Origin of the sequence: Mesorhizobium sp. M0491 (genome assembly GCF_040321265.1) — a bacterium.
Taxonomy (GTDB): domain Bacteria; phylum Pseudomonadota; class Alphaproteobacteria; order Rhizobiales; family Rhizobiaceae; genus Mesorhizobium.
In genome coordinates this window covers 1-41,730 of record NZ_JAMYRE010000038.1, presented here as the reverse complement: position 1 = coordinate 41,730, position 41,730 = coordinate 1, and the positions used below count along the sequence as shown (strand labels likewise).

Here is a 41,730-nt window from a genome sequence, read left to right as displayed (position 1 = left end):
TCGCGGGAATCGGTGACGTTGAACATCACCAGCCTGCCATGACCGCCCTCTCTCAGCGAATTTGCAGAACTCTCAGCACACTACCCCCTGCCTGTCAGATCATGGTTGTCGGCGACAGCTCCCTTCGACCTTGCAAGGAGAATGCAAGGTGCCGTGCAAGCGGCTGACAACACTTGGGCCGGTGGCAGAAGTCCGCAAGCACCCCGGCAGCGCGGTCAACGTTGAACCACCCGTTCAGCCGAATATGCCGGTGCAGTTCCGGTGGAAAGGGCCTGGCCTAGACGGCTCTCTTGTTACCCCAGAGCATAACGTGCAGCTGCGGTAGCACGCGGGCTTCGAACCATTTGTCGCGGGTCACGCTGTCAACCAGCCACTCCATGCGCTTCAATATTCCGTCAAGGTCGACGGGCGCGTCATCATTTGCCGGGTGTGGCGGCGTGTGATTGCCGGGTTGCAGATAGATCGGAAGTTGCGGAAATTGCGCAGCGGCGTCTTTCGCGTAGGCGTAGTCCCTTTCGTCGAAAACAATGAGCTTGAGCACGATTTGGGGCTTGCCTTGTGCCGCCTGGAGGCACGCCTCGACAGCGGCCCAATCTGTCGTCATTTGGCTTGACGGCGGCTTTGGGCTGAGGATCAGCACGTCAAGGTGCGCAAACCAGTCCCTGGCAAGCGAACCTTGGGTTTCCAGCGCAAAACGGTAACCGTCACCATGGCCTCGGTCGATGAGCGCGCCGAGCGGCTGGATGGCCGGATTGCCGCCTGACAGTGACACCATAAGCGGGCGGCCACCGGAAAGCGCAAGCACATTTTTCCACACCGCGCCGACGGACATCATCTCCCATTCATGGCGGAATTGATTGTCCACAGCATGCAGGCTGTCGCACCAGGAACAGCGAAAGTCACACCCGCCGGTTCTGACGAAGATCGTCGGCAAACCTATGAGCACGCCCTCGCCCTGGATCGTCGGCCCGAAAATCTCGCTAACGCGGATTGCGGGATGCGTATTGGTCATGGCCGGTATTCCGCCCAGGTTTTCGGCGTTTCGCTCACCCGCACGGCCGCGGTTTCGCTCAGGCGTGCCTTGCACCAGTCGTAGAAATGTCTGGCCAGATATTCCGCCGTGACTTGCTCGTGTCCCAGCACGTCGTTGAGATGTCGGTGGTCGAAGCTCTCGTCGATGTAGCGTTTGAATGGCGCCAAATCGTGGTAGTCGCGCACGAAGCCGTGATCGTCCAGTCCATTCGCTGAAAGCTCCACTTCGACGATGTAGTTATGTCCGTGCAGGCGCGCGCATTGGTGATCGGGTGGCAATGAGGTGAGCTGATGCGAGGCTGAGAAGTGGAATTCCTTGGTGATGCGGAACATTACGCGGTGGTCCTTCGCAGCGCTCCGAGCCAGAAGTCGGAGTCCTCGTACTCGGTTGGGTCCGGGTGCCCAGCGATGTGGAACGCCTCACGCCGCTCGACGCAGGTCCCGCACCTCCCGCAATGACGCTCGGCGCCCTTGTAACAGGACCAGGTCTGCGCAAAGGGCGTGCCGTATGTGGCTCCATCCCTAACAATGTCCGCCTTCGTCAGGTTCACATAGGGTGCATAAAGGCGAATCTGCGCGTAGCCGTCGAGCGCGTGGTCCTGCATCATCTGGAAAGCATCGATGAAGGCCGGACGGCAATCGGGATAGACAATATGATCCCCACCATGCACGGCCGTCGCCACCGCGTCAGCGTCTTGCGCTGCGGCGAGGCCGAAGGCAATGGCCAACATGATGGCGTTCCGGTTGGGCACCACCGTTACCTTCATCGTATCTTCGGCATAGTGCCCATCGGGCACGTCCACATTGTCGGTCAGCGCGGAGCCGGAAAGGCCGCCGCCGATCTCGTGGATGTCGATGATTCGCTGCGGGACGCCCAGGCGCTCCGCGCAAAGGGTGGCGAAGCCCAATTCCTTCCTATGCCGTTGGCCGTAATCGAACGATAGCAGGCCGGTAAGCTGGTGCTCCGCTGCCACCTTGTGAGCAAGAGTAACGGAATCCAATCCGCCGGAGCAGACGACGAGAGTCTTCATCGTTGGGTCCTTGTTTTAACCGGGTAGGCTGCGACCGGAGATTTCTCTGCGCTCCAGTACTTCAGGAAAACCATTTTGTGAAGTGAACGGAGACCAGTTTCGTGCGCTTGCGTGCGGTGCGCAAAACGCCCTCGCGGTGAGCTGCAAGGACACGGACTGATGAGACGTCACGCTTCAGCGGAATGCTCAAGCGGCCGCTGCTCGCGGACAAAGTTCTCGACGAGCAGAGCCTGGCGGTTCCGAGCGCCGAGGGACGACACTGCAACGGTTGCAGGGTACAAGGAGCCCGGATGGCTTGCCGCAAAGATGACCGGCAAACCCTGAATAACCGGTGATGAGCCGACATCTGTGAACAAGCGGTGTGGTCGATTGCAATCACCCATGTCTTGCGCACAGGTACCTTATGTCAGTGGATGAACTGAACTTGATGGTTTTACAGATGGCAGTCGAAAGCGTCCGCTCGCTCTCGTTGAGCTTCGCTGAAAAAGCCGCCGAGATAGCCACCAGGAGCCGCGGAATCCTGCTTTTCGACGTGCGGATCGACGGTGACGCGCAGCTCCAGCGGGTCGCAGCCATCCGATATCACGGCGGCCAATTCGGCGTGCTGGCGTTGGATGTACACGGCCTAGTTACCCACTATTGCATCGTTAACGGTATGTTCTCACATTACATTGCGTCCTTGGAGAGCTGGCACAGGATGCCCCTGTCGATGCAGGCCAAGATGGATGCCAACGGCAATGCCCGTCTCTTCGTAGCCGCGTTGCGGGATGCCGGACATATGCTGGGCACCTAGCATTGGGCGAGAATGCATCTGTGAATTTTGCATGTGCGTCACTGCGATGGCGCCGGCATGATCGTCATGCTCCAAAACGGCTGCGGCCCCCGCGAAGCGGTCGCCGCGATGATGGTGATCAACGGCGTTGCATCGATGCGAGCGTAGACAGAGGTCTCCTCCTGGCATCGAGCGCATGCAAGGAGCTACGCAAGCGCAGCTGCATCAAGTATTTTGAAGGGACGACCTCATGCATGGAGCTTGCGCTGCATACGGGCGGCGCGAGCCGCGTTGCCATCCAGCAGAGAGGGTCTTGCGGTACTCTCAATGACCCGAGATCGCAAATGGACGTGGGTAAGCACCAGAACTGCAACACCCATGGTGGTCCGCTGGACTCGCTGGAGGAAGCACAAGGTGTCGGCGGGCAGAGCGCAGCGAGTGCCTACCTCGATCTTTCTAGAAGCGCGCCGGCAGCCTGGGCGGGGGGGCTTGGGGTTAGACTGCCGGCGCACGCCACTCACGAAGAGCGGCCCCTTTTCGTGGTTCGAACACCCATAGTCAACCCGGAAACGTCAGGATGCCCGCCATGTTATTTTCAGAGCGGCGCGATGCCGGCCATGTTGGCCGATTCAGCCTAGGAGTAGCCACTCTCGTAGGCCGAGTTGATGCTCAAGCGCCAGCATCGCCTCGCCGAACTACCAAGAGTTCGCCGTTACAATCCTTCGTCGCGAGCCGATGCCCTCGTGCACGTTTCGTAGCACTCCGGGCGGCTATATCGCGTTGTTGTTCGCGAGCCCATGTGAAGGGTTCCTGCATCGGAAAGTTGACGAGATTCTCTTGGCGGTACTGCGCCAGAGGCATCCCAACGGAATCAGCGTCTACAATCAGCCGCAAGCTTCACATCACAAGAGCGGTAGTCCACCCATTGCGGATCATCCGACTGATCAGGCGGCGTCCGAAATGTGCGACTCTGCCTCAAGGATTCCCACAGGTATGGAAAGCGATCTCGCTATCCGATCCCGATATCCCTTGTTGTACCTCAGACCTCGCTCGATGTTTTGAATTTCCTCAGCGGCAAGCCCGCTCGCGACCGTCAGGTCCTCGATCGAATACCCAAGGTGCTCACGATAAGCGCGGACGATGTGGGTCCCCTGCGACATAGCCGTCAAGACTGGTTCGGGAATGCGCGAATCGTTCATAAACATCTCCAAGAACATGGGAGCTCCCTCGGGAGATACCCCCCGGCGGCGCAGACCAAGCAAATCAAAAAATGGACGTCCATTCAGCCGGACCGGCCTCATCCATGGAATGGGCCGCCTGAATTAGGAGCTGGGTCGGAATATGGCGGCTCACCTCCTTCTAATCAAGAAAGCCAACGGCGAGAGTTATTCGCGAAGGATCGCAGGTCGGATGCGCTACAGCCGATCAGGCCATCTCAGGAGGGGGCCCTGGAACTCTGAACACCAACTCGAACTCCCGGTACGGACACTGCTTCCTTCGGCCAATCTCCACCGGCGGGGGAGCGAAAGACCCACTCTTGAAAGCCCCCGGCTGCGTGCTGACGTCGGCTCTAGGAAGCTCGATCGCCCTGTGCCCCGATCGACCGGCCGAAAAAAGGGATTCCAAATTCCAGCAAACACTGGTCATCTGGTTTTCATCCGGATCCAGACAAAGGGTAGCTTTCCATCGAGAGCTTCGCCATCTGTACAGGTTCACAATCATTCGACCGTGACCGATTTTGCGAGATTGCGCGGCTGGTCTACATCTGTCCCCATGAAGAGCGCCGTGTGGTAGGCAAGAAGCTGTATCGGCAGCGAGAAGATCATTGGCGCGATAATCTCGTCGACTACCGGCAGCACGAGCGTGTGCATGGTGTCGAGTTTCGATGCGGCTGCCCCATTTTTATCGGTGATGAGGATAATCCGCCCTCCACGGGCAGCCACTTCCTGCATGTTGGAGACGGTCTTGTCGAAAAAGCGGTCATGGGGCGCGATGACGATCACCGGCATGTTCTCATCTATCAATGCAATTGGCCCGTGCTTCAATTCACCCGCTGCATAGCCTTCGGCATGGATGTAGGAAATCTCCTTGAGCTTCAGCGCTCCTTCCATCGCTAGCGGGAAACTGGTGCCACGGCCGAGATACAGGACGTCACGACACTTTGACAGTTCGCGCGACAAGAACTCGATCTCCGGCTGGATGCTGTTGAGTACCTGGCCCATGACGCGCGGCAATTCGGCGAGGCTCCTGACGAGTGCCTGCAGCTCGCCTTCGGGGACGGTCCCGCGGGCTCTGGCGGCGCTGATGGCGAGTGCGGCTAGAACGGCAAGCTGGCAGGTAAAAGCCTTGGTAGAGGCGACGCCGATCTCCGGTCCGGCAAGGATCGGGAAGACCGTATCGGCCTCCCGAGCGATGGTCGATTCGCAGGCATTGACGATAGCGCCAATTTTCAGCCCACGCTCCTTGCAGTACCTCAACGATGCAAGCGTATCGGCGGTTTCGCCGGATTGCGAAATGAAAAGAGCCGCGGACTGCGGCGGCAAAGGGATCTCGCGGTAACGGAATTCAGACGCAACGTCGATTTCAACCGTCAGGCGCGCATAGCGCTCGAACCAGTATTTTCCGATCAGTCCGGCCAGATAGGCGGTCCCGCAGGCAGAGATCGCCAAGCTCGGAACCTTGGCGAAATCGATGCCAGGAACCATGTCGCGACCCTCTATGATGTTGATGTAACGACGAAGAGCATGGGCGACGACCTTGGGCTGCTCGTATATTTCCTTCTCCATGAAATGGCGATGGCTGCCCTTGTTGGCCAGATCGGCCGCGGCCGTGGAGATATGGCGCGGACGCTCGACGGGATGGCCGTCGATATCGAAGATATGGGCGCCCGAATTGCCGACAATGGCCCAGTCGCCGTCCATGAGATAGGTAATTTCATTGGTGAAGGGCGCAAGAGCGATCGCGTCGGAGCCCAGGAACATCTCGCCGTCGCCGTGACCGATCGCCAGCGGTGGTCCGTTGCGCGCCGCCGTGATGGTCGAGGGTTCATCTTCGAAGAGGATGGCAAGCGCATAGGCGCCCCTGACGCGTTTCAGCATGGCACGCGTGGCCTCTTGCGGCCTCATGCCCTCGCGGCGGTATCTTGCCAAGAGATGCCCAACGACCTCGGTGTCGGTGTCGGTCTGGAACTCGGCGCCATCCGCCGCCAATTCGTCCTTCAGCTCGGTGAAATTCTCGATGATGCCGTTATGGACGACGGCGACACCGTCGGTAAAGTGCGGGTGCGCATTGCGTTCCGTCGAGGCCCCGTGGGTTGCCCAACGCGTGTGGCCGATGCCGACTTTGCCGCTCAGCGGCTCTTCCTTCAGTCGCCTCTCGAGATTGACGAGCTTGCCCTCGGCGCGCCGGCGGTGCAAGGCACCGTCGATGATCGTCGCAACGCCGGCGGAATCATAGCCGCGATATTCCAAACCCTTCAACGCGCCGATCAACCGATCCGACACCGGCTGTTGCCCAACGATGCCAACAATCCCGCACATGTTCGTCTCCGCATTTTTGCAGGCAGCATCAGCCCACGCGAGACGGATACCCATCCGGCCGCTTTAAGTGGCGGCCTTGTAGTAGTATTCCATGATATTGGTACAATTGATTGTAGTGATCACTACCATCCACCCCATGGATAGGTCGGCTGCTGTGGGGGCCTAAAGTTCTATTCGCGCCTGACGCTTATGAGAATCGCAGACTCACCCGCGGCAGGATCACGGCCTCAGAAAGGCCAGCAGGCCTTGGACAGTGGACGGACGACCGGCCTGCGAGCCCTAGTCAGGCAGTCCGGCATGTAGAAGCATTGTGCCGCCGACTTCGGGATCGGCGATGGTCTGTCTCGGCGACAGCCTGAGTTCGCTTCGCGGGCCGCGCGGCTCGCCCAGGACCGTCGTCGTCTCGCGCGGCGCCGGTGTCAGTTGACGATGGCATAATGCCCGCCGGGGGCGAGCGCCTCGCGCACGGCACGTGCCAGCCGCGGTCGGTCCGGGACGCCATGGAAAGCGTTGGCCATGAAGACGAGGTCGGCGGGGCGTGACACCAGAGTAGCGAGTTCATAGGCGTCGCCGGCGACGAATTCGCAATTGGTCACGCCGGCGGTCGACCACCTCCATGCCCGGCTTCAGCCCGGTTGCCGCCAGCGCCATCTTCGCTGCGGTCCGGTTTGTCAGTGCTCGTTCCTGGCCTTGGCAAGAACACGAACTTCGGCTTCGGTCCGGAATGGCAATGTACCCCGATGGCGAAGGGCGGCCCGATCTGCGTCAAGCGCATCGCCGGGGAAGAGACGAAGTGATGGGCAACCCTCTCACAGTCAATTCGCGGTTGACTTATTTGTTCTCCGGCGAAGTGCGACAGCTGCTCGTATCCAGCAGCGTGAGCGATAGTTGATCAAATGCTGCCAATGAGTTTTGATACTGCAATCTTTAGACAGCCGCCTACCATGAATGTGCCATCGCGTTTCGGCGATCGAAGGAGCGAAGCCGGGTGTCCAGTCGTCACTACATATTCCCGGAGAACAGCGAACCTCTGCGGCTATCGCGGCGGCTTGTGGAGGGAATGATCTTCGGAAAGGACGCTCTCGCAATACGCCGGCACACGCCAGCGGGTCGTCTCGGTGATAGTTGAGAACGAAGGCACCGCGCCGAATCGGATTCTAGATGCCCAAGGAGCCTATTGGGTTTTCGATGCTGCGGGCGATATCCGAAAAGGCCTCACACGGTCGACTAGCGACATTATGAGCGCCACCTTCAATGATTCCGACAACAAGGGAACGGTGGTGGCACTTCAGCCAAAGCTCTCCAAGAAGAGGGCTGAGGAGGAGCACCGCTGGGTAGTGGGCAAGGCCGAACTCGACAGGATTGCCGCAGACATCTGGCCGAAGGTGAAGTCGGACAAGATGAGATCCGCGCAGGGGGTTTCGGTGAAGCGACCGCCGCTTACCTATGATGCTCGGCTCGCACTCGACGAGGCTACCGCAAATCTGTGGAAGATTTCGCACGCAGTAGCTGAACTTAAGGAGCGTAGCCTGAAGGGCTTTGCCCATGAGGCTGGTTCGAGAGGTGCCGACCGCCCGGAGCACGAACTTCTCTACCAAGCCATCGCCCAGGTGGCAGATCAGCGACTCGAAATTCTGCGACGTCGCAGGACCGGGAAAGGCGTCTGGTATGCCATAGTGGGCGTAATAAAATGGAACGGCGACCACGTAGGCCAGAGCGTAGCCAGGTTCCACGAGAAGTGCGAAGGAAAGCGTTCAGCTGTCGTCGCGGCGAGAAAGCTTCTCGCCGAACATGCCAGTGAATTCGCGGAAAATATGACTGTGGAGGCCGAAGTGCTGACTGACCTTGAATGGCAGGGCAGGCTCCGTGAAGTGGAAGATTGAGGGTCGCGCCATGGCGGGCTACTTGATTTCGGTGTCGCAGATGCGTGGCCAAAGACCGACACATGCTGCCAGGCATATGCATCTGCGGACGGGTTTGACTTTTGATATTGGGATAGGCAGGAAGGAAGGTCGCTTGCTGTACAGACGAGCTTATCGGCGAGGTCGAGAATCCTAGTACCGGTCAATGGTAGTGCATCCACAGCAGTCTGATTTCGACAGCCGTCGTCGAGCCGGAGTGCGCACCGGGGCAAAATCAAATGCTTCGGGCAAAAGCAGATGGACATCATTGGAGTGCAACACGAACGCGGCAAAGCTGCGCAGGTGATCATGGGCGGGCGATGGTAGCCTTCAAGGCCGACAAGCGGCAAACGCCCTGGGATCGTGTGCAGGGCAAGGTCGGCGGACCGGTTCCGAAGTGACGTAAGGAAGACAAGGCCGAGTGGCTGAAGCTCGACTGGTCGGCCGGGTCAAAACCTTGGGCTAAGCGAAGCTGCGACGCGCAAGGCTGCTGGATTTCTGGGAGGATAACAAAGAGCGCGGCCAGTCTCGAGCATATTGTAGGATTGTTACCGAAGCGGCGGCCGGGATGGACTCTCATCATTGTGGAACTACGTTTGGGATGATGGCACAGCCCTTTGAATCCGCCCCGGTAGGCGCTTCATATCAGCTGGTCGTGGACCACTATGAGGCAGCGGTTTCACTCCAGGAGCGCATTGTGACTCGCGCTCGACCAGTCGGCTTGTCAACGAAAAGCAATGACGAATTCCTGGAGTATCTGAATGCCGTGTTAGCGCGGGCGCGCCAAACCTTGGCTCGCGCCGATCAACGCAGTTAATCAAAAAAATGGGACATCCGGGGTTCGCAGGCATACAGTGTGCGATCGACGGCAACTCTAAGGGCGTCCGTCGGCTGTGAGCGATCAACATGCTTCCGCCCCAATAGGGAGAGGGAGCTATGACAGACTCCAGTTCACAAACTCACACTGCCGCGCAACGCGACACCCGCCAAAATTCCATCTATCGCAATTCGCTGCTGCTTCGAATGTGCTCGGCAGATTTGGCATTGCTGCAACCTCACTTGGAAAGCGTCTCCCTTGGACTGAAGACGCATCTCGAAGTGGCGGGGTCACCAATCAGAACCGTGTACTTCTTCGAGAGCGGTCTCGGGTCAGTGGTGGGCGAACTGCGGCCTGGTATTGAAGCTGAGATCGGAATCATTGGTTGTGAGGGCATGACCGGCTCAGCGCTTATCATGGGCGATGACCGATCAACGCACGATTGTTACGTGCAATTAGAAGCCCGCGCCTTTGTTATCGACGCGGGCCTCTTCACCAAGGCGCTTTTGACAAGCCCAACCCTGCGAACTTTTCTGCTCCGCTACGTTCACTACTTTCACCTCCAGGCAAGCTTCACCGCGCTCAGCAATGCCCGGATGAACATCGTCGATAGGCTCTCAAGATGGCTGGTGATGTGTGATGATCGCGTGGACGGAAACCGCTTGGCGATTACGCACGAGTTCTTATCAGTCATGCTCGGTGTCAGGCGGCCCGGCGTCACCATAGCGCTGCAAATATTAGAGGGGCAAGGTCTGATACGATCGATGCGAGGAGAGGTCGTTATCCTTGATCGCACGCGTCTGATTGCGCTGGCTGACGGGTCGTATGGCAGGGCTGAAGCCGAATACGCTCGGCTAATCAGCCAACTGCCTTGGCCGCAGGCGCCTGATCGCCAATGATGTGCTCGAACAGGGAGATGGCCGATCTCCTGCATTGAGGCCATGTCCGGGTAAGCCGCCTAAACAGAGCCTTCACCGCCGACGTTGCCGAGCATCAGATCCAAGACGAAGCTGTCATGCCGGCACCGCTGCATGCGCCGCCCCAGGGAAACCGCCCCTCGCATCCATTCAGGATTCCGAAGCACGATACGGCTGTGCACCACCTTCCGGCCACTGCAAAGGGGACCCGAGATGACTCGGTCCGTAAAGGAGGTTTTCGAAGAGCATCTGAGGCGATATCGAGGAGGATCTTGGGGCGCACTGCCGTCTAACCTCGATTAAGCAGGCATTCATGCGCTGGTTGGAGCAATGGCGAGACTCATTGCACCAGCCCAGTTCAAGGCATGTGCGGACAACCGCTTTGGGCGCCGAACAGATCGATTGGCGGCACAGCCTTATCTTGCCTCACAAGACTTGTGGTCCGGGAAGGCTGTTTCGGGACTTTTCGAAATCAGCGGATCACAGGCTCGCCATGGAAGCGGCGGCGTGATGGAGGAGAAACCCCGAAGCCAACTTCCATCATCAGCCGTGGCCTGTGCGCCGGCACGGTGCCCATATGGAACCCGAACGGATCCTCGACGAAACCGAAACCGGCCTCGCCGGTCAGCGTGACCGGGCTCTGCTTGCCGTACACGTCCAGAATCTCTTGCGCGGGATGGCCGACGACAAGCGTAAGTTGGTGCTTGAGGGCGCGGCGATCATGGCTGCCGCGGACATAGACATGCGGGCCGGTCCCCTCGTCGACGGGCACCAGATAGAAAAAGAACTTCAGCATCCGCCAGTCGTCCAGATCGAAGTGGTATTTGCCGAGCGAAGCCAGGTTCTTGTCGGCGTCCGACGCCTGGCCGGTCGGGAAGCTCCACCAGACGCGCGTTGTGATCAGCGTCGCCTGGCCGCCGAGATAGTGCGCGGCAATATCCATGAGCAGCGGATCGTTTTGGATGGCAACGGCCGAGTTACAGCCCAGAATGCGCTCGAAATAATGAATGACCGCTGAGCAACGGACGGCCAAACCGCGCCTCAGCCTCCGCATGCTCCGCCGGCATGAATTCGTGCCGAAACAAGGTGTGCACCTGGCGAATGCGGCTACATCTTCAGCCACCATTGTTGGCAGGACGAGGCCGGGAAAAAGCCCATCCATCCGCAGCGCGTCGACAACGTCCTGGCAATTGATACCGGCAAACATCGTGTCCTGGGCTCTTTGCGACCTTCGGACCGGCTTTGCACCACGCCAGTGCATTCTCCGTGCCGGCATGGTGCGCGCCAACATGAACATGGGCAGCCACGCCGGGTTCTCGCGAATATCCGACAGGTAGGTCGGAATGCGTACGGCTATGCGACGCAGCATGCTGCCGTTTCGCGCGATCGTCTCAAGGCTTGCCGCGCCGGCTTTGTCGGGGTTCATAACGGTCATCGGGATCCTCAAGGCATGAATGGCACTCATCGACGAAGGTTGGGTCCCAGTGCTTCGCCGCGGAAGAACTAGGCGCTTGCCACGTTTTGTGCAACGCACAATTGCACTCAGAAATGGAGGTTGCGCGTTCGAATAAGACAATCGCAACCGCCCCAATTACCTCAGGAACTGTCTGTAGCCGCCGCCCATCAGGTAGCGGCCACGTTGGATGGCGCGACGTACCTGATCGCGAAGATGGCCACCTGGATGACGCCAATCTTCTTCGACGCGGCGTGTCCCGAACAACGCAATGGCGACCTCCTGATGAGATGCTCCGGCAAGCGAGCCATCCAAAGCCTGGAGTACGATACGCAGACGCGCTCCGCGGTGTTCCGGCGGAAAGCAAGCAGCTGACAGGCGGGCGCAACCATTGACGTGGTTCAAGAACTGAAGGGCAGCGACATGGAACTTGAGGTGCTGCGGCTGAACGATCGCGTCGACATATAGCCGCAACGGGCGGAGGACGGACGCACCGGAAACGGCGATCTGCAGACTCCGGCAGTTCTCCCTCAGCAGCACGTGCTGCACGCCCGCAGCTGTCAGCAGGATGTCCTTGCAGCATGAGAGCGAAGAAAGGTGAAGCGGTTCAAAATCGTGGTCGAGCCCAAGCGGCTCCGCGGCCGCTCGTAGAATACAGGCGCAATCGCGCGGATCCCAAAAGACCCTCGCCGATGTAGCGTCCGAAAGTGGCGCGTCGGCGAAAAAGAAGGCTCCATTGTCTTAGGAGAGCTGATCCTGTCGTCAACTCGATTATCTGCATGTCGCCTTGGGGTCCGACAATGCAGGCGGACGGTGCCATTTTGGCGTGGTCGCGCTGGAATTGTGGATTGCGCCGAAGAAACTCCCAGGCCCAGCCAGTGCGTGGCAATCGTCTGGCATAGTGGTAAGCGTCGTGGCGACGCCAGTCCGGCCAGCATACAAGGCCGACCGTCGCTTCCTTGGACAGACCAGCATCCTTCATGGCTCAGGTGTCCACTATAGCGCTATGCCGACGGGCCTAGAACCGGTTGCCACAGTACCGGTCCAATCAGACGTCCCCTGCTGCGGATGCGCAAAAGGCTCGCGTGGGAAATCTCGAGAAACCCAGCCACCGCCTCCGTTTTGCCGACGCATTTGGGTTCTCCGATGCGCGACAATGGCCACGTAGCCAGGCGGAGGATCCGCTCCATGCGCGTATCCGTCACCGTTACTATCCGGGTCAGATCCTTGGCCAAGCCGAACTCGATCATGCCCGCGAAGAGCTCGTAGGTCGCCTGGGCCAGCCCGCCCGCAGCCTTGGGCGCCGACGGAGGAAGATCGAGCGCGAAACGACTGCTCTCCCATATGTCGGTGGTCGAGGGCACGACGTCAGCACCCAGCAGCACCGGGAAGGTGTCGCGCAACATTGTGGGTCCGGTGCTGGGCAGAAGACGCACGCAACCGCGAATTCGCCAGTCGGATCCTTTGAGGAGCAGATAGACGGGCTTCAGAGCATCAAACGAATCGGATTCCATCTGGTCTTCGGTATCAACTTCCCAATCGAGCCTTTCCTTGAACACCCGAAACCTGAGCCCGTGCATCTCTTTGAGTTCGCCTGCAAACTCGTTGTAAAAGTCTGGTGTTATCAGTTGCATCATGGTCGCCTCCATGTGGGATGTGTTCCCGCCATCGAAGGGCAAAGCTGACAGCGATGCAGCCTGTAGAGGTTTACAGGTATCGTGGCTGAAGAATCAGGATCTCGTCTGGCCGGAGGCAGCCATGCGTGCAACGGCCTGGTTGATCGTTCGAACGCCAAACTTTGCCTTGGCGTTTTCCAAGTGAAAAGTCACGGTGCGCTTTGAGACGCCGAGAAGCTGGCTGATATCCCAAGCCGACTTGCCGCGCGCCGCCCATTTCAGGCACTCGAACTCCCGCGGGGTGAGCGTTACACCATCCACCACGCGATCATCGGCGAGCCTGCGCCGGACGTGGATATGAAAGTTGATGGCCACCAGCTGCAATGCTTTTTCGTAACGTGCCAGTGACCGCAACAGAAGCGGACGGGACTCGTCGGAAGCAAAGGTCAAGGCAGCAAACCGGCCGAGATGATCATGCATGGACATCGTCAGGCCGCCGCAGATGCCAAACTCAGCCGCACTCTCCAGAATTTGTTGCTGCGAATTCGGCAGACAGTGCCGAGCGCGATCCACACCCCAATCGAATGTATCCCAGCCTTGCAGCCCGCGCAGGATGACAGGATCGAGACTATGGTACCGCTGTTGCAGATAACGTGATGTCCAGGATGAAGGATAGTTTGAAATCAATTGGGGGGCGTCGCCGGAGGCCGACGGGTAAGTGAAATAGGCGAATAGCGGGAAGTCGAAGCCGGCTGCAGCGGAGGCCATTGCCTCACAGAGATCGGCAGCATCAACACTTGCAGACAGTTGCTCGACGAAGTTCTCAAACACGCGATGCATTTGCCCTGTGCGTAACCTCCGTTCGCTCAATGCCAGGCAGAGACCTTGTTTTAAACGATCCCGGACGGATACAGCGCGTGCCGAGAACGTGGCTAATCTGTTGAACCAATCCGAAATAGTCTGACGTTGTCTATGAGGCGTGTGCCGCCGAGCCAGGCCGCGACAAGCAACCGTGCTGTCGATCAAGGCTTGTTATCGGGTGCAGATCTGCCTCCTCGCGAAGTTCCAGGTATTCGACCTCGCGATAGCCTGCAGCCAGAATTGCTGCGCGAGATTCTGCAAGCGTTGGCAGGACGGGTGAGCCGCGCCCAAGCCACTCAGCCGTCTTGAGCAGGACCGATGATAGCTTGGGAGCAACAGCGCGTTGCGCTGGCGAGAGCCGCACATTGCGCGATGATAGCGCAAGACCGTCGGCTTCACGGACTGTCGGACAGGCAACAATGGTGATTGGAATATCCAGATCCCGGGCCATGCGCCTGACCAGGTGAATTTGCTGAAAGTCCTTTTCGCCAAAGAAGCCGAAGTCAGCGCTGGTCTGCAGGAAGAGCTTGGTGACGACGGTCGCCACGCCATCGAAATGTCCCGGCCGGAAGGCACCGCACAGGCCCTCGCTGACACCGGACACCGAAACGGTGGTGGCGAAGCCCGCCGGATACATCTCCTCTGCATCTGGCGCATAAAGCAGGTGCGCGCCAAGCGGTGCCAGTTTGGCGGCATCCTCGTCCTCGGTGCGCGGATACGCGGCAAGATCGGCCTGGCTGTTGAATTGCTTCGGGTTTACGAAGAGCGTCACGATCACACGGTCTGCCTTCTCGAGTGCAGCGCGCACCAGGCTGAGATGGCCCTCATGCAGGACGCCCATCGTTGGCACCACGGCAATCCTCACGCCCTCGCGGCGCCATGCGGCGACGATTTCGCGAAGCTGGTCAGCGCTCCTGACGATCGGCACGCTCACGCTGCTTCTCCGCTTTTGGTGGCTTGCGTGTCGGCGGGCGTGGGCGCATCGGCAAACACGTGCTCGGCGGCCGGAAACTGGCGCTCCTTCACCTCGTGCGCATAGGAAGCGATCGCAGCCGCAGCCGCCTCCCCCAGTTCAGCATAGCGCTTGACGAATTTGGGTCGGAAGTCGCCGAAGAGGCCCAGCATGTCGTCGACGACGAGAATCTGGCCGTCACAGGCTGCCGAGGCACCGATGCCAATGGTCGGGGCCGCCACCTCCCCCGTGATCCGGCGGGCGAGCGCCTCAGGAACCTTCTCCAGGACGATCGCAAAGGCGCCCGCTTCGCTCACGGCAAGTGCGTCGCGCCTGATGCGCTCGGCATCCCCGCCCCTGCCCTGCACGCGGTAGCCACCGATGGTGTTGATGGCCTGCGGCGTCAAGCCGACATGAGCCATGACCGGCACGCCGCGTGCGGCGAGGAAGCCGATCGTCTCTGCCATCGTTTCGCCGCCTTCGAGCTTGACGGCCGTGCAGCCGGTCTCCGCCATGACGCGCGCAGCATTTCGGAAAGCCTGCTCTGGGCTTTCTTCGAAGGAACCGAACGGCAGGTCGACGACCATCAGCGCCTGCTTGATGCCACGGCGAACCGCCTGGCCATGCGTGATCATCATCTCCAGCGTGACACCGAGCGTCGAGGGCAGACCGTGGAGAACCATGCCGACGCTGTCGCCGACGAGCACCACATCACAATGGGGATCGACAAGCCGCGCGACTGGGGTGGTATAGGCGGTAAGGCAGACGAGCGGCGTCCCACCTTTGCGCGAACGAATATCCGGCGGTGTGATCGCCTTGGTATCACCAAACGCGCTCAATGGATCCTCCTTCCCCTACGTTACCAACCGCGGGTGTCGCCTTTCGCACATTTTTGTGCAGGTGCGAAGAGCAAAAAAATGGCCGTGCAGCTGTGGGGTGTTGACGTGCCGACAGGCGCGCTTACACTAAATCGATTAAGTGCCCCCCGAGCTGGCAAACCAATTCGCGAACATGGACGATCAGGCAATACGACTCAGGAAAGACAGAGCCGCCGTGAATGCCGACGACGTCAAAGTGGACCTGATCGCCTTTGTGGTCGCCGTAAACGACAGTGAACCCTGTGTCCTCACCATCGGCCAGGCGGACACCTTGCCCTCCGGTCCCTTTGCGCTTGAGCACCGATCGCTGCAATCCGGCTTGAGGGGGTGGGTCGAGCAGCAGACCGGCCATCGGCTGGGGTACATTGAGCAACTCTACACGTTCGCTGATCGGGATCGCATCGGCGCCGAGCGCCAGCAGCGCGTCATCTCCATCAGCTATCTTGCATTGACCCGCAAGGAACAGGCAGCGGGCCCGCCCAAGTGCGGATGGCAGAGTTGGTATGAATATTTTCCATGGGAGGACCATCGCTCCGGCACGCCTCCGGTCGTGCTGGATGTTCTGCGACCACGCCTGATTGAATGGGCAAACGGCGTCCGCGATGCGGCCACGCGACGTGAACGCTGGCAGCGGGCGACGATAGCCTTTGGCTTCGACGACCGCCTTTGGAACGAGGAACTCACGCTGCAACGCTATGAGTTAGTTTACGAAGCAGGCTTGGTCCAAGAGGCCGTAAGAGGGCGGGACGGGGCGCCCCCTCCGCTGGTGCCCAGCAAGTCCATGGTCGCCGATCATCGCCGCATCGTGGCGACCGGCATTGCGCGGCTGCGCTCCAAGATCAAATACCGGCCGGTCGTCTTTGAGCTGATGCCGACGGTCTTCACGCTTTTGCAGCTGCAGCGAACCGTGGAGGCGCTCGCCGGCAGGCTCATCCACAAGCCGAACTTTCGCCGACTGATCGAACAGCAGGAACTGGTCGAGGAGACCGGAGAGGCCACTACTGAGACCGGCGGCCGGCCAGCGAAGCTTTTCCGTTTCCGCCACGCCGTTCTCGACGATAGGCTCATCGCCGGGACAAAATTGCCGCTGGCGCGGGGTTGACATCCCTTATACTCACAGCAAGTATATGCTGGTTATTTTCAATTAGAGTATAAGCGGGAGAGGGTTGATGAGCGCCATGCTGCCTGCGGCCGCGTTGCTCTACGAGCGCGTCCGGCGAGTGATCCCGCCGATCGAATGGCCGGCTTTCGTCGACGATATCGAGGCGATCCTTGCACTGAAGCGCGAGCGCAACGCCATCATCCTGGCGCACAACTATCAGACGCCCGAGATTTTCCATTGCGTGGCCGACATCGTCGGCGACAGCTTGGCATTAGCCCGCACGGCTGCGACGATCGAGGCGCAAGTCATCGTGCTGGCCGGCGTCCATTTCATGGCCGAAACGGCCAAGCTCCTTAATCCGGACAAGACCGTGCTCATTCCGGATCTCAGCGCCGGTTGCTCGTTGGCGGAATCAATCACGGCAGAAGACGTGCGCTTGATGCGCCAGCGTTATCCCGGCGTTCCGATCATTACTTATGTAAACACGTCGGCCGAAGTGAAAGCCGAGTCGGATATCTGCTGTACATCCGGCAACGCCAAGGCGGTCGTCGAATCCCTTGGGGTTCTCCGGGTGATCATGCTGCCGGACGAATATCTGGCCCAGAATATCGCCGCCCAGACCGATGTACAGATCATCGCCTGGAAAGGGCATTGCGAGGTGCATGAGCGCTTTACACCGGCCGACATCCGCGAGTTGCGCGAAAGCCATCCCGGCGTGGTCGTGCTCGCCCATCCCGAATGCCCGCCCGACGTCGTGGCTGAAGCAGATTTTTCCGGCTCGACGGCTGCCATGTCCGACTATGTCGAAAGGCAAAGGCCGCCACGTGTCGTGCTGATGACGGAATGCTCGATGAGCGACAACGTCGCGTTAGCGCACCCAGAGGTCGAGTTCATCCGGCCCTGCAATTTGTGCCCGCACATGAAGCGGATCACGCTTGCCAACATCCGCACGGCGCTCGAGCAGAACCAACATGTCGTAACCATCGAACCCGGGATCGCCGTGCGCGCGCGGCTTGCGGTCGAACGGATGCTGGCAGTTTGAGCGCCGACCTCCGCAGCTTCTTCGGGCGTCCCATCATCATCGGCGGCGGCATCGCCGGACTGATGACCGCGCTTCAACTGTCGCCGGAGCCGGTGCTTCTTCTGTCAAGGTCGCTGCTGGGAGCTGACAATTCGAGCACCTGGGCACAGGGGGGTCTGGCTGCAAGTTTCGGCGAAGACGACGATCCGGCAATGCACCTGGCCGATACGCTTGCTGCCGGGGATGGTCTCTGCGACAGAGACGTGGCGAGCCGCATCCTCCAAGCCGCGCCCAAGGCGATAGAGGGGCTTGCGGCCTTTGGGGTTCCCTTTGACCGCACGCCGAAAGGATCACTGTGCCTCGGATTGGAGGCCGCACACAGCCGACGTCGCATCGTTCATGCGCATGGGGACGGCACCGGGCGTGAGATCATGCGTGCCCTGATCGCGGCTGTGCGTTCCACTCCGTCGATAGTTGTCGTGGAGGGCGTGGAAGCGCGCCGGCTGGCCGTGCGAGAGAATGCGATCCGGGGCGTCTGGGCGAGCTGTTCGATCGGACCTTTCTTCTTCGGCTCACGGCGGGTCGTCCTCGCCACCGGTGGCATCGGGGGACTGTTTCTCGACACCACGAACCCTTGGGGAAGTTGCGGACAAGGCCTTGCACTTGCGGCCCGCGCTGGAGCTGTCCTAGCCGACCTCGAATTCATCCAGTTCCACCCGACCGCGCTTGACGGCCCGGAACGCCCTATGGCGCTGGTCAGCGAGGCTGTCCGAGGCGAAGGTGCTGCCCTGATCGATGAAACCGGCCAGGCTTTTCTCCAGAGCGTGCCAGGGGCGGAACTTGCGCCTCGCGATGTCTTGGCCCGGGCCGTGTGGAACCATCTTGCGGACGGCCACCGTGTTTTTCTCGACGTCCGACAACGGCCTGGCCCGGCATTCGCTCGACATTTCCCGACAATCGCATCAGCCTGTCGTGGAGCGGGCATCAATCCCGCCCGCGATCTCATCCCCATTCGGCCGGCCCAACACTACCACATGGGTGGCGTTGCCGTGGACAGCTCCGGCAGAACCTCCGTCAAGGGGCTGTGGGCCTGCGGCGAAGTCGCTTCGACAGGACTGCATGGCGCCAACAGGCTCGCCAGCAATTCCTTGACAGAAGCCATCGTGTGCGCCCGCTGGGTCGCTGAAAGTGTCGCCGGGGCGCCTGCGCGCAGAACAAGGCCTGCGTTTGCCAACGTTTACCCACCGCCCGCTCCGATACCCGTGCGTGTTTTCCTGTCGCGCGCACTCGGCATCGTCCGGGATGGTGAAGGTTTGAAAGCAGCCACACGTGCCTTATTGCCGCTCGCCGAAAGCAAGGATGCGGTCTCGGATCCGGCGGCTGTCGGGCTAATGATCGCGGTTGCCGCCTTGTTGCGCGAAGAAAGCCGCGGCGCTCATTACCGGACAGATTTTCCTCATCATGCGACTGCCGCCCGACGGTCCGAAATCACGCTCGAAGCCGCCTTGGGCGCTGCGCGCGAACTCGGACACTCGCCAAGTCTCGAAGGGCCGAAGTGATGACACTTTCACCGCTACCCACGGTCGTGCTTGAGCCGCTTGTACGGGCAGCTCTTCTTGAAGATCTTGGCAGAGCCGGCGACTTGACCACGCAGGCCATCGTCCCGAAGGAATACCAAGCGGGAACCGTGTTGGTGGCGCGACAGTCCGGAGTTGTCGCCGGCCTCGATCTGGCGATGCTCGCTTTCCACTTGATTGATCCTGCTGTCGAAATCTCGGTGGAGCGCGCAGACGGCTGCAATGTCGTGGATGGAGAGATCATTGCATCAGTGGTTGGCCCGGCCCGGGCCATTCTCACAGCCGAAAGGACGGCACTCAATTTTTTGTGCCATCTGAGCGGCATCGCCACGGCAACGGCATCGATCGTCGCTGCGGTTCGTGGGTATGGCGCGAAGATCGTCTGCACCCGCAAGACGACGCCCGGATTGCGGGCAGTCGAAAAGTATGCCGTGCGCGCAGGTGGCGGGTCCAATCACCGCTTCGGTCTGGACGATGCAATTTTGATCAAGGACAACCACATCGCCATCGCAGGCGGCGTCCGCCCAGTGCTCGAGCGAGCACGAAGAGCGGCCGGTCATCTCGTCAAGATCGAAGTCGAGGTCGATACTCTGGCCCAGTTGGAGGAGGTACTTGGCTTCGCTCCCGATGCGGTTCTGCTCGACAACATGTCCCTCCCCGATCTTCGCCGCGCCGTCGCAATGGTCGGTGGCCGCGCTATCACCGAGGCTTCTGGCGGGATCACGTCCCATACAGCGCGGGCGGTTGCCGCGACCGGCGTTGATCTGATTTCGGTCGGACGACTCATCCACAGCGCGCCGATCCTGGATATCGGCCTCGACCATCGGGGCTCATGATTGTCTGAGTCAGGATTGGGTCAACTGTCCTCTCCGATCGTCAACAGTCAGATAGCAAAGACCCCGCAAGACAGACCGGAGGAACAGCATGGACATGCAAACGGCAAGTTCAACGCAGACATCGCCACAGACTCAATCCCCTGACCCCGGAGCGTGGACCCTGGAGAAGGCTCAGGCACTTTACCATGCCCCCTTCAACAATCTCCTCTTCCTGGCGCAAACGGTGCACCGCCAGAATTTCGATCCAAACAAGGTCCAGCTCAGCCGGCTGCTCAGCATCAAGACGGGAGGATGCCCGGAGGATTGTGGCTATTGCAGCCAGTCGGCGCGTCACGAAACCGGCCTGAAGGCGTCGAAGCTGATGGAGGTCCGGCGCGTCATCGCCGAGGCGACCAAGGCGCGTGATGCCGGCGCCACGCGTTATTGCATGGGCGCGGCCTGGCGAAACCCCAAGGCGCGCGACATGGATGCGGTGGTGGCGATGGTCGAAGGCGTCAAGGCGCTGGGCATGGAGACCTGCATGACGCTCGGCATGCTCGATCTTGAGCAAGCCGCTCGACTGAAGCAAGCGGGCCTCGACTACTACAACCACAACATCGATACGTCGGAACGCTACTACAGCGAGATCATCAGCACGCGCGGCTATGCCGAGCGGCTCGACACGCTTGAGCAGGTTCGTCGATCCGGCATCAAGGTCTGCTGCGGCGGCATTATCGGCATGGGCGAGGAGCCGGTGGACCGGATCGACATGTTGGTGACGCTGGCCAATCTGCCGGAACATCCGCAAAGCGTTCCGATCAACATGCTGATTCCGATCGCCGGCACGCCGCTTGCCGATGCCAAGCCCATTGAGCCGATCGAATTCGTGCGCGTGATCGCGCTGGCGCGCATCATGATGCCGAAATCGCATATCCGTCTCTCCGCCGGCCGTATGGCCATGACCGACGAGATGCAGGCGCTGTGCTTTTTTGCCGGCGCCAACTCGATTTTCGTCGGCGACACGCTGCTGACGGCGGACAATCCCGGTGAGGACAAGGATACCCTGCTGTTCCGGCGCCTTGGCATCGAGCCGATGGAACTCGAAGCGCAATGAACGGGGCGCCGCTTGCCAGTTATGATGCGACCTTGAAGAGGCTGGCGCGCAAGGACCGGCTGCGGACGCTTTCGCCCCGCGCCGGGCTGGACTTCTCGTCGAACGACTATCTCGGGCTGGCCTCGTCCAGGAGACTTGGCGATGCTGTTGTGGCGGCGATTGCGCGGGGCACGCCGGTTGGCGCCACCGGGTCGCGGCTGTTGCGCGGCAATGCACCGGAACACGAGCAGCTCGAGGCAGACGCGGCGGCATTCTTTGGAGCCGACCGCGCGCTGTTCTTCGGCAGCGGCTACATCGCCAACTTCGCTCTGCTGAGTGCCCTGCCGCAGAAGGGCGATCTTTTGCTTCTCGATGAGCTCGCCCATGCCAGCATGCATGAGGGTGCGCAGGCCGGGCGCGCACAGTTCGTGCTGGCCGCGCACAACGATGCCACCGCTGTCGAGGATGCGATCACACGTTGGCGCGCCGCAGGCGGCATGGGATGCGTCTGGATCGCGGTGGAAAGCCTTTACAGCATGGATGGCGACTGCGCGCCTTTGGAGAGCCTGGTCGCGCTTGCCGATCGGCACGGCGCATTCATCGTCATTGACGAGGCGCATTCGACCGGCGTCTGGGGACCGGACGGCCGGGGGCTTGCCGCCGCTTTCGAGGGCCGCGACAACATCGTCGCGCTCCACACCTGCGGCAAGGCGCTCGGCGCATCTGGTGGGCTCGTGACCGGGCCGAGGACACTGTGCGAGTATCTGATCAACCGTTGCCGGCCATTCATCTACGCCACCGCGCCATCGCCGCTGATGGCAGTGGCAGTGCGCGAAGCACTCGCAATGCTCGCCGACGAGCCTATGCGGCGTGTTCAGCTGCATGAACGCGTTGCCTTCGCCGGCCGCCAGCTGGCCGAGCGCTGCGGCGTGATACCCAGCGGCTCGCAGATCCAGCCCCTCGTAATCGGCGATGTCAGGCGCACCATGGCAGTGGCGGCGCGCCTGCAGGCCCGCGGCTTCGACATACGCGGTATTCGTCCTCCGACCGTGCGCACGTCGCGGCTGCGCATCTCACTGACGCTCAATATCGGCGAAGCCGACATTTCCGCCATGGTCGAGGCGCTGGTCGAGGTGTTGGCCCAAAGATTGCCGGAGGCGATATGACCCAACGCATCGTCATCACCGGAACCGACACGGGAGTTGGCAAGACCGTGTTTGCGGCTGGGCTCGCCGGTTTGCTCGACGGCTTTTACTGGAAACCGGTGCAATCGGGCCTCGACGGCGAGACCGACAGCGAGGTGGTCGCGCGGCTTGCCGGCTTGCCCTCAGAGCGCGTGCTGCCGGAAGCCTACCGCTTGCGGAGCCCGCTGTCGCCGCATCGTTCGGCCGAGATCGACGGCGTGGCGATCAAGGCTGCCGATCTTGCTTTTCCCGTGCTACCGACGCCGCTCGTCATCGAAGGCTCCGGCGGCCTGATGGTGCCGCTTAACCGGCGCACAAGGCTCATCGACATCTTCGCTGAATGGCGGCTGCCCGTCATTCTGTGCGCCCGCACCACGCTCGGCACCATCAACCACACCTTGCTCTCGATCGAGGCGCTCCGCGCCCGATCCATCCCGTTGGCCGGCATCGCTTTCATCGGCGATGAGATGGCCGATACGCAACGGACCATCGTGGAATTCAGCGGTGCGCCGCAGCTCGGCAGGCTGCCGCACCTCGATCTGCTGACGGGCAAGACACTGAGGGACGCAATGATTGCCGGCTTCGCCTTCGCCTCGATTACTGGAGGTGACTGATGTCGCAGTCTCATGTGTGGCATCCCTTCACCCAGCACGCGCTCGAGCCTGCGATCCCAGAAATCGTCCGGACTGAAGGCGCCTATCTCCGCAGGGCCGACGGCGCCCGCATCCTGGACGCCATCTCCTCCTGGTGGGTCGTCACACATGGCCACCGCCATCCCCGCATCATGAAGGCAATCGAGACAACCGCGTCGAGCCTCGACCAGATTATCTTTGCGGGCTTCACGCACGAGCCGGCAGAGCGCTTGGCCAAGGCGCTTGTCGGCCTCGCTCCCGCTGGACTCGACTGGGTGTTCTATTCCGACAGTGGCTCGACCTCGGTCGAAGTAGCGCTGAAGATGGCACTCAGTTATTTCCGCAACATCGGCGCCCCACGCTCGCGCATCGTCGTCATGCATCACAGCTATCATGGCGACACGATCGGCACGATGAGCGTCGGTGCGCGTGGCGTGTTCAACGTCGCCTACGAACCCTTGCTGTTCGAGGTCGCCACCATCCCCTTTCCGGCAGCGGGGCGCGAGCAGGAGACGCTGGATCGTTTAGAGGCTGTGACCCGCGATCGACGAGCCGCAGCCTTAATCGTCGAGCCGCTGGTGCTGGGCGCCGGCGGCATGCTGATGTATCCGGCTTCAATTCTGGCCGAATTGAAGAAGATCACTGAGGCCTCCGGCACGCTGCTGATCGCCGACGAAGTGATGACCGGCTGGGGGCGGACCGGAACCATGTTCGCCTGCGAGCAGGCATCGATCTCTCCAGATATCCTGTGCACCTCGAAAGGCCTGACCGGCGGCGCCATCCCGCTGGCCGTAACGCTTGCCACCGATGCCATCTTCCAGGCTCATTATTCCGAGGACCGGAAGAAGACGTTTTTCCATTCGAGCTCCTACACTGCCAACCCGATTGCCTGCGCGGCAGCACTTGCCAATGTCGAGATCTGGCGGGACGAGCCGGTGGCCGAGCGCATTGCGGCCTTGAGCGCAATGCAGGCCACCGGGCTTCGACGCTTTCGCGACAACAGCTTCTTCACCGACTGCCGGGCGACCGGCACGATCGCGGCGCTCGACCTGCGAACCGGTTCCGCAGGTTATCTCGCCGAGATCGGACCGAAACTGCGCGCTTTCTTCCTCGAGCGAGGGCTACTTGTGCGCCCGCTCGGCAATGTCCTCTACCTTCTGCCACCCTATTGCATCACCGGCGACGAGCTCGAGCGACTCTATGACGCCATTGAGGAGGCGGGCGAACGCTTCGGGTCCAGGCCATGAGCAAGTCGTCGCGCATTCTCGGGTTTGGCCATCATGCGCCTGGGCGAAAGGTGGCGAATGCCGAAATCGAGAGCAATCTCGGTCTTGATCCAGGCTGGATCGAAAGGCGTACCGGGATACGGTCGCGCTTCTGGGCAACCGACGAAGACACGCTGTCTGGTCTTGCTGCGCAGGCCGGCGACATGGCGCTGGCGAACGCCGGTATTGCGCGCCACGACATCGGTCTGCTGTTGCTTGCCACCTCGACGCCCGACCATCTTCTGCCGCCCAGCGCGCCGCTGGTCGCACACAAGCTTGGCCTTGGCCGCGCAGGCGCGGTGGATCTGACCGGCGCCTGCGCCGGCTTCATCTATGCGCTGATGTTTGCGGACGGATTTACCCGCCTGCACGGCAAAGCGAGCCTTGTTATCGCCGCCAATATCCTCAGCCGCCGCATCAATCCAGCCGAGCGCGCAAGCTCGGTCCTGTTTGCCGATGCCGCCGGCGCCCTGGTGATCGGTCAGTGCGATGATGCTGATCGGGGCATTCTCGGTGCCTCGGTGGCTTCGGACGGCTCGCGATACGGGCTGATCCAGATTCCCGCAGGAGGAAGCAACAAGCCGTTCCACGGTGACCTCGATCTCGCGCAAACCCGAATGAGGATGACGGACGGCCGCGAAGTGTTCGCAATGGCCGTGGAGATGATGACCGATTGCTCGACAAGCGCTCTAGCCGCTGCCGGAGTGCGGCCACACGATCTCGGCCGGTTCGTGCCCCATCAGGCCAATACTCGGATTTTCGACGCGGTCGGGAGGAACCTCGGCATCGCCGACCAAGCAATTGTCAAGACGATTGCCGAATACGGCAACTCTTCGGCCGCGACGATCCCGCTGTCGCTCTCGCTCGCCAACCAGACGGAGCCATTCCAGCCTGGAGAGAAAATCCTTCTGTCGGCGGCAGGTGCGGGTCTCAGCGGCGGCGCTCTCGTGGTTGGAATCTAGCCGGCCGGCTCACGCGCGCAGGACTGGTCATGAATGGGAATAGGGCAACAGAACCAATGCCAAAATGGCCTTCTGAAGCTCGACACGACCGAGCTGACGCAGCACGACCCCGTGCGAGCCTCTGGATGAGATCAAATGCATCACCTGTTGCATCATTCGTGCCATCTGAATAAAGCTCAAATACAAAGGGTGAGCCGCCCCATATATGTCTGATACCCGACATTGTTCACATAAAAGGCTCGATGCTTACACGCTCCTTGCTCTCTTCTCTTTGCTGTCTGCTCTTTTCTCTTTGCTCTTTGCTCTTTCGTCTTGACTAGCAGGAGCATGCGGCTTATCTCATTGCCGCGTTAGCACTCGCTTCCGCTGAGTGCTAAGCACGCTCCGGCAACGGAGAACCGTTCAACATCCGCACCAAGGACATCCAAAAATGGCAAAGTCGAATTTCCGGCCGCTGCATGACCGCGTGGTCGTTCGCCGGGTCGAATCCGAATCCAAGACCGCCGGCGGGATCATCATCCCGGATACGGCGAAGGAAAAGCCGCAGGAAGGCGAGATCATCGCCGTCGGCTCCGGCGCTCGTGACGAAGCTGGCAAGCTGGTCCCGCTGGACGTCAAGGCCGGCGACCGCATCCTGTTCGGCAAGTGGTCGGGCACCGAAGTCAAGCTCAATGGCGAAGACCTTCTGATCATGAAGGAATCCGACATTATGGGCATCATCGGCTGATATCAGGCCTTTCCTTCGCACCATCAAATCTGAATTTCGGGCGAGATGCCCAGGAGTAAAAAAATGGCTGCCAAAGACGTAAAATTCTCCCGCGATGCCCGTGAGCGCATGCTTCACGGCATCAACATCCTCGCCGACGCGGTGAAGGTCACCCTCGGCCCCAAGGGCCGCAACGTCGTCATCGACAAGTCGTTCGGCGCACCGCGCATCACCAAGGACGGGGTCACCGTCGCCAAGGAAATCGAACTTTCCGACAAGTTCGAAAACATGGGCGCGCAGATGATCCGCGAAGTTGCTTCGAAGACCAACGACATCGCCGGTGACGGCACCACAACCGCGACCGTTCTGGCGCAGTCGATCGTCCAGGAAGGCAACAAGGCCGTTGCCGCCGGCATGAACCCGATGGACCTGAAGCGCGGCATCGATCTGGCCGTGACCGAAGTCGTCGCGGCGCTCGGCAAGGCTGCCAAGAAGATCAAGACCTCCGAGGAAGTTGCCCAGGTCGGCACGATCGCCGGCAATGGCGACGAGTCGGTCGGCAAGATGATCGCCGAAGCGATGCAGAAGGTCGGCAACGAAGGCGTCATCACGGTTGAGGAAGCCAAGACCGCCGAGACTGAACTCGAGGTCGTCGAAGGCATGCAGTTCGACCGCGGCTATCTCTCGCCCTACTTCGTCACCAACGCCGACAAGATGGTTGCCGAGCTCGAGGACGTCTACATCCTCCTGCACGAGAAGAAGCTGTCCAACCTGCAGGCGATGCTGCCGGTTCTCGAAGCCGTCGTGCAGACCTCGAAGCCGCTGCTCATCATCTCGGAAGACGTCGAAGGCGAGGCCCTGGCCACGCTGGTCGTCAACAAGCTGCGTGGCGGCCTGAAGATCGCCGCCGTCAAGGCGCCGGGCTTCGGTGATCGCCGCAAGGCCATGCTGGAAGACATCGCCATCCTCACCGGTGGCCAGGTCATCTCCGAAGACCTCGGCATCAAGCTCGAGAACGTCGGCCTCAACATGCTCGGCCGCGCCAAGAAGGTGTCGATCTCCAAGGAGAACACCACCATCGTCGACGGTGCCGGCAAGAAGGCCGAGATCCAGGGCCGCGTTGCCCAGATCAAGCAGCAGATCGAAGAGACCACTTCGGACTACGACAAGGAGAAGCTGCAGGAACGTCTGGCGAAGCTCGCCGGCGGCGTTGCGGTGATCCGCGTCGGCGGTGCGACGGAAGTCGAAGTCAAGGAAAAGAAGGACCGCGTCGATGACGCCCTCAACGCGACCCGCGCGGCCGTCGAAGAAGGCATCGTTGCAGGCGGCGGCGTCGCTCTCCTGCGCGCTTCGGCCGACATCAAGGTCACCGGCGTCAATGCCGACCAGGCCGCCGGCATCAACATCGTTCGTCGTGCGCTGCAGGCTCCGGCCCGCCAGATCGCGGCCAACGCCGGTGCGGAAGCATCGATCGTTGCCGGCAAGATCCTTGAGAACAAGGGCGCGACCTTCGGCTACAACGCCCAGACCGGCGAATATGGCGACATGATCGCCATGGGTATCGTCGATCCGGTCAAGGTTGTCCGTACGGCTCTCCAGGACGCGGCCTCGGTCGCCGGCCTGCTGGTCACCACCGAAGCCATGATCGCGGAGGCTCCGAAGAAGGAGTCGGCTGGCGGCGGCGGCATGCCTGGCGGCATGGGCGGCGGCGGTATGGGCGGCATGGGCGGCATGGGCGGCATGGATTTCTAATCCAGCCCCTATCAACCTACAGCGGAAAGGGCGGCAGCAATGCCGCCCTTTCCTTGTGTGCCGAACATGATCGACAACTTGGAGTGCGTCCCGAGGATCTCGTCAGAATTAGGATCTTGTCCGATCGAGCAATTCGCGGGCTCAACCTGGTCAAACCGGCGCCCCCTACGAACTGCCCGATCCTTGAGGATTCCGCTGCGCGACAATCACGATGATTCATTCAGTTGGTAGCTATAGGCGGTGAATCATGAGGGGCATTGAGGAGCGTGGCAAGGCGCCCATCTCGGCATTTAACCCCATCGAGCGTGATATCCGAGACAATTCTCTCATCGGACCGGCGGCTGGCGTTGAAGGACCCGGTGAATCATCCTGTTCTATAGTGGAGCAGACGCGCTCTGAGCCTCAAGATCAAGCGTTTCCTCCTCTGAGTATCCTTGATCTGCCGCTGGACATTCTCGTTGATATTGCTGAGCGGCTCAGCCCGATGGATCTGCTGAGGTGTCGCACACAAATCAAGAGCTGCGTGTCGCCGCGATGATAGTCGCAACGCCTCAAGAAAGGCGGATCCAGGTTCAGGCTCGTCGTCGTGGCCGAGAGGCCTCGTGACGCCGACGACTGCGCTTCGGCCTTGTGGGGCCTCGGAGCGGGCGTGGCAGCGCTTGCACCTGAGCTCCAGCGGCGTCTCATCCTGCTTGAGCCCAGGTCTCAGACCATTGCCCTGGAGGGCCTCGGAGCAGGCGTGGGTGGCCTTTGGCCAACCTCCAGCGACTTGTCTGCGGATTTCACTAAATTGGGACAGCCGTTTTAGTAAATCGCGAACAAGCGTTTCGCTAAGTCGCGGACAACGGAAGCGATCGAGTTCCGGTTGCCTTTGCTGTTAGGAGTGATTGATTTCGGTTATTTCGCTGAAACGCTGAAACGCCATATCCAGCTTTTCCAACGGTAAATTGGGCACTGTCCAATACTTTATTTCTTGAGAAATCCAACGTTTTTGCCGCGCAGTGACGTTCGGACATAGCAAGGCCTGTCCCATACCTATGAATACGTTTGGCTGAAGCAGACCGATGGCTGCGCGTCGAAGCCGAAGCCGTCGAGTTCGCGGACAAACGGGAACTGCGCGATCTTGCTCGACATGAGCGTGTCGAGCTGGTCGCGGATGGCCGTCAACTTCAGCCGATCCAGGATTGCGATCAGCAGGTCATGATCTAGCGTCGTCATCACCAGCTCCCTCCGACCACCGCTTCGTACTCGGCGAGTGGCCGCAGCAAGGTGGCCGGGGGTGATCTTGATGCGCTCGGCGCGCACCGGCCCTTCGAAGCCGGCAACGCCGACAAAAGGCTCTGTCGCAAACCTGGAAATGGGGGTGTGAACGGCCATTTCGGCCTGTCCGTCAGGCAGCGAGGATATCGAAACAGCGATCGACAGACTTGTAGTCATACCTCGCCCTGTCGCTTGCCAATCATGTGGATCATCTCGATGCCGGAGAGGATAACCACGGCGCTCGCCTGCGACTTGAAGCCGATGGATCGAATGCGGCGCTTGATACGCAGTCTGTTCTTTCAATTTAGACCAACTATGCGGATGCCGCCTCAGTCAATTCAAGAAGGTAACCAATGCCGCGCACGGTCGTGATCCGTGGCGTTGCACCTGACCTACTCAGGTGTCCACGTAAGCGATAGATTCCGACTTCAAGCGCGTTGGCAGATACCTCGTCGTTGAACGAATAGAGGTGATCTTCCAACTGCGCACGAGGCACGATGCGGCCTGCACGGATAAGCAGATGCTCTAAAATACATAGTTCGCGGCGTGCGATCTTCAGAGGATGACCCGAGACGGAAACCTGTCGGCCGATCGGATCGAAATTGAGATTGCCAAATACAACGATGGGGTCGGTCACCTGTGTCGACCGGCGCAGAATGGCTCTCATTCTGGCGATGAGCTCATCGAAAGAGACGGGCTTGAGCAGAAAATCGTCCGCGCCACCGTTGAAAATTGCAATTCGCTTCTCGAGATCGTTGATGCTACTCATAATGAGGGTTGGAACTGAATGCCCGTCGCTCCTTAGCTGTCTCAGCCAGCCCAAGCCATCGCCATCTGGCAGAGCCAACTCCAGCAGGAGAATTTCATAGGTTGCGCAACAGAATGCCCTCGACGCCTGTTCCAGGTTGCCAACTACATCAACGGCAAAACCGCTATCCCCGAGCGCAGCTCGCACGGCGCGCGTAAGATCCACGTGATGATCAATGAGCAGCGTTCGCATTTCACGTCCTATCAAGGTAGGACAGGTCACCGTCCGCTGTAAGACCGGGGCGACAGCAGAAGTCGCGCAACTCTTCGTAGTGTTCGTAACGCTCTTTCCGATGGGTGATCGCGGGAGAATGCAATCCGCACGCCTGCAATAGTCGGGGATGGAACACGTGAAGACCTGTTGACGGGCTGAAACCGTCGGTCGGCCAGCCCACAATGCCACCGACTCTGCCTGCGATTTCTCTGCGCATCGATCCTCCTATATGGGTTGCGTCGCAAACTCCAGCTGAGGTCGCAAGGGCAGGTTGCGGCTTTGTTCATTGAGAGGACCCCCTGGAGGCAATACCGGGAGGATTCCCTGTATAGCACTTCCCGATTTACCAACCGGTCATTCCGAACCACGTTCGGCGGCTTTGAAGACGCTCATTTGAGCGCGGCTAGGTAAATCAAGGGTACGACCTGCCGGGTGTCGATGCCGCTTTTGAAGCAGGCATCGGCACCAGCTCGCTGAGCGTCGCCCGCGCAATTCAGCGGACGCGCTCGATACACCCAGTCGAATCGTGCCGCAGCTTGCCGCGCCGACAGGGCGGCCGAAGAGTTCAGGCTTGTGACCGAAGGGCTACGCCCAGTCGTCCTCCCATTATCAACCTCGGTCAAATCAAAGTGACGTTGAATCTGAACAAGTTGCGCCATCATATCACAAACGACTTACCGATCCCCGACGTGCCCTAGCCTTAGTGCTTATTAAGAAGATCGGCTACTGTCTCTCCGCGTCGCCGGGCATCGGCGGCGAGCCACACCTCCCCCACCTCATACACGTCGCCGTGGGTACGAAACGGCACAATGACGTCAACGGCAGCCGACAGCAGGTCAAGAAGCGTGTGGTCTTCCACAGCAGCTCCTTGCGGGCTGCTCTTGACGAGTGAAAAGAGCTTTTTAAAGCCTTGGACCGGATCCGCCCCATGAATCGTCGATATTGATCCCGCATGGCCGGAGACGACTTCGCTAAGGTAGGCCCAAGCAGCATCATCGCGCATCTCGCCAAGCAATATTCGATCAGGGCGCATGCGCAAGCTGGCTTGCAACAGTTGCTCGGCTGTCACCGCACCTACGCCTGCTCGGTCCTTCGGATAGAGTAACCGGACATGATTCTCGTGCGGGATTGCAAGTTCGAGCGTGTCCTCGATACTTATCAGCCTCTCTTGCGGGGGTATAGCGTTGATCAAAGTCTTGCTCATTGTCGTTTTGCCGCTACCAGTAGGTCCGCAAAGCAGCATCGTGAGCCGCCCGCAAACGCACGCTCGCAAAAATTGCTCCAAGTCACCATGGTCGTAGTGCTGAAGAATCGTTTCGTCCTGCCGCTCTTGGCGCTCCTTTCGTGACCGCCATTGATTCCAACGCGAGTATTCGTAGCGAGAAGAAACTTCCTTGAGTTCGGTCACACGACTTGAGGGACGCCGTATCGTCAGGCTTATTGTTCCTGAGGGAACAGCGGGCGGCAAACAGATCTGCAGCCGCTCTCCGTTCGGCAGCTCAGTAGCACAGAGGGGGCTTTGCGGTCCGACATCTTGCTTGCGCAGCGCTCCAGCGAGGATCGCGATGTCCTCCAGATCGTCATAAGATAGCGGTAGCGGATGTTTGGTGAAAACGCCGGCCTGTCGGACAAAGGCTTCCCCAGGCCGGTTGATAGCGACCTCTTCGGTCCTTGGCTCCTCAAGCCATTTCAGAACAGGGTTGAGAAGCAAACGCAATTGAGGGTCAGCCTCCGGTCGCATTGTTGTCTCTCCGGCGTTGGCGATGTTGGGGGGGGGCTGGCGCCACGGCGGTCGCTCTAAGATCGTATACATCTGAGAAATCGAGGTCCCGAGCCACAAAGATGGATACAGCATCTCCCTGGTTTTTCTTCAGAGTTGGCGGAACGTTGATCGTTGCTCTAAGGGTCGTCTCAACGGCTTGTCCGGCGTTGCTCTGGAAGCTGTTGATACCGCTTCCTCCACCTGAGCTGCCAGCGTATTGACCGGCGGCCTGAAACGCGCCTTGAATGACGCTCATGAGCATTGCTCCGCCAAAGCGCTGCCAGAAGTGATTATCCACCGTGCCAGGCATTCCGGAGCGGCCGAGCTCGTCAGCGCCCGGCGATGCTAGCGAAACGAGGGCATGGTCAGGCGTTTCGATGCGCGTCCACAGCACGAAGACACGCGCATCCCCCTGTTGGAGACCACGCTGGATCTCGCCAATCACGGTCGTCCCGCGATCCAAAAGCACCACGTTGTTGGTGGCGCCGCGGACGTCTTTAGGTAAGACGCACTTCACATAACCCGGTAAATTTGTGTCGACTGCCGTTTGCAAAATGCAGGGGATGATCGTTCCTTGAGTAATCACGAGATCAGGGTGCGGCAAAAGTGTGGCCCGGCTTGGCTCCTGTATATCTGGCTTCAATCGCGCCGACAGATCGCCAGCGTCTGAAATCTCATCCGAGGTCACGGGAGCATCCCTATGGTTGTCTTCGCTCCGCTGACCGTCGGTGGGCATTTTACTGCTGCCACTGTAGGCGAAAATTGGTGTTTCCTCCGGCGGCGGATCAGCTGAAGTCGGCGTGGATGGCGCAGGATCTCCTGCCTGCGCCGCCTGTACGGCTGCTGGAACTTCGGGAGCAATCTCAATCGGCACGGGGCGGAATGGTTCGGCGTCGGCGACAATTGGAGGTTTTGGCTGAGTTGGTTCGTCTTGTGTGCTGGTACGACCTCCGAGCCAGATGAGTGATAGAGATGAGATGAGAACAAGAGCAGCGACGGCCAACTTCTGCAATCCCGAAACATGCCGGCGGGCCGGCTCCGAGACCATCGATCCGGAGGCATGGACATCATGTCCCGACTGTGGGCCGGTTTCATTCATCGGCCGAGCCTTTCAAAACGCGCCACACGTCGGGTGTCACTGTACCGGTCCCTGGCGCTCGTCCCACAGGGTCATAAGCCCTGTTGAAAATGGACAAGACCGTATTGCCATCTCTCAGACGCCATTCCCGGGCGACTGCGGATACTTCAACATAGTCCCCTTTGACCGTGTAATTGGCAGCGGCTTCCTTGCCGTCGGGATTGATAATGTAGAGGGAGGGTATGCGGGAATTGCTTGCGAAGCCAAATACGGTGGTAAAGCCATTATCGAAAACTTCCAGCGGCGACAGCGATCGATCGCCCTTTGCGACGTAGTGAAAATTGCTTTCGTCCGGACTGGTAGTTGCGGCGGGCCGATTCAACAAATCCTGAACTCTCTCGTCGCGCAGCACTTTCGCCCGGGCCTGACCAAGAATCGAGCGCCTTTCTGCGTCCTTTCTCTGAGCAGCAGCCTCATCAGCAGGATAGGTGAACTGCACACTGTAGTATAGGTCAGGTTGCTGCTCATCGAGTTTTGGCATCGCTCTCGTTGAAATACTGAAGACGTATCTCCGTGTGCCGGACTCACTCTCGGCCAGCACGATGACCGGCTGCGGCGGGAGCATCCGGCTAGCCTTAAAAAAGAGATAGTTGGCGCGCGGGAGCGCAGCCAGGTCTTTGCTATTGGAAACGGCCACGGCTGCGACTGTCTCGTTTGCCGCGAATGTGACAACCAGCGTTGCCCCCACTGCGGTAGACAGGCGCACCACTTCGTCAGGACGGTAAGCCAGGTAGCGCATGCGCGCATCATGCTTGCCGGCAAGTGGTGTGTCTTCCGCGGACGCTTCCATCGTTAAGAAGAGTGAACAGACCAGCGCGAGAAACGCTCTTTTTGTCATGGCTGCACATAGCCCAGGTTCGATACGCTATCTTCCGAGCTTTGATAGGAAGTGATGAGTAGACCTCCCGGATTGGTGAGCCTCGATTGCCCAGGCAGACCCGTCAAGCGCTCGTAGCGGATGGTAGCTGTCCAGGTGGTCACTATCGGCATCTGCCCATCGACAACAAGCGTACGTTTGTAACGGATCTGTTGAACGTCCGGACTGATGTCGTTTGAAGAAATATGCCCGACCTCGAGCTTGCCGCGCTTGCCGACCGTGACTTGCGGCGAGGTGGGATTCGGATAGTTGAAGAAATCTTGATATTGCTGTCGCACAGCCGGCGCGCTGAAACTGGATACGAGGTCATAGGCGTATTGGGCTGTATCTGCTGTGTACCCCTCGCGCAGGCGTACATATTCCCACAGCGAAGCATTTATGACGGCTCGGTCTTGGGTTGCCGGCAGTCGAGACACTGACACTTCGCTGTCGACGGTCCCATCCGGCCGGACCCAGAGGAACACAGGTACGAGCTTGGCCAACGGGACCATGGCAGCGATGGTAAATGCCTGGGCAACATTTCCTAGGACCGCCGCTGCGGCAAAGGCGATCAGGGCCTTTGACAGGCGCCGCGCAGACTTCGCTCGTGACGTTTGAAACGCTTCCACCTTCTTATAGTGGGCGGCTAGCGTTTCTCTCTCCACCAGAAGGGCATGTTCAGGAAATTTCACTTTGGCTCTTCCGCGCATTCGACCTGAAGATCCTCAGGGGTGGTTTCCCATTGTCCCACGTTCAGTTGGAATGGGGCACCCGCGCACGTCGCAAGCCCATGGCTCGTCTTGCAGGCGGCCAAAGCGAGGATTGACAGAAGTAGGCAATATTTCATGTTTTTGGCACCGAGCTTGTCGATTGATTAACCACCCGCCGTTTTGGCAAAGTGGCGATTGAGGCTGTTAAGAGGTCGGTTCGCACCTCCCCAAGAGCCGCCGGCGATGCTGCTGGCGATCGTCGGAAGCGCGACGATCAGAGCGTCACCAGCTAGGAAAAGCATGTCGAGCTCGTAAAGCCCGATGATCTTGGCTGCTGTCGTGCCCGAGAATTTGATCATCAAAAGCATGGCTGCCAGCGAGACTGCTTCGGCAGCGATTACTATCGTTGCAACGATGTTGAGGAGGAGAAGCAGCAGCCCGTACGAGAGCAGTTGGCCGATCCATCTGGTGGCTATGTCTCGAGTGTGATCAAAAAGGTAGCCTACAAGGACCAGGGGGCCGATCGTCAAGAGCACCTTCGTCAGAATTCCAACGGCATCGTAGATCTCGAACGCTGTCCACAGCGCGCCGTAGAAAATCCATTGCGCTCCCTCGAAAGCAAGTATGTCCTGGCCGTTCATAGGCCCAATTTCGGAAGCAATCAGCTGAAAGACATACTGGCTTGAAGCAAACATGAGATCGAGCTTCTGGGGGATTCCGATGAAGGGCAAGTCGCTGCCACTGATGTCGTGAGCCAACCTCGGAATCGTTTCGTCGAAAAGCGCTTCAATGTACTGCTGATAGTTGGCCTGCCCTAAGATAAGGGCGACGACAATCGACACCATGATTACGCGCGAGATACCCCCGCGCGCATCGACTTGACCACGCATGACCAGACAGCCTTGGATTATTATCCAGAGCGTGACACACGCAACCAGAGGCGCACTGACCGCCGCTTGGACGTTTTCAAGCACTTTGTGCAGCCCGGACGTGAAGGCCCCATGAAAGATCGTGTGTATAGTCGTGAATGGCGCGGGAATTTTGAAATTCATGGCGTGAGCCTGATGTGTCCCTGATCAGCGCAGCTGAGCCTGATGAACTCAGCGTTCACGGGAGGAGGTCAAAAATGCGAGCGGTGTCCCGATGTTCGCGACGCTGCGTGGCGGCCTCCTCAGCGGCGTGAAGGCTCCCTTGTGCAGTGGCCATAGTCAGCAGACTCGTGGCCTGGGCATTTTGGATCATCGCATCGTGAATCTGCTTGAGGACCAGACCGTTGGTCACGGTGGCCTGCATAATATTTCCCGAGCGGGAAAGCTGACCAAGCGTGCCGGCGTTATCCTTAAGGCGCTTGTCCATCATGCCCAAAGTGTCGGCTGCAATAGCTGCGGCATTGGCGGCCCCAGCGATTTGTCCCTTTAACAGTTTCGCTTCTGAATCGTCGCCCGTGACTATCCGATTTGGGTCCTCCGCAATGTTACGGGCGATAATCGAAGCTGGCGCCCGAGCATCAAACATCTGCTCCTCCAGCTTATTGCTCGACGGGTAATGATTTCCTTGGTTCAGTGAGCTTAGCACTCCCGTGACAGCGAATGACGAGGTTAGCATTGTCACCATTTCGATCGTCGTAGCGAGCGTCTCGATTGACCTCTCAAGGATCGCCGCATTGGAAATCGCTGTTAAGGTCGATTGTGTTTCTGTTACAGGGTCGGTGACGATCCATTGCGACCGGGCCTGTCCGTGAAGCAGAAGGGAAGCAGCAAGGGTCGTTACTGCAAGTTTGGCAAGTTTCATGAATATTCCTCCGTCAGTCTTGAACTTCATGGTACCGGGCCATGAACTTGTCGAGCCACCCACTTGGGGCGTCTCCGTGCTGGTTGCGAAGCTGGTCGGCAAAGCGCACTGTGTTGGCCCGCCCCGAGAGTACGGCTACGTACTCGCGCATCTGCCCAAGATCGAATTCGCAAACAATACTCCCGCTATCGCGCTTGAGCAAAAACTTGCGGCTGCCGATTGCCATTCCCTGGCGGATTGCCTCGAACTCCTGCGCAGTGCACTTCAAGCCATCGACATACGCAGAGCGGTCCGCCGTCGGTGATGGGTAGAAAATTTTCGTCATACATTGCGCAACGAGACTAGCTCCGAGAGGCGATTCCAGAACGTGTTCAGGCTGCTGCGTTGCGAGTATCAACATGCCGTTGTTTTTGCGGACCGTGAGCAAGAACTTGTCGATAACGGCCGAGAATTGGGGGTTGAGTAGATAGAATCGAAATTCGTCGCAGCTCATCACGAACCGACGACCATCGACGATAGCGCCCACTCGATGCAGAAGGTATGCGGCGGCCGGTGCACAGACCTCCTCATATTCCAGGAGCTGCGTCATGTCGAAGCCCGTAATGGAGGCATCCAGCCTTACTTCGTCCACGTCGCCGTCAAAGGCCCATCCAAGCGCCCCCCCTCTACACCACCGCTGCAGCCGTGCTCCTGCGCCCTCGGAGGGGCTGTGCAATAGGAACTCGCGCAGGCCCGCAAGTGAGCGCATAGGGGGTTCGAACGAAAGCTGACGAACAATGCCGCGTTCCAGCCGACGGCTTTCCTCCGGCGAGATCGGACCACGGCCGTCACTCTCGATCAGGGCCATCAACCACTCGCGCAGAAAGTCCCGAGAGGCGGAGGTGTTGTCCAGTCCACGCAGAGGGGCCAAGCCGCTCGGAGCGCCTCTGCGCAACGCAAGATATGTCCCTCCCGTGGCTCGCACCAGCAGTTCACCACCCCGATCCTTGTCGAAGAAGACGATCGCACCATTGCGATCGACCAAGCTTTGCTCAAGCATCGCGAGGACAAAGGTCATCAGCGTCGTCTTGCCTTTGCCAACGGGCCCGAATATTGCCGTCATGCCGACGTCATTCTCATGGGGGATGTAGTCGAAAGAAGTTCCACCGTTTGTGCGAAAGCGCGCAACAGCATTGCCCCAGTGGCCGGAACTGGAACCGCTTGGGAAGTTCTCAAATGAGACGAGCCCGGCAAAATTGTGTGAGGTGATCGCCCCCGGGCGCGTGCGCCACCTGTTGTTCCCCGGAAGTTGGGACCAATATGCGGCCTCCATGCCGATGCCCTCTTGGACGATAACGGCGCCCGCGTCGGCCAGCCGTGCGCGGGCACTTGCTGCGCGATCTGCAAGGCTATTGAGGCTGTCGGCATAGACGCACAGGCTCAGATGATGCGAACCCATCACGAATTCGTTGCTTGCCAGTGCGTCCTCTGCCTCGGCAAGTTCATTGATCTGGGTGAGAGCCTTGTCGCCGGCACTCGTCATCTGGCTGGACTTAAGGCTTAGTTTGGCATGAGCTTGCGGGCGAGTGAGGAAGGAAAAGCTCTGGCTCAGGACAAGCGGGAAGTTGGCGGACAGCAAGGAATTTAGCATGCCCGGCCGCGTCGTCGCCGGATATTCACGGAACGAAAACAATGATCCGACGGAGCTATCCCCGGGCCTTCGAATCTCAAGCGCCCGCTTCCCGCAGATGACCTGGTCAGTGTAGATCGAGGCGCCAAGTGAGCCGGTAACCATCGGAACCGGAAGAAACCGGCAAGTCATCATGAGCCGAAGCGCCTCGCCGATTTCCGTGAAGAGCACGTTGCCTTTCTCACGAATACCCAACCGGCGCAGACCGTAACCGCCGAGTGCGCCAGCAATGATGTGCCAGAGGTCTTCCAGGCTCCGCATTTGGGTGGCTAGATCGTGCTCATTCCGTCTGCGGGACTTGGCAATCCGCAAGCCGATCTTGCCGATTGCGGTGCGGGGGGACACGATCAAAGTGAGGAAGTGATCGTTGCGAAAGAGCTTTCCCGACAGCACACGACGCTCGTAGGCCTCGCTCAGACTGCCAGCGAATGCACTTTGAAACCGGCGCGGCGCCGGCGCCGGCACATCGTTGTGTCTCACAAGATGAGCGTATATCGAGACATTGTCATCGGCGATGTTGCGCAAGAGAGTGTTGAACGCGCGGCAGCGCGAGTTGCGCATCTCAGCGTCTTCCAAATCAAAGGGCACACCGTTCACATGTGCCATGGCCATGATCGATCCGTCTTCCAGAAGGACAACCTGATCGCTTATGTGACCAACATACGGAAGGTAGATCTCGCCAGACCTCTCGGTCCGGCCGCTGGCGCCGAACATTACACCATTCCTCTTCCGCGTTTCGGCACTCTGATCGGATTGGCGCTGACGCTTGCGCCTCCCCAGACCGGCCCGTCCACGCTTCTGCCGGCCGTCTGCAAATAGAGCAGCACGACGCTTGCCGCGTTATAGTCACGCTCAACAACCAGCCGTGCTCCGAACCAGAGTGGCGCGAGAACGATTTCGTAGAGCGGGTTCTGAAGGATAATGATAACAAGCCCAGCCAACATCATGAGCAATCCGGCCAGCGTCAGCGGCACCCCCAGAAACAGTGCGGGGCGCGTCGCCGCCACATAGAGGGTGCTCACTTCCAACCGGTCGCTCATCAGCCACCGCCTATGAGCGCCTTGCCCAGGAAGCTGGCCCCGAACATGATGACGATCCCTCCAACGACACCCGCAACCAGGCCAAGTGAAGCACGACCGAACATCCAAGAGATACCGATGGCTACGAGCCCGAGCACGGCCAGTGATTGTCCAAAGGGCCCAAGTATGAACGTGCAGATATTCTGGACCATCTTGGCAGGATCCGTCCCTCCGGTCACCTGAGCCGCGGCTGGCCCGCTGTAGAAGACCGTCCACGCCGCGCCTGCAGCAGCGGCCGGTACATATTCAGCCGCCATGCGCAGCATGGAAAAAGGCGAAGGAACACGCGTTTTAAGCGCACGAAGTATCTTGAGTGGCGTCATCATTGCATCTCCATGTTTCAATCGAATACGAGTTTGTTCGGGTTCGAGGGTTCCCGTGCTTTCGCAGCCTGGCTGCCTGTCGGATCGGAGGGATCGGCCCCGGAGCGGTCTGGCTGATACGAGCCCCAGATGTCCCAAGAATCTTGGTTGGGCTGCTTCTTTCTATTGGCCTGTTGGCTCTGCTGGAGCAGAGGCGGCACGGCTTTCCGACCGGGTGCCTCAAGGTGCGGCACATCTCGAGCAGTCGGCTCCAGCGTTCTCTCAAGGAGACTTGAGATGTCCTTTGCGGCCGACTCGACCTTGCGTACATAACCGTTGGCGAAGCCATGCGTGACGTCGCCCGTGTTATAGGCCGAGATGGCACGGCGAAGCGCCAGTTGCTGTGCCACAGCAGTGGTGCCGCCGGCATACCGGCTTTCAAGCAGGTGGGCGGCAGCCGAAAGCGAGGCGCAGGGCTCGAAAGCCCTTTCCGGCGTGAGATTGAGCACGGCAAAGTTCTTGCTGTTTATCTGCATCAATCCAACATCGACAGAATGTTGTGCTTCGAGGCGTTCCTTGATGCCCCGCGTGGCTTCCAGGTGGTCTATCCAGCGAAGCTGCTCACCTGTGGTGTTGTCATGAGCCACCAGCGTTTCAAAGCCACTTTCAATCTTGGCAATCGCGGCGAGGGTGGACGGCGCAACCCAGGGGGCGCATTTGCGCGACAGGCTGCGGAACTCACGCGGAGAAAGTGGCGCGGGCTCGGCTGGGAGTGACATGGATGTCATCAGGACGATGGCCAGCGGCCAAGCTGCAATAAACATTCCCTATCACCTACCTTTCCAAGCCGCCGGACGGGTTCTGGCCCTGTCCGGCACGCGCTTATCGGGGAGGTTTGTTACTGTGTGATGTTCAAGTTCAGCTTTTCGGTTTCAATTGAAGCAAAGACCGTGTTCGTATCAGCGTGGGTGAGCATCTTGCGCATGCGTGGGTGGCGCGGGCCCGATCAGCCAGCGACATCCGGAGCATCTTGGTACAATGACTCCTGTACAGGATTGCTCGTCCCGGCCGTCCGTTGCTCCTGGAGTGTGGGCCGCGACTTTGGCGTCATGGATGGTACTTCTGTCAGCGCCAAGCCAAGGACAAAATGGGGAGCTTGGCGGGCTTGTTCAGGCTCGGGATCACCGTGGGGAATCGACTAAGGCGATAAAGCGGCCCAACTTTGCCGGTATGCTGCCGGTCCTTAAAGAGCAGCCATGCGCGGCCCTGCACACTCAGATCATTGCTTGAGACGCGAGCTCGTCCGCGAAGCTGGCTCGAAGGCGCAAATCCGCGGCGGCGAGGGTCAACTGGGAAGACGTGGCGGCGCAGCCCATCCTGGTGCGAGCCTCGTTCAGCTGTTCGGCCGCCGCCGCCAAAGGGTGGATCATGCACAGTCCCATCGGCAGATAACCGCACGTCATTGACGGAGTCCGACGGCGCAATGGACAAGCATAGTGACACGCTCAAGATGGAGGAGTTGCAGTAACTGAGAAATGTTAGCCCGGACGTTCACCGCAACCGGCGACCTGCCGGTCGCCGAACAGCATTTGAGGCCGCCGGCCACCTTGGACGAAGCCGGCTTGGCAGGAGACACACTATTTTGCACAAGGCCGCTGCAGCGAATCACGGTCTTCTTCCGCCGACCGCCTCTCCGATCAAGCCAAACGCCGCGCTGCTCAACCATGTCCGAGCTGGATCCACGAGCCGGAGGATATCGAGATGATCCAGGTCCGCAAACTCCAGGATGACCAGGATGCAAGGGCATAGCAGGAAACTTGGCATCCATGGGGTCGAACTTGAGTGATATTGGCAGGCCTGCACCAACGGGGGAGCTCGAAGCGAAAAAGCGAAGGACCACACGGCAGGGTCATGTCGGCGCTTGGACCTGTCTGGTGGCCACGGGCTGCCTTGGTGCGGTCAATTCGCTGGGGATGAAAAGAACAGGACGAGCACGGCCTCACATTGGCCGCACGCAACGGCGAGTGGTATCAAGGAGCAGCTGTTCTGGGTCGGTGCCCCAGGGTTGCTCGGCAACAGGTTTAGACAAGGGGATTCAAGATTGAAGGTGTGCCGTTGAAACATGTTCTTGTCATTGACGATGATGCCGCAATGCGGCGCCTCATCGCCGAGTATCTCACGATGCATGCCCTGAAGGTAACCGCAGTCCACGATAGCAAGCAGTTTGACTATGTTCTTTCACGTGAGCCAGTCGATCTCGTGGT

General features: G+C 59.7%; 37 protein-coding genes and 5 pseudogenes. 15 read left to right on the top strand and 27 right to left on the bottom strand.

Annotated features, from left to right (window positions below; translation table 11 throughout):
• Window positions 1-277: 277 nt before the first annotated feature.
• Genes queE through queC form a run of 3 tightly spaced genes read right to left on the bottom strand, consistent with a single transcriptional unit; the run spans window position 278 to window position 2,063 of the window.
• The gene (gene queE, locus NKI69_RS31895; RefSeq protein WP_023735817.1) at window positions 278-1,012 is read right to left on the bottom strand and encodes a 7-carboxy-7-deazaguanine synthase QueE; all 735 of its coding nucleotides are present in this window, start codon (window positions 1,010-1,012) and stop codon (window positions 278-280) included.
• A complete protein-coding gene (queD, locus tag NKI69_RS31890) occupies window positions 1,009-1,365 on the bottom strand; it encodes a 6-carboxytetrahydropterin synthase QueD (RefSeq protein ID WP_023735818.1) in 357 nt (118 codons plus the stop codon). The genes queE and queD overlap by 4 nt, the downstream gene beginning before the upstream one ends.
• Window positions 1,365-2,063 (bottom strand): 7-cyano-7-deazaguanine synthase QueC, encoded by a 699-nt coding sequence (gene queC, locus NKI69_RS31885; RefSeq protein ID WP_023766604.1) that lies wholly within the window; start codon window positions 2,061-2,063, stop codon window positions 1,365-1,367. The genes queD and queC overlap by 1 nt, the downstream gene beginning before the upstream one ends.
• Before the next feature lie 403 nt (window positions 2,064-2,466).
• Here queC and NKI69_RS31880 point away from each other — a divergent pair, with 403 nt between their 5' ends.
• The gene (locus NKI69_RS31880; protein ID WP_352723296.1) at window positions 2,467-2,856 is read left to right on the top strand and encodes a hypothetical protein; all 390 of its coding nucleotides are present in this window, start codon (window positions 2,467-2,469) and stop codon (window positions 2,854-2,856) included.
• Between the two features lie 923 nt (window positions 2,857-3,779).
• Here the strand turns inward: NKI69_RS31880 and NKI69_RS31875 are convergent.
• From NKI69_RS31875 to NKI69_RS31865, 3 genes are all read right to left on the bottom strand, one after another.
• On the bottom strand, window positions 3,780-4,034 hold the full coding sequence (locus NKI69_RS31875) for a helix-turn-helix domain-containing protein (RefSeq protein WP_023735822.1): 255 nt from the start codon (window positions 4,032-4,034) through the stop codon (window positions 3,780-3,782).
• A gap of 519 nt (window positions 4,035-4,553) precedes the next feature.
• A complete protein-coding gene (gene glmS, locus NKI69_RS31870; RefSeq protein WP_352723294.1) occupies window positions 4,554-6,374 on the bottom strand; it encodes a glutamine--fructose-6-phosphate transaminase (isomerizing) in 1,821 nt (606 codons plus the stop codon).
• 419 nt (window positions 6,375-6,793) lie between these two features.
• Window positions 6,794-6,970: a class I SAM-dependent methyltransferase gene (locus NKI69_RS31865; protein ID WP_352723293.1), complete on the bottom strand. Its 177-nt coding sequence runs from the start codon at window positions 6,968-6,970 to the stop codon at window positions 6,794-6,796.
• Window positions 6,971-7,612: 642 nt separating this feature from the next.
• Here NKI69_RS31865 and NKI69_RS31860 point away from each other — a divergent pair.
• Entirely contained in the window at window positions 7,613-8,257 is a 645-nt protein-coding gene (locus tag NKI69_RS31860) for a hypothetical protein (RefSeq protein ID WP_352723292.1), read from the top strand.
• Between the two features lie 954 nt (window positions 8,258-9,211).
• Entirely contained in the window at window positions 9,212-9,991 is a 780-nt protein-coding gene (locus tag NKI69_RS31855) for a Crp/Fnr family transcriptional regulator (RefSeq protein WP_352723291.1), read from the top strand.
• 490 nt (window positions 9,992-10,481) lie between these two features.
• On the opposite strand, the pseudogene NKI69_RS31850 reads toward NKI69_RS31855, so the two are convergent.
• The 7 genes and pseudogenes from NKI69_RS31850 to panB form a co-directional block, all read right to left on the bottom strand.
• Window positions 10,482-11,444, bottom strand: a pseudogene (locus NKI69_RS31850) (hypothetical protein).
• 156 nt (window positions 11,445-11,600) lie between these two features.
• Window positions 11,601-12,002, bottom strand: coding sequence for a DUF2285 domain-containing protein (locus NKI69_RS31845; protein ID WP_245264243.1), 402 nt, complete (start codon window positions 12,000-12,002; stop codon window positions 11,601-11,603).
• 67 nt (window positions 12,003-12,069) lie between these two features.
• Complete coding sequence (locus tag NKI69_RS31840) at window positions 12,070-12,444, bottom strand: transcriptional regulator domain-containing protein (RefSeq protein ID WP_350314065.1); 375 nt, start codon at window positions 12,442-12,444, stop codon at window positions 12,070-12,072.
• 22 nt (window positions 12,445-12,466) lie between these two features.
• A complete protein-coding gene (locus NKI69_RS31835) occupies window positions 12,467-13,099 on the bottom strand; it encodes an acyl-homoserine-lactone synthase (protein WP_023766595.1) in 633 nt (210 codons plus the stop codon).
• Window positions 13,100-13,192: 93 nt separating this feature from the next.
• On the bottom strand, window positions 13,193-13,918 hold the full coding sequence (locus NKI69_RS31830; protein WP_023735835.1) for a LuxR family transcriptional regulator: 726 nt from the start codon (window positions 13,916-13,918) through the stop codon (window positions 13,193-13,195).
• 92 nt (window positions 13,919-14,010) lie between these two features.
• Window positions 14,011-14,873, bottom strand: a pseudogene (panC, locus tag NKI69_RS31825) (pantoate--beta-alanine ligase).
• Entirely contained in the window at window positions 14,870-15,730 is an 861-nt protein-coding gene (panB, locus tag NKI69_RS31820; protein WP_023766592.1) for a 3-methyl-2-oxobutanoate hydroxymethyltransferase, read from the bottom strand. The pseudogene panC and the gene panB overlap by 4 nt, the downstream one beginning before the upstream one ends.
• Window positions 15,731-15,902: 172 nt before the next feature.
• On the opposite strand from panB, the gene NKI69_RS31815 reads away from it, so the two are divergent.
• The 11 genes from NKI69_RS31815 to groL all read left to right on the top strand — a co-directional run bounded on the left by NKI69_RS31815 (window position 15,903) and on the right by groL (window position 27,878).
• Window positions 15,903-16,871 carry an NUDIX hydrolase gene (locus NKI69_RS31815; protein ID WP_023735838.1) on the top strand — a complete coding sequence of 323 codons (969 nt, stop codon included), beginning with the start codon at window positions 15,903-15,905 and terminating at the stop codon, window positions 16,869-16,871.
• A gap of 67 nt (window positions 16,872-16,938) precedes the next feature.
• Entirely contained in the window at window positions 16,939-17,913 is a 975-nt protein-coding gene (nadA, locus tag NKI69_RS31810; protein WP_352723290.1) for a quinolinate synthase NadA, read from the top strand.
• A complete protein-coding gene (locus NKI69_RS31805) occupies window positions 17,910-19,451 on the top strand; it encodes an L-aspartate oxidase (RefSeq protein ID WP_352723289.1) in 1,542 nt (513 codons plus the stop codon). Before nadA ends, NKI69_RS31805 begins: the two co-directional genes overlap by 4 nt.
• Window positions 19,451-20,305 (top strand): carboxylating nicotinate-nucleotide diphosphorylase, encoded by an 855-nt coding sequence (gene nadC / locus NKI69_RS31800; protein WP_352723288.1) that lies wholly within the window; start codon window positions 19,451-19,453, stop codon window positions 20,303-20,305. The genes NKI69_RS31805 and nadC overlap by 1 nt, the downstream gene beginning before the upstream one ends.
• A gap of 94 nt (window positions 20,306-20,399) precedes the next feature.
• Window positions 20,400-21,398 (top strand): biotin synthase BioB, encoded by a 999-nt coding sequence (gene bioB, locus NKI69_RS31795; protein ID WP_352723297.1) that lies wholly within the window; start codon window positions 20,400-20,402, stop codon window positions 21,396-21,398.
• The gene (locus tag NKI69_RS31790) at window positions 21,395-22,543 is read left to right on the top strand and encodes an 8-amino-7-oxononanoate synthase (protein ID WP_352723287.1); all 1,149 of its coding nucleotides are present in this window, start codon (window positions 21,395-21,397) and stop codon (window positions 22,541-22,543) included. The genes bioB and NKI69_RS31790 overlap by 4 nt, the downstream gene beginning before the upstream one ends.
• Window positions 22,540-23,175, top strand: a complete 636-nt coding sequence (gene bioD, locus NKI69_RS31785; protein WP_023735844.1) for a dethiobiotin synthase — start codon at window positions 22,540-22,542, stop codon at window positions 23,173-23,175. The genes NKI69_RS31790 and bioD overlap by 4 nt, the downstream gene beginning before the upstream one ends.
• Window positions 23,175-24,440: an adenosylmethionine--8-amino-7-oxononanoate transaminase gene (locus NKI69_RS31780; protein WP_352723285.1), complete on the top strand. Its 1,266-nt coding sequence runs from the start codon at window positions 23,175-23,177 to the stop codon at window positions 24,438-24,440. Before bioD ends, NKI69_RS31780 begins: the two co-directional genes overlap by 1 nt.
• Window positions 24,437-25,420: a 3-oxopimeloyl-[acyl-carrier-protein] synthase BioZ gene (gene bioZ, locus NKI69_RS31775; protein ID WP_023814405.1), complete on the top strand. Its 984-nt coding sequence runs from the start codon at window positions 24,437-24,439 to the stop codon at window positions 25,418-25,420. Before NKI69_RS31780 ends, bioZ begins: the two co-directional genes overlap by 4 nt.
• Window positions 25,421-25,850: 430 nt before the next feature.
• On the top strand, window positions 25,851-26,147 hold the full coding sequence (groES, locus tag NKI69_RS31770; protein WP_019863563.1) for a co-chaperone GroES: 297 nt from the start codon (window positions 25,851-25,853) through the stop codon (window positions 26,145-26,147).
• Between the two features lie 63 nt (window positions 26,148-26,210).
• Complete coding sequence (groL, locus tag NKI69_RS31765) at window positions 26,211-27,878, top strand: chaperonin GroEL (protein WP_023766583.1); 1,668 nt, start codon at window positions 26,211-26,213, stop codon at window positions 27,876-27,878.
• 1,059 nt (window positions 27,879-28,937) lie between these two features.
• Here the strand turns inward: groL and NKI69_RS31755 are convergent.
• From NKI69_RS31755 to NKI69_RS31690, 14 genes and pseudogenes are all read right to left on the bottom strand, one after another.
• Window positions 28,938-29,096, bottom strand: a pseudogene (locus NKI69_RS31755) (ATP-binding protein); the annotation flags it as partial.
• Between the two features lie 227 nt (window positions 29,097-29,323).
• Window positions 29,324-29,425 (bottom strand): annotated as a pseudogene (locus tag NKI69_RS33590) (IS6 family transposase); the annotation flags it as partial.
• Between the two features lie 26 nt (window positions 29,426-29,451).
• Entirely contained in the window at window positions 29,452-30,138 is a 687-nt protein-coding gene (locus tag NKI69_RS31745) for a response regulator (protein ID WP_023814396.1), read from the bottom strand.
• Between the two features lie 721 nt (window positions 30,139-30,859).
• Entirely contained in the window at window positions 30,860-31,900 is a 1,041-nt protein-coding gene (gene virB11, locus NKI69_RS31740; RefSeq protein ID WP_023814397.1) for a P-type DNA transfer ATPase VirB11, read from the bottom strand.
• Window positions 31,884-33,020 carry a type IV secretion system protein VirB10 gene (gene virB10 / locus NKI69_RS31735; protein ID WP_031214017.1) on the bottom strand — a complete coding sequence of 379 codons (1,137 nt, stop codon included), beginning with the start codon at window positions 33,018-33,020 and terminating at the stop codon, window positions 31,884-31,886. The genes virB11 and virB10 overlap by 17 nt, the downstream gene beginning before the upstream one ends.
• Window positions 33,013-33,897, bottom strand: coding sequence for a TrbG/VirB9 family P-type conjugative transfer protein (locus NKI69_RS31730; RefSeq protein WP_023814399.1), 885 nt, complete (start codon window positions 33,895-33,897; stop codon window positions 33,013-33,015). Before NKI69_RS31730 ends, virB10 begins: the two co-directional genes overlap by 8 nt.
• Window positions 33,894-34,607, bottom strand: coding sequence for a type IV secretion system protein VirB8 (locus NKI69_RS31725; protein WP_031214019.1), 714 nt, complete (start codon window positions 34,605-34,607; stop codon window positions 33,894-33,896). Before NKI69_RS31725 ends, NKI69_RS31730 begins: the two co-directional genes overlap by 4 nt.
• On the bottom strand, window positions 34,604-34,762 hold the full coding sequence (locus tag NKI69_RS31720; RefSeq protein ID WP_081731114.1) for a type IV secretion system lipoprotein VirB7: 159 nt from the start codon (window positions 34,760-34,762) through the stop codon (window positions 34,604-34,606). Before NKI69_RS31720 ends, NKI69_RS31725 begins: the two co-directional genes overlap by 4 nt.
• A 27-nt stretch (window positions 34,763-34,789) precedes the next feature.
• Window positions 34,790-35,677, bottom strand: a complete 888-nt coding sequence (locus tag NKI69_RS31715) for a type IV secretion system protein (RefSeq protein WP_023737139.1) — start codon at window positions 35,675-35,677, stop codon at window positions 34,790-34,792.
• 55 nt (window positions 35,678-35,732) lie between these two features.
• A complete protein-coding gene (locus NKI69_RS31710; protein ID WP_023737138.1) occupies window positions 35,733-36,416 on the bottom strand; it encodes a TrbJ/VirB5 family protein in 684 nt (227 codons plus the stop codon).
• 13 nt (window positions 36,417-36,429) lie between these two features.
• Window positions 36,430-38,799, bottom strand: coding sequence for a type IV secretion/conjugal transfer ATPase VirB4 (gene virB4, locus NKI69_RS31705; protein WP_023814401.1), 2,370 nt, complete (start codon window positions 38,797-38,799; stop codon window positions 36,430-36,432).
• A complete protein-coding gene (locus NKI69_RS31700; RefSeq protein WP_023679584.1) occupies window positions 38,799-39,125 on the bottom strand; it encodes a type IV secretion system protein VirB3 in 327 nt (108 codons plus the stop codon). The genes virB4 and NKI69_RS31700 overlap by 1 nt, the downstream gene beginning before the upstream one ends.
• Entirely contained in the window at window positions 39,125-39,430 is a 306-nt protein-coding gene (gene virB2, locus NKI69_RS31695; RefSeq protein ID WP_023673707.1) for a pilin major subunit VirB2, read from the bottom strand. Before virB2 ends, NKI69_RS31700 begins: the two co-directional genes overlap by 1 nt.
• A 74-nt stretch (window positions 39,431-39,504) precedes the next feature.
• Complete coding sequence (locus NKI69_RS31690; RefSeq protein WP_023766572.1) at window positions 39,505-40,290, bottom strand: type IV secretion system lytic transglycosylase VirB1; 786 nt, start codon at window positions 40,288-40,290, stop codon at window positions 39,505-39,507.
• A 1,291-nt stretch (window positions 40,291-41,581) separates the two neighbouring features.
• Here NKI69_RS31690 and NKI69_RS31685 point away from each other — a divergent pair.
• Window positions 41,582-41,730 (top strand): annotated as a pseudogene (locus NKI69_RS31685) (DNA-binding response regulator); the annotation flags it as partial.

Coding starts and splice junctions, on each gene's coding strand:
- nadC (WP_352723288.1), top strand. CDS start 19,451: ATGACACTTTCACCGCTACCCACGGTCGTGCTTGAGCCGCTTGTACGG.
- NKI69_RS31700 (WP_023679584.1), bottom strand. CDS start 39,125: ATGAGCGACCGGTTGGAAGTGAGCACCCTCTATGTGGCGGCGACGCGC.
- NKI69_RS31840 (WP_350314065.1), bottom strand. CDS start 12,444: ATGAAGGATGCTGGTCTGTCCAAGGAAGCGACGGTCGGCCTTGTATGC.
- NKI69_RS31860 (WP_352723292.1), top strand. CDS start 7,613: ATGAGCGCCACCTTCAATGATTCCGACAACAAGGGAACGGTGGTGGCA.
- NKI69_RS31715 (WP_023737139.1), bottom strand. CDS start 35,677: ATGAATTTCAAAATTCCCGCGCCATTCACGACTATACACACGATCTTT.
- bioB (WP_352723297.1), top strand. CDS start 20,400: ATGCAAACGGCAAGTTCAACGCAGACATCGCCACAGACTCAATCCCCT.
- NKI69_RS31830 (WP_023735835.1), bottom strand. CDS start 13,918: ATGCATCGCGTGTTTGAGAACTTCGTCGAGCAACTGTCTGCAAGTGTT.
- bioZ (WP_023814405.1), top strand. CDS start 24,437: ATGAGCAAGTCGTCGCGCATTCTCGGGTTTGGCCATCATGCGCCTGGG.
- nadA (WP_352723290.1), top strand. CDS start 16,939: ATGAGCGCCATGCTGCCTGCGGCCGCGTTGCTCTACGAGCGCGTCCGG.
- NKI69_RS31835 (WP_023766595.1), bottom strand. CDS start 13,099: ATGATGCAACTGATAACACCAGACTTTTACAACGAGTTTGCAGGCGAA.
- NKI69_RS31790 (WP_352723287.1), top strand. CDS start 21,395: ATGAACGGGGCGCCGCTTGCCAGTTATGATGCGACCTTGAAGAGGCTG.
- NKI69_RS31710 (WP_023737138.1), bottom strand. CDS start 36,416: ATGAAACTTGCCAAACTTGCAGTAACGACCCTTGCTGCTTCCCTTCTG.
- queE (WP_023735817.1), bottom strand. CDS start 1,012: ATGACCAATACGCATCCCGCAATCCGCGTTAGCGAGATTTTCGGGCCG.
- virB2 (WP_023673707.1), bottom strand. CDS start 39,430: ATGCTGCGCATGGCGGCTGAATATGTACCGGCCGCTGCTGCAGGCGCG.
- queC (WP_023766604.1), bottom strand. CDS start 2,063: ATGAAGACTCTCGTCGTCTGCTCCGGCGGATTGGATTCCGTTACTCTT.
- NKI69_RS31855 (WP_352723291.1), top strand. CDS start 9,212: ATGACAGACTCCAGTTCACAAACTCACACTGCCGCGCAACGCGACACC.
- NKI69_RS31875 (WP_023735822.1), bottom strand. CDS start 4,034: ATGAACGATTCGCGCATTCCCGAACCAGTCTTGACGGCTATGTCGCAG.
- virB10 (WP_031214017.1), bottom strand. CDS start 33,020: ATGAATGAAACCGGCCCACAGTCGGGACATGATGTCCATGCCTCCGGA.
- NKI69_RS31690 (WP_023766572.1), bottom strand. CDS start 40,290: ATGTTTATTGCAGCTTGGCCGCTGGCCATCGTCCTGATGACATCCATG.
- queD (WP_023735818.1), bottom strand. CDS start 1,365: ATGTTCCGCATCACCAAGGAATTCCACTTCTCAGCCTCGCATCAGCTC.
- virB4 (WP_023814401.1), bottom strand. CDS start 38,799: ATGTTCGGCGCCAGCGGCCGGACCGAGAGGTCTGGCGAGATCTACCTT.
- NKI69_RS31720 (WP_081731114.1), bottom strand. CDS start 34,762: ATGAAATATTGCCTACTTCTGTCAATCCTCGCTTTGGCCGCCTGCAAG.
- NKI69_RS31745 (WP_023814396.1), bottom strand. CDS start 30,138: ATGCGAACGCTGCTCATTGATCATCACGTGGATCTTACGCGCGCCGTG.
- glmS (WP_352723294.1), bottom strand. CDS start 6,374: ATGTGCGGGATTGTTGGCATCGTTGGGCAACAGCCGGTGTCGGATCGG.
- bioD (WP_023735844.1), top strand. CDS start 22,540: ATGACCCAACGCATCGTCATCACCGGAACCGACACGGGAGTTGGCAAG.
- groES (WP_019863563.1), top strand. CDS start 25,851: ATGGCAAAGTCGAATTTCCGGCCGCTGCATGACCGCGTGGTCGTTCGC.
- NKI69_RS31780 (WP_352723285.1), top strand. CDS start 23,175: ATGTCGCAGTCTCATGTGTGGCATCCCTTCACCCAGCACGCGCTCGAG.
- virB11 (WP_023814397.1), bottom strand. CDS start 31,900: ATGCGACCGGAGGCTGACCCTCAATTGCGTTTGCTTCTCAACCCTGTT.
- groL (WP_023766583.1), top strand. CDS start 26,211: ATGGCTGCCAAAGACGTAAAATTCTCCCGCGATGCCCGTGAGCGCATG.
- NKI69_RS31880 (WP_352723296.1), top strand. CDS start 2,467: ATGTCAGTGGATGAACTGAACTTGATGGTTTTACAGATGGCAGTCGAA.
- NKI69_RS31815 (WP_023735838.1), top strand. CDS start 15,903: ATGGACGATCAGGCAATACGACTCAGGAAAGACAGAGCCGCCGTGAAT.
- NKI69_RS31730 (WP_023814399.1), bottom strand. CDS start 33,897: ATGACAAAAAGAGCGTTTCTCGCGCTGGTCTGTTCACTCTTCTTAACG.